Origin of the sequence: Pseudomonas sp. REP124, assembly GCF_020164475.1 — a bacterium.
Classification (GTDB): domain Bacteria; phylum Pseudomonadota; class Gammaproteobacteria; order Pseudomonadales; family Pseudomonadaceae; genus Aquipseudomonas.
Window position 1 is genome coordinate 1 of record NZ_JAIQWX010000037.1, and the last position, 46643, is coordinate 46643.

Annotated in this window: 34 protein-coding genes and 2 pseudogenes; 7 read left to right on the forward strand and 29 right to left on the reverse strand. The window is 60.5% G+C overall.

Translation table 11 applies throughout. The features are described from left to right. Positions 1 to 418 precede the first annotated feature (418 nt). A complete protein-coding gene (locus K9857_RS11860; protein ID WP_224535914.1) occupies positions 419 to 1918 on the forward strand; it encodes a Fic family protein in 1500 nt (499 codons plus the stop codon). A gap of 332 nt (positions 1919 to 2250) precedes the next feature. Next, positions 2251 to 3656 (forward strand): annotated as a pseudogene (locus K9857_RS11865) (ATP-binding protein). A 57-nt stretch (positions 3657 to 3713) separates the two neighbouring features. Here K9857_RS11865 and K9857_RS11870 read toward each other — a convergent pair. After that, positions 3714 to 4613: a LysR family transcriptional regulator gene (locus K9857_RS11870; RefSeq protein ID WP_224535916.1), complete on the reverse strand. Its 900-nt coding sequence runs from the start codon at positions 4611 to 4613 to the stop codon at positions 3714 to 3716. 131 nt (positions 4614 to 4744) lie between these two features. Here K9857_RS11870 and K9857_RS11875 point away from each other — a divergent pair, with 131 nt between their 5' ends. Both K9857_RS11875 and K9857_RS11885 read left to right on the forward strand, forming a co-directional pair. Next, positions 4745 to 6391 (forward strand): GMC family oxidoreductase, encoded by a 1647-nt coding sequence (locus tag K9857_RS11875; protein WP_224535918.1) that lies wholly within the window; start codon positions 4745 to 4747, stop codon positions 6389 to 6391. A 229-nt stretch (positions 6392 to 6620) separates the two neighbouring features. Then, positions 6621 to 8243, forward strand: coding sequence for an MFS transporter (locus tag K9857_RS11885; protein WP_224535920.1), 1623 nt, complete (start codon positions 6621 to 6623; stop codon positions 8241 to 8243). 70 nt (positions 8244 to 8313) lie between these two features. Here the strand turns inward: K9857_RS11885 and K9857_RS11890 are convergent, their stop codons facing one another. From K9857_RS11890 to K9857_RS11995, 22 genes and pseudogenes are all read right to left on the reverse strand, one after another. After that, positions 8314 to 9324, reverse strand: a complete 1011-nt coding sequence (locus tag K9857_RS11890) for a serine/threonine-protein kinase (RefSeq protein WP_224535923.1) — start codon at positions 9322 to 9324, stop codon at positions 8314 to 8316. After that, entirely contained in the window at positions 9321 to 10049 is a 729-nt protein-coding gene (locus tag K9857_RS11895; protein ID WP_224535925.1) for a PP2C family protein-serine/threonine phosphatase, read from the reverse strand. The genes K9857_RS11890 and K9857_RS11895 overlap by 4 nt, the downstream gene beginning before the upstream one ends. Continuing rightward, positions 10049 to 13567 (reverse strand): type VI secretion system membrane subunit TssM, encoded by a 3519-nt coding sequence (gene tssM / locus K9857_RS11900; protein WP_224535927.1) that lies wholly within the window; start codon positions 13565 to 13567, stop codon positions 10049 to 10051. The genes K9857_RS11895 and tssM overlap by 1 nt, the downstream gene beginning before the upstream one ends. A 19-nt stretch (positions 13568 to 13586) precedes the next feature. Further along, positions 13587 to 14456 carry a type IVB secretion system protein IcmH/DotU gene (gene icmH / locus K9857_RS11905; protein WP_224535929.1) on the reverse strand — a complete coding sequence of 290 codons (870 nt, stop codon included), beginning with the start codon at positions 14454 to 14456 and terminating at the stop codon, positions 13587 to 13589. A 5-nt stretch (positions 14457 to 14461) separates the two neighbouring features. Next, entirely contained in the window at positions 14462 to 15793 is a 1332-nt protein-coding gene (gene tssK / locus K9857_RS11910) for a type VI secretion system baseplate subunit TssK (RefSeq protein WP_224535931.1), read from the reverse strand. Beyond that, positions 15790 to 16287, reverse strand: a complete 498-nt coding sequence (tssJ, locus tag K9857_RS11915) for a type VI secretion system lipoprotein TssJ (RefSeq protein WP_224535933.1) — start codon at positions 16285 to 16287, stop codon at positions 15790 to 15792. The genes tssK and tssJ overlap by 4 nt, the downstream gene beginning before the upstream one ends. A 5-nt stretch (positions 16288 to 16292) precedes the next feature. Further along, a complete protein-coding gene (tagH, locus tag K9857_RS11920) occupies positions 16293 to 17489 on the reverse strand; it encodes a type VI secretion system-associated FHA domain protein TagH (protein WP_224535935.1) in 1197 nt (398 codons plus the stop codon). Between the two features lie 17 nt (positions 17490 to 17506). Further along, entirely contained in the window at positions 17507 to 17647 is a 141-nt protein-coding gene (locus tag K9857_RS11925; RefSeq protein WP_224535937.1) for a type VI secretion protein, read from the reverse strand. A gap of 89 nt (positions 17648 to 17736) precedes the next feature. Then, the gene (locus tag K9857_RS11930) at positions 17737 to 19254 is read right to left on the reverse strand and encodes a sigma-54 interaction domain-containing protein (RefSeq protein ID WP_224535939.1); all 1518 of its coding nucleotides are present in this window, start codon (positions 19252 to 19254) and stop codon (positions 17737 to 17739) included. 10 nt (positions 19255 to 19264) lie between these two features. Then, positions 19265 to 21850, reverse strand: coding sequence for a type VI secretion system ATPase TssH (tssH, locus tag K9857_RS11935; RefSeq protein WP_224535941.1), 2586 nt, complete (start codon positions 21848 to 21850; stop codon positions 19265 to 19267). 13 nt (positions 21851 to 21863) lie between these two features. Next, the gene (gene tssG / locus K9857_RS11940; RefSeq protein WP_224535943.1) at positions 21864 to 22871 is read right to left on the reverse strand and encodes a type VI secretion system baseplate subunit TssG; all 1008 of its coding nucleotides are present in this window, start codon (positions 22869 to 22871) and stop codon (positions 21864 to 21866) included. Further along, positions 22835 to 24622, reverse strand: coding sequence for a type VI secretion system baseplate subunit TssF (gene tssF / locus K9857_RS11945; protein ID WP_224535945.1), 1788 nt, complete (start codon positions 24620 to 24622; stop codon positions 22835 to 22837). The genes tssG and tssF overlap by 37 nt, the downstream gene beginning before the upstream one ends. Before the next feature lie 48 nt (positions 24623 to 24670). Then, positions 24671 to 24973 (reverse strand): annotated as a pseudogene (locus K9857_RS11950) (PAAR domain-containing protein); the annotation flags it as partial. After that, positions 24963 to 25391, reverse strand: coding sequence for a type VI secretion system baseplate subunit TssE (gene tssE, locus K9857_RS11955; protein WP_224535947.1), 429 nt, complete (start codon positions 25389 to 25391; stop codon positions 24963 to 24965). The pseudogene K9857_RS11950 and the gene tssE, both read right to left, overlap by 11 nt. Positions 25392 to 25403: 12 nt before the next feature. Next, complete coding sequence (gene tssC / locus K9857_RS11960) at positions 25404 to 26879, reverse strand: type VI secretion system contractile sheath large subunit (protein ID WP_224535950.1); 1476 nt, start codon at positions 26877 to 26879, stop codon at positions 25404 to 25406. Positions 26880 to 26906: 27 nt separating this feature from the next. After that, positions 26907 to 27410: a type VI secretion system contractile sheath small subunit gene (gene tssB, locus K9857_RS11965; RefSeq protein WP_224535952.1), complete on the reverse strand. Its 504-nt coding sequence runs from the start codon at positions 27408 to 27410 to the stop codon at positions 26907 to 26909. A 32-nt stretch (positions 27411 to 27442) separates the two neighbouring features. Beyond that, positions 27443 to 29002, reverse strand: coding sequence for a type VI secretion system protein TssA (gene tssA, locus K9857_RS11970; RefSeq protein WP_224535955.1), 1560 nt, complete (start codon positions 29000 to 29002; stop codon positions 27443 to 27445). Between the two features lie 701 nt (positions 29003 to 29703). Further along, positions 29704 to 32802 (reverse strand): error-prone DNA polymerase, encoded by a 3099-nt coding sequence (locus K9857_RS11975; protein ID WP_224535958.1) that lies wholly within the window; start codon positions 32800 to 32802, stop codon positions 29704 to 29706. Continuing rightward, on the reverse strand, positions 32778 to 34193 hold the full coding sequence (locus tag K9857_RS11980) for a Y-family DNA polymerase (RefSeq protein WP_224535960.1): 1416 nt from the start codon (positions 34191 to 34193) through the stop codon (positions 32778 to 32780). Before K9857_RS11980 ends, K9857_RS11975 begins: the two co-directional genes overlap by 25 nt. 7 nt (positions 34194 to 34200) lie before the next feature. Next, positions 34201 to 34818: a translesion DNA synthesis-associated protein ImuA gene (gene imuA / locus K9857_RS11985; RefSeq protein ID WP_224535961.1), complete on the reverse strand. Its 618-nt coding sequence runs from the start codon at positions 34816 to 34818 to the stop codon at positions 34201 to 34203. Then, positions 34818 to 35435, reverse strand: a complete 618-nt coding sequence (lexA, locus tag K9857_RS11990; RefSeq protein WP_224535963.1) for a transcriptional repressor LexA — start codon at positions 35433 to 35435, stop codon at positions 34818 to 34820. The genes imuA and lexA overlap by 1 nt, the downstream gene beginning before the upstream one ends. A 73-nt stretch (positions 35436 to 35508) precedes the next feature. Continuing rightward, entirely contained in the window at positions 35509 to 36450 is a 942-nt protein-coding gene (locus K9857_RS11995) for a LysR family transcriptional regulator (protein ID WP_224535965.1), read from the reverse strand. Between the two features lie 103 nt (positions 36451 to 36553). Here K9857_RS11995 and K9857_RS12000 point away from each other — a divergent pair, with 103 nt between their 5' ends. Together K9857_RS12000 and K9857_RS12005 are read left to right on the forward strand one after the other, a co-directional pair. Continuing rightward, on the forward strand, positions 36554 to 38296 hold the full coding sequence (locus K9857_RS12000; RefSeq protein ID WP_224535967.1) for an amidohydrolase: 1743 nt from the start codon (positions 36554 to 36556) through the stop codon (positions 38294 to 38296). Positions 38297 to 38403: 107 nt separating this feature from the next. Further along, positions 38404 to 39141, forward strand: coding sequence for a TorF family putative porin (locus K9857_RS12005; protein WP_224535969.1), 738 nt, complete (start codon positions 38404 to 38406; stop codon positions 39139 to 39141). Between the two features lie 244 nt (positions 39142 to 39385). On the opposite strand, the gene K9857_RS12010 is transcribed toward K9857_RS12005, so the two are convergent. The 4 genes from K9857_RS12010 to K9857_RS12025 are packed head-to-tail and all read right to left on the reverse strand — an operon-like array spanning position 39386 to position 42956. After that, positions 39386 to 40366 (reverse strand): NAD(P)H-dependent flavin oxidoreductase, encoded by a 981-nt coding sequence (locus K9857_RS12010; RefSeq protein ID WP_224535971.1) that lies wholly within the window; start codon positions 40364 to 40366, stop codon positions 39386 to 39388. 2 nt (positions 40367 to 40368) lie between these two features. Continuing rightward, complete coding sequence (locus K9857_RS12015) at positions 40369 to 40923, reverse strand: cytochrome b (protein ID WP_224535973.1); 555 nt, start codon at positions 40921 to 40923, stop codon at positions 40369 to 40371. 48 nt (positions 40924 to 40971) lie between these two features. Then, on the reverse strand, positions 40972 to 42645 hold the full coding sequence (locus K9857_RS12020; protein WP_224535975.1) for a cation acetate symporter: 1674 nt from the start codon (positions 42643 to 42645) through the stop codon (positions 40972 to 40974). Next, positions 42642 to 42956, reverse strand: a complete 315-nt coding sequence (locus K9857_RS12025) for a DUF485 domain-containing protein (RefSeq protein ID WP_224535977.1) — start codon at positions 42954 to 42956, stop codon at positions 42642 to 42644. Before K9857_RS12025 ends, K9857_RS12020 begins: the two co-directional genes overlap by 4 nt. A 247-nt stretch (positions 42957 to 43203) precedes the next feature. Between K9857_RS12025 and K9857_RS12030 the strand changes: the two genes are divergently transcribed. Next, positions 43204 to 44088: a LysR family transcriptional regulator gene (locus tag K9857_RS12030; RefSeq protein ID WP_224535978.1), complete on the forward strand. Its 885-nt coding sequence runs from the start codon at positions 43204 to 43206 to the stop codon at positions 44086 to 44088. Here K9857_RS12030 and K9857_RS12035 read toward each other — a convergent pair. After that, positions 44072 to 45319, reverse strand: a complete 1248-nt coding sequence (locus K9857_RS12035; protein WP_224535981.1) for an MFS transporter — start codon at positions 45317 to 45319, stop codon at positions 44072 to 44074. The genes K9857_RS12030 and K9857_RS12035 overlap by 17 nt on opposite strands. Continuing rightward, positions 45316 to 46530 (reverse strand): YbfB/YjiJ family MFS transporter, encoded by a 1215-nt coding sequence (locus K9857_RS12040; protein WP_411961559.1) that lies wholly within the window; start codon positions 46528 to 46530, stop codon positions 45316 to 45318. The genes K9857_RS12035 and K9857_RS12040 overlap by 4 nt, the downstream gene beginning before the upstream one ends. Positions 46531 to 46643 lie beyond the last annotated feature (113 nt).

Below are 46643 nucleotides of genomic sequence, written 5' to 3' on the forward strand. Positions count from 1 at the left end.
TGCTAAATACGTGTAGGTGACGTGAATCAACATTCGCGGCTATATGCTGGCGGAGCGTAACCGTCCGGCCAAGTCACCTACCGAACTCCAGCATTAAGGGCGATGGTGTCCGCGTACTTGTAAGCGGACGCGATCGCCCTTATCGCCAGGATTTCCAAGCGCCTACGAAGCTCTTACCCCAAACGTTCAAAGCCCAGGTCGTGCAGGAATGCCTGCATTCTGGCGCCTCAGTTTCTAGTGTCGCCATCAACCTTGTTGAAGGCGGCAGAACTGGCCCAGATTCCCGGCGCGTCGAGAAGCGGATAGCCCAAAAAAGTGGTTGCGCGGCCATTTTAAGTTAATATTTTCTGAGTGTTCTGCGCGTATTTTAAGAAAACCTTGGCTCGGTTAAAAAAATCTAGCCACGACAGGGGAAAAAATGGGAAATCTAGTAGGTTACGCCCATTTGATCAAGGCGATGGGGCTGAAGGCTATCGGGGTAAAGAGGCCCGCACTCGTTCAACCCGTCACCCGCATTGAGCGGATCAACGGCGCGCTTGCAGTGCCTCAAGCGGTTGCACCGGAGGCTGGGGATTTTCTCGCCCACATCATCTTTGCGCTCAAACATGAGGGCGTCAATCTCTCTATTTTGACGCAGGCTCTGCCTCGCATTGAAGGTCAACTCCTTGTCGAGGCCATAACCCAATCTCCCAGCAGTGGCTATCTGCGCAAAGTTTGCTTCCTCTGGGAAGTCTACTCCGGCGCTTTACTGGACTACACGGACAAGCCTCGGGGCCCCGGCGTCCTCCTTTTTGATCCAGAGCGGTACATCACTGGCCCATCGGTACGAAACAATCGCTGGCGCGTGGACTTCAATGGGCTGGGGACACTCCAATACTGCGCAACGGTAGAGCGCACGCCTGAGGTCCAAGCCCTGCTTGAATACGATATTCTAGGGCGCTCGAAAAAGTTCATTGCTTCCTTGCCTAAGGAAATGATGGATCGCACCATCAACTGGGCGTACCTGAGCGAGACAGATTCCTCATTTGCGATTGAAAAGGAAGCACCAAGCCAGCAGAAATCAGAGCGTTTCGTTCAGTTGCTGCGCCAGGCACATGACCGCCAGCCGCTTACCGAAGACTACTTGGTCGCTCTGCAAAACAATGCAATTTCCCAACCGCTTGAATGGGCGGTGGCCTTCCGGCATGAACAAAACCACCTGACCAACTCCTTTCGAGGAGCGGCTGGGGTTACCTATGTCCCCCCACCTCCAGACCTTTGCCGGGATCTGATGTTCGAACTCATGGCCTTCGCAAACCATGCACCGTTGGAGCTTGACCCGCTGGTGGCCGCCGGCATTGCCTCATTCGGGTTTGTGTTCTTGCATCCCTTCATGGATGGGAATGGCCGACTGTCGCGCTTCTTGATACACCAGGCATTGTGCTGCAGCGGTGCGCTGGAGAACGGTTTGTTACTCCCTGTCTCCGTTGCCATGAAGCGAGAGGAGCAACGCTACCTTGAAGCTCTGCAGAGCTTCTCGAAACCTACCCGGCAATTCTGGGACGTCCGTGGGATCGATGCCGACAACCTGTCGCTTAACTTCACCGGCGATCCAAGCCTCTATCGCTACTGGGATGCGACTGAATGTGTGGCCTTCACGCTGGAAATGGCCAAGCGGGCATTGGAAATCGAACTGAGGGAGGAAACGGAGTATCTGCAACGATACGACACGTTGCTCAAGGTGGTTAATGACAACTACGACGTGCGCGGCAGCCTCTTGAGCAAATTGATAATGCAGTGCTTAGACCAGAATGGGGTCGTATCAAGGGGCCGGCGGAAGCAATACAACGGGTATATCCAAGAGGAGGTTTTCGACTTCCTCGAAGCTCACGCCCAAGCCCTTCTGGCGGAAGCCTACGCAGAGCCCGACGACCAATAGTCCAGCGACCGTGGCGATTGAATGGCCGGTGGTAGATCCCCCGCGTAAAGCCATGCCCAACTCAATCGCGCCATCCCGACTAACTCTTAGGCGGCCCTATTTTCAACACTGAACATCTTTGAAAAGGCCCAGGCGTGCGATCGCTCACTCACATAGCCAACACTGGAATACCGCTGAAAGTCGCCACACCAGCCAGAGCAGCGAATGCCAGCTTGCCGTCGCCGGTATCACCCAAGGCGACTAGAGCGTAGACAATATGCGTATACCATTGCCCTTAATGCTGGAGTTCGGAAGGTGAGTTCGCCGGACGCTTATCTGGTGGAGGAGCGCCGGTGACTTCGATCAGGCGTCGCACCCTGACCCTGATCATTGGCCTGATGCTCGCCGGTATCGCCGTGATCAGCGTGTTCAACCTGCACGACAGCAACCATGAAATCGCCGAAGTCTATGACGCGCAACTCGCCCGCAACGCACGTCTGTTGCAGGGCGTGCTGCGCATGCCGTTGGCCGGCAAGGACCAGAGCGAGTTGTATCAGGCCTTCAACAAGGCCCTGGGTGAGGCCGAGCCCAGAGTCGAGGGTCATCCTTATGAAAGCAAGATCGCCTTCCAGGTCTGGGATCGCAAGGGCGAGGTACTGGTGCACACCGCCAGCGCACCCTCTTTCACCGTCCCGCCGACAAAAACCGGCTTCAGCGATGTGATGGATCTGAACAACCGCCATTGGCGCGCCTTCCTGCTGGAAGACAAACAGAATGATCTGCGGATCTGCGGATCTGGGTCGGCGAGCGGGACGATGTGCGTGCCGATCTGGTGGACCGCATCGTGCGTCATACGCTGTGGCCCAACGTTCTGGGCAGTCTGATTCTGGCGGTCATGGTCTGGCTGGCCATCGGCTGGGGTCTAAAACCCCTGGCCGACATGGCCGCGACCCTGCGGGCACGGCACGGCGGCTCGCTGGAACCGCTGCAGCTGTCGCCATTGCCCAATGAGCTGGAGCCGATGCAGGCGGCGCTCAACCGCATGCTCGCGCAGATCCAGGAGGTGCTTGGCCGGGAACGGCGCTTCATCGCCGACGCGGCGCACGAGATGCGCACTCCGCTGGCGGTGCTGCGGGTGCACGCGCAGAACCTGCTGGAAGCCGGGACCGAACAGGAGCGCCGTGAATCCCTGGAATTTCTGATCGCAGGTGTCGACCGCACCAGCCGTCTGGTCAATCAATTGCTGACCATGGCCCGCCTGGAACCCAAGGCCACGCCCGCGCCGTTGCCCACCATCGACCTGACCCAGACCATTCGCGATTGTCTAGTTCAACTCACGCCCTGGTTGTTGAGCAAGCGCCTGGAGCTGGCATTCGACGGTATCGAGCAGCCTTGCAAAGTGGCCACGGATGCAGCCGCCATCGACATCGCCCTCAACAACCTGATCACCAACGCGGCGAATTTCTCCCCTGAACACGGGGTCATCAGCGTGCAGTTGAGGCTGTCCGAGGGGTTTTATCACCTGAGCGTCGAAGATCAGGGGCCGGGTATCGACGAAGCCGACCGCGCCCGCCTGTTCGAGCGCTTCTACAGCCGCGGCAACCACCAGGGCGCCGGTCTGGGGCTGACCATCGTCAACACCATCGCCACCCGTCTGCACGGGCGCATTACCCTGCTCAACCGCCCCGAAGGCGGATTGCGCGCCGTCCTGTCCATCCCCGGTAGGAGCGAGCTTGCTCGCGATGGTGGTCAACGATAACGCTGCGTACCTGATGCTCCGCGGTTTCCTTGCGTGCATCGCGAGCAAGCTCGGCTCCTACAGTGGATCGGGGTGGCCGAGCAGTAGTGATTGTTCGCGCTCGCAAAGCTCCACCACGTAATCCCACATCACCCGCAGTCGCACCGATTTGTGCAGGTCCCGACGGGTGCTGATCCAGTAGCTGCGCAAAATGCTTTCCTCGGCGAACAACGGCACCAGCCCGGGATCGGCGCTGGCCATGTAGCACGGTAATACCGCGATACCCAGCCCCGCGCGGGCCGCCTGTTGCTGGGCGATGACACTGGTGCTGTGAAAGACCACCTGCGGGTTGCGGCAAAAGCTGTTGAGGAACATCAGTTCCTGGCTGAACAGCAGATCGTCGACGTAGCCGATCCAGGCGTGCCGCCCCAAGTCCTCGCGACTGCGCAGCGGCGGTGCCTTGTCCAGATACGCCTGGCTGGCGTAGAGCGCCAGCCGGTAGTCGGTGAGCTTGCGCGTGACCAGCATGTCGGCGTCGGGGCGTTCCAGGTGAATGCTGATTTCCGCCTCGCGGTTGAGGATGCTGACAAAACGCGGCACCGCCACCAGCTCCACCTCCAGCCCCGGATAACGCTCGAACAGGCCGTTCATGCGACTGGACAGGAACATGATGCCCAGCCCTTCGGTGACCCCGACACGAATCTTGCCCAGAGGCGCCGTCGACTGGGTGATTTCCTCCTGAGCCAGCAGCGCCACGTTCTCCATGGCCTCGGCATGCTTGAGCAACGCTTCTCCCGCCGGCGTCATTTCATAACCCTGGGCGTGTTGCACGAACAGCGCCGTGCCGAGGCTCTTTTCGATGGCCTCGATGTGCCGCGCAACCGTCGCATGGGTGGTGTTCAGACGGCGGGCAGCGGTTAGCAAACGCCCGCTACGCTGGAGCTCGAGAAAAAACCGCAGGTCATTCCAGTCGAACATGAATCATCCTTGGGCTTGCGAGTTGAACACGCTGTTTAAAAACGCACAGTGGCTGCGTAAAAACTAACATTTTTTAAACGAAAGCTAACAACTAGGATGGTCACAACAAGAAAAACAATGCGAGGTCAGGGATGCAAGCTACCCAGGATACCTACGACTACATCGTGGTCGGGGCCGGACCGGCCGGTTGCCTGCTGGCCAATCGACTGTCGGCCAATCCGCAACACCGGGTGCTGCTGCTCGAAGCCGGTGGCCGCGATAACTATGCGTGGATTCACATCCCCGTCGGTTACCTGTTCTGCATCGGCAACCCGCGCACCGACTGGTGCTTCAAGACCGAAGCGCAACCCGGACTGCAAGGCCGCACCCTGAGCTACCCGCGCGGCAAGGTGCTCGGTGGCTGCTCCTCCATCAACGGCATGATCTACATGCGTGGCCAGGCCGGCGACTACGATCGCTGGGCCGCCGAGGGCAACCCCGGCTGGCGCTGGCAGGACGTGCTGCCGCTGTTCAAGAAAAGCGAAAACCACTTTGCCGGCGACTCCGAATTCCACGGCGCCAGCGGCGACTGGCGGGTGGAGCGCCAGCGCCTGTCGTGGCCGATCCTCGATGCCTTTCGCAGCGCCGCCGAGCAAAGCGGCATCGCCAGCATCGATGACTTCAACCAGGGCGACAACGAAGGTTGTGGCTACTTTCAGGTCAACCAGAAGGCCGGCATCCGCTGGAATGCGGCCAAGGCCTTTCTCAAACCGATTCGCGACCGTGCGAACCTGACCGTATTGACCGGGGTCGAGGTTGATCGCGTGCTGCTGGAAAACGCCCGCGCCTCGGCAGTGAGCGTGCGCTGGCAAGGTCAGGTCCAGACCTTTAAGGCGCGCAAGGAAATCATCTTGTGTGCCGGTTCCATCGGCTCGCCGAGCATTCTGCAACGCTCGGGCATCGGCCCTCGCCCGCTGCTGCATCGCCTTGGTATCGGTGTCGTGCATGAATTGCCCGGCGTCGGTGGCAACCTGCAGGATCACCTGCAACTACGGTTGATCTACAAACTGGAGAACGCCCGCACCCTCAACCAGATCGCCGGCAGTGTGTGGGGCAAGATGGGCATGGGCCTGCGTTATCTGTATGACCGCAGCGGCCCGCTGTCCATGGCGCCGAGCCAGCTAGGGGCCTTTGCCCGTTCGGGGCCGGAGCAGACCTCGGCCAACCTCGAATACCACGTGCAACCGCTGTCCCTGGAACGATTTGGCGAGCCGCTGCACAACTTCCCGGCGTTTACCGCCTCGGTCTGCGACCTGCGTCCGAAAAGCCGTGGCAAGGTGGAAATCCGCTCCGTCGATCCGCAACAGGCGCCGTTGATTCAACCCAATTACCTGAGCCATCCGGAAGACTTGCGAGTCGCCGCCGACGCCATCCGCCTGACCCGACGCATCGTCGCCGCCCCGGCCCTGAAGGCCTTCAAGCCCGTGGAATACCTGCCCGGCGACAGCCTGCAAAGCGAAGAACAACTGCACGAAGCCGCCGCGCGTATCGGCACGACGATTTTCCATCCCGTGGGCACCTGCCGGATGGGCAACGATGCCGATGCGGTGGTCGATGCCCAGCTGCGCGTCCACGGCATCCCCGGCCTGCGCATCGCCGACGCCTCGATCATGCCCAACATCACTTCGGGCAACACCTGCTCGCCGACGTTGATGATTGCCGAAAAGGCTGCACAACTGATCCTCAACCCCGACACAAGGAGCATTGCCCCGGAATTGGAACTGGCTGCACATCCATGAAAACGAACGCCCCACCACCACTGTAGGAGCGAGCTTGCTCGCGATGGACGCCAACGATAACGCTGGGCACCTGATGCCCCGCGGTGTTCTCAGGTTCATCGCGAGCAAGCTCGCTCCTACAGTGGGGATGTAGAACGGTTACACCCGATGCAAGGACAGTAGCGGCCCCGCCCACAAGGCAGGTGCCGACAGTGGAACAACAAAAACAATCACTGTGAGGGATACCGATATGTCAGAACACGTTCAGCCCCTGGAAGCCGTGCGCAGCGCAGGCACCAGCAAGGAAACCCAGAAAGTCATCTTCGCCTCGTCGCTCGGCACGGTGTTCGAGTGGTATGACTTCTTCCTCTACGGCGCCCTCGCGGCGGTGATCAGCAAGCAGTTCTTCGCCGGAGTCAACGACACCACCGCCTTCATCTTCGCCCTGATGGCCTTCGCGGCCGGCTTCGTGGTCAGGCCGTTCGGCGCACTGGTCTTCGGTCGGCTGGGAGACATGATCGGACGTAAATACACTTTCCTCGCCACCATCGTCCTCATGGGCGTGGCGACCTTCTGCGTCGGCCTTCTGCCGACCTACGCCAGCATCGGCATCGCCGCGCCGATCATTCTTGTGGTGCTGCGCATGCTTCAGGGCCTGGCCTTGGGCGGCGAGTACGGCGGCGCCGCCACCTATGTCGCGGAACACGCGCCCATCGGCAAACGCGGTTTCCACACCAGCTGGATTCAGTCCACCGCCACCCTCGGCTTGCTGCTGTCGCTCCTGGTGGTGCTCGGTTGCCGCTACTTCACCGGCGATCAGTTCGAAGTCTGGGGCTGGCGCATTCCGTTCCTGTTCTCGATCGTCCTGCTGGGCATCTCGACCTGGATTCGCCTGAGCCTGCACGAGTCGCCGGCCTTCGTGAAAATGAAAGAGGAAGGCAAGCTCTGCAAGTCGCCGATCCGTGACTCCTTCGGCAAATGGGAAAACCTCAAGGTCGTGCTGATCGCCCTGTTCAGCATCAACGCCGGGCAGGCCGTGACCTTTTACGCGGCGCAGTTCTATGTGCTGTTCTTCCTCACCCAGTTCCTGAAAATGGACCCCGCCGTCGCCAACGGCCTGCTGATCATCAGCGTCACCATCGGCGCGCCATTCTTCATTTTCTTCGGCTGGCTGTCGGACAAGGTCGGACGCAAACCAGTGCTGATGATCGGCCTGCTGCTGGCCACCGCGCTGTACTTCCCGATCTTCAAATCCCTGGCCCACTACGCCAACCCGGCAATCGACCTGGCCAGCCGCCAGGCCCCGATCACCGTGACGGCCGATCCGGCCACCTGCACCTTCCAGTTCGACCCGGTGGGCAAGGCCAAATTCGACAGCCCTTGCGACAAGGTCAAAACCTTCCTGGTCAAGCAGGGTCTGCCATACGAAAGCATCGCCGCCCCGGCCGGCAGCACCGTGCAGGTGAGTGTGGGCGACGTGAAAATCGACGGTTTCGACGAAGCCGCCCTGCGCGGCGCCGTGACCCTGGCCGGTTATCCGCAACAGGCTGACGCGCAACAGATCAACAAAACCATGATCGTGGCGCTGATCGTCGCGCTGATCATCATCTCCGCCATGTGCTACGGCCCGCTGGCGGCGCTGATGGTCGAACTGTTCCCGACCCGCATCCGTTACACCTCCATGTCCCTGCCCTACCACATCGGCAACGGCTGGTTCGGCGGTTTCCTGCCAACCGTGTCGTTCGCGCTGGTGGTGTACACCGGGGATATTTTCTACGGGCTGTGGTACCCGGTGCTGATTACCGGGGTGAGCCTGGTGGTGGGGATGCTGTGCCTGCGTGAGACGCGGAATGTGGATTTGGACAAGAACTGAGGGTAGCCACGAACAGGCAACCTGAATGAAAAAGCCTGCATGCTCACGGCATGCAGGCTTTTTCAGATAATCAGGCTTGAACGCGCGTAAAGATGCGCCGTCGCAGCGATGATGAGGTTTCGCCAAAAGCGTCGCGCAGTTGCTGGACGTTGATATTTCTTCGGTTCTCATCAAATGCCAGTGCGGTACGCAATGCCGGCCAGCAATGTTTAGGCAAGTGTCCGGGTCGGCTCAGTTCGAGGTCCAGACGCGCATCACGTGCCTGCGTTGCAGGCAAGCGGCGGAACGGATGTTTGCCTCCCGCCAGCTCGTAGAGCACGCAGGCCACTGCGTATAGGTCAGTGCCCGCCGTCAACGCCTGACCTTCCAGCAATTCCGGAGCAGCATAGCCGGGAGTCCACGCAACGAACCGCTCGCGACTAAGCTTCGGCAAGCCGGGCAGTACGCCCTCCTGCACCTGGCCCAGACCGAAGTCGAACAAACGCACACCCTCCTCGCTGATCATCACGTTGCTCGGTTTGATGTCGCCGTGCAGGATGCCCCGTGCATGCGCGTGAGCCAGTGCGTCAAGTAACTGCAACGCGATGCTGCGCAAATCAGCCCAGGGGATACCCAGCGGTTGCTCGCATAACAACTTGTCCAGAGTCAGGCCTCGCATCAGCTCCATGGTGATGAAGGCCCGCTGGCAATCGGTGTCCACCTCGAACGTGTGAAAACGCAGCACGTTGTCATGACGCAAATGCCGGGTCATGGCGAATTCGCTGTACAGCAAGGTGCTCGCGTCGGGCCATTGGGCAAATTCTTCGCTGAGCACCTTCAGTGCGATGCAAGGGGCGGGTTCGCCGAACTGTTCGATCAGCAAGTCACGTGCACGGAAAACCAGGCTCATGCCACCGGCACCCAAAAGGCGCTCGATGCGATAACGACCTGCAAGCACTTCGGGCATTTGCCCGACGCTGAGCCGGGATGATGACGGTGCAGGTTGCGCCAGATGCGCGTTGGCGAAAGCGAAGTAAGTCGGATTGTGGTCCTGCTCTTCACTCGGTGACAGGATGTCGGGAGATGGAGTGAGTTCGGTCATTGGCGAACCATCACGGCAGTCAGGTTGTCCCGCGCCGAGCCACACAGGGCGCTGTCGAACAGACATTGCAGCGCAAGATGCGGTGCCGTCAGGCTCAATGCATTGCCAAGAGCAGCGCTGTTCACATTCTGGTACAGGCCGTCGCTGCACAGCAGAAACGCATCGCCGGGATGAACCTCGAACTCCAGCACGTCGAGAGTCAGTTGCGCCGCGGCGCCAATCGCGCGGGTCAGTGCATGAGCGTCCGGGTGCGCTTTGGCCTCGGCAGCGCTCATTCGTTGTTCGTCAATCAGTTGCTGTTGCAGCGAATGGTCCCTGGACAGCTGATACAAGCGTTGCCCTCGCCACAAGTAGCAACGGCTGTCGCCCGCCCAGATGCATGCTCCGCGATCGCCTTCCACCAGCAACAGCACCACGGTGCTGCCCATGATGCCGTCATGGCGTCCGGCAATGACCGTCAGCTCCTGACCCAGACGGCGGTTGAGCCAATGCAGGCATTGACGAACGCCCTTCAGTCGCTCGTCGAAGTCATCCATCTGCGGCAAATCCGCCAGGGTGGCGACGATCAACTGGCTGGCGACGTCGCCCCCCTGATGACCACCCATGCCGTCCGCGACCACCCACATTCCTAGTTGGGGGCAGTCGAGAAAAGCGTCCTCGTTACGCGACCGGATCTTGCCGATATCGGTGCGCGCCGCACTGCGCCAGGGGACTGCTACTCGCATCAGAGCTGCACCGGCATACGGAAGGTGCGAAGCATGTCCATATCGAAGGGGTTTGGTGTGCGTTGGCTGGTCAGCAGGTAGTTGGCACGCAGGCCGCCCAGATCCGCCTTGAGCACCAGCACGTCACGACCGGTCAGATACTCGGTCTGCATCAGATCGAACAGACGAAACAGCGACCAGGGCCCGGTGTTTTTTTCGATACCAATCGGGCGGCCGACCATTTTGTCGAGGACCAGGCTGGTGCGACCATCTTCAGCGTCGGTTGGCCACTTGAATGACACTGGAACGATCGGGCCGTGCCGATATTCCATGGTCGTACCGCCAAACTTGAACTCCGAACGGCTCACTGAAGGATCAAGGGTGTAGGGTTCCAGCTTGAACTGCACCTGTGGCTCCGCCGGGTTGTTGCTGAAGAAACTCTGGCGGATCACCTGCACCGCGGCCATCTGGTCCAGGTAGGTTCTGGAGATCGGGAGGCTGTGACCATCGACCGTGCGCATGCGATAGCTACCCGGGTCACCGCTGACAAATGGGCGTAGATAACCGTCGAAAAACCGATCGGCGATGCCCTGGGCCTTGAAGAATTCGCGGAAATCATCGAGCGACACATCGCTGGGGCTGTGTGCATCGAACGGATACCGCTTGCTGATTGCCTTGAGGTAGAAGCCGAACAACTCGGCTTGATAGCGCTGGTTAAGGTGAGCGTAGGCATCGCCCAGCACCAGGCGCCAGGTGTCATCCCCCAATACGCTGAACCAAGCACTGACCGGTCGCGGCAAACGTCCGGACGCATTGCGCAAGTTGCTCAGGGCATCGCGCTGGCCGCCCATGCGAGTCCTGGCCATATCGAAAGCGGCCTGCTCCGGAACGCTTGCGCGAGCCAGACTGGCCATTTGCAGTTGCAGATCGTTGAGTGCATTCATGGCCGGAGTCAAATCAGCCGACGGGCCGTTGTCGTCACCCAGCAACCGATGCAGCGGTTCAAAACGACGCTGCAGAGATTTTCTGGCGGTGTCCGGAAGATTTTTTGCCAGTGCGCCCGAAACCTTGCCTGACGCCGAGGCAGCAAGCTTGCCCGGTTTTGCGCCCTTCTCTGCCAGCTTACCGACAGTGTCCGCAGCATCATCGGCGATAACGGGAAAGCGGGTGTTCTCCCGGACTTCCACCAGCAACCGCAGAAGCGGGGAGCTGGCCGAAGTCAGGCTCGCCAGCTGCTCGGCGACTTCACCAAAGTCATTTGCGGGGGACAGTGCGACATGGCCGAGCGCTTCGCTCCAATAGTTGGAGTAGTCGCGGAAGTAGCGTTGCTCCAGATCTACAAGAAGTCGGCGCAAGTCCATACTGCTGATACCCGTGCCTTCACCCAATACCCAGTTGTCATTCAGGATATCGGTGACCAGCATGGAGCCTTGCACCGAGAAGTATTGCCGATAACCTTGCTGGGTGTAGAACCCCGGAATCACGTGGTCAGTGCCGACATACTGCGCCCCTTGCGGCCCAAGATGCTGGCTCAAACGGTAATCAGGCAGGCTGCGAGCCTGCTCGCGCAGCATCCGGTAAACCACGTTGACCAAAGACTCGCTGCGCAAAACCTGACGCGCCTGAGTGACCAACTGATCATTCACTGGATAGTTGAATGGCTGTTCCAGCAGGCGCTCGAAGTGGCTGTTCAAACCGTTCTGTACCTCGGTATTACCGGGGTAGCGTTGTGACCACGCGGTTGAGACCCATTCCTTGAGCCATGGCGAGTCGCGGCGGTCTTTCATGTTCAGCATCAAATAAGCACGCAGGCTGTTAAGCAGGCGCTCGCGGTCCTTCATGCTCGCGCGGATCTGCCCTTCGAGCAGCATCGCCACCTGCGGCAAAAGCCTTTCTTCAAGCTCGCGATCGTAAGCAGACTTGACTGTCGGATGGACGTACTCACCTTGATACAGGCCAACGCGTTCGTGATAACTCACTTCGCTTGTACTCGGGAATACCTGAGTGGCCTTGTGGCGATTGTCCAGGCTCTTGAGCACCGCTATGGGGTCATCGCCTGCGGGTAAGGCAGAGGTTTCTTGTGTCCAGTTTTGCGCCAGATTGCGCAAGGTTTCCAGACGCCCGTAATTGGCCGAAAATCCGCCGGCCCACAGGATGCCGAACAACACCAGGGCAGTGACTGCACCGAGATACAACGCACGTTGCCCCCAATGAATTCGGCTGCGCTCACGCTTGTCCAGTCCCGCAAGATCAGCTTCAGGAAAGATCACCCGGCTGAACAGATGGTGTATGAACCGCGAGCGGCCACTGCGCAGCGTGGGCAGCACTCCGGCATTCACTTCCAGGCTTGAATCGGTGCCCTCGGTGTTTTCATTCAACTGTTCAACCAGATGCAGTGCACTGGTGAAATAGAATCCACGCAACCGGGTTGCACGTTGATAGCGGTTGCCAGTGAATGCCATGTCGACAAACAAGCAAAGTCGCTCACCGAGTTTTCCCAATTGATGAGGGAAATCGAGAATCCGACCACGGTGCCGGGCATTGCGCTCCTGATGCATCCGTGTGATCACCTGGCTGTTCAAGCGATGCAGCAGCGCTTCGAATTCGGCGCGCACTACGGCAGCATCGCTGCCGCACTGGTCCTTGCGGAAGCTGGTACCCAGGACCTGATCGCATTCTTCGCGACTCAGCTGATCGAAAAACTCGTCGAAACCAGGCAGGTGGTCGGCCTTGCTCAACACAAGGTAAACCGGTACGTCGACGTGCAGTTTCTGGTGTACCTCCTGCAAACGCGCACGCACCTGGTTGGATAGAGCGTCCAACTCCTGTTCGTTGGCGCTCAGCAGGTTTTCTACCGAGATAGTCACCAGCACGCCATTCAACGGTCGATTGCGGCTACGCTGGCGCAACAGATCGAGCAATGTGCTCCATGCACTGGCATCGACTTGAGGATCAGGTTGGTTCAGGTAGCGACCGGCAGTGTCTATCAGCACGCCGTCATCAGCGAAATACCAATCGCAATAACGTGTCCCGCGGGTGTCGCGCGTCAGTTTGCGGTCGATCCTGTTGATCGGAAATTCAATACCGGAACAATCCAGCAGGCTGGTCTTGCCGCTTGCATGGGGACCAATCAGCAGGTACCACGGCAAGTCATCGCGCCAGCGCTCGCTACGGCCCCGATACAGACTCGAGGACTTGAGGGTTTTCAAGGCATCCTTGAAACCTGTCCTGAGCGCCTTCTGTTCTTCGTCGATGTGCTTCTCGCGAAGAACACGATCCTTTCCACCCTCGCTTTCCTCGTTGGCTTTTTTATGCACACCAGCACGCCAGCTGACGTACACCATGCACAAGCCCCAGATCAGAAACATCACACTGATGGTGAAAAGGCGCGAGGAAGAGCTTTCCCAGAACTTCTTGTCACTCACGGCCAGCAACGGCCCGACAATCCAGACCAGCAACGCAGCGAACAGTACAAGCAACAGGGCCCAGACCCATGTTTTTCGCAGGAAGGTGCCAACTTTCTTGAAAACCTTTTTCATAATTCGTCCTTGTCTACGGTTACGACTGCGGTTTGGCGGGTGCCGGATCAATGGCTTGATAAGGCTGAAGAACGGCGTCGCGCTGTTCACCCAGCACCCAGGCGAACCCCGAATACATCACCACCAGGCACACACAGGTAAACAACGCGACCATCCACGCCGGCACGATGCGTACCAGGCTACGGCGCTGATGATTGAGCCCCTCCCACTGGGGCGACAGTTCTCGCGGTGTGTCTGCGCGCAACTGGCGAATCTGGCGGTACAAGTCATCGCGGATGCCTTCCAGTTCGAGCATTCCCCGGGTTTGCACGCGGTACTTCCCTTCAAATCCGAGCGACAGGCACACGTACATCAACTCAAGCATCGGCAGGTGCTTGACCGGGTTCCTGGACAAGCGAGTCAGTAATTGAAAGAACTTTTCACCGCCAAAGGTTTCATTGTGGAATTTGCTGAGCAGGCTCATTTGCGACCATTTGCTTTCGTTACCCCAGGTCGTCGTCACTACTGCCTCATCCACTACCGAACACAGCACGTAACGGGCAGCCATGACCTGGCCAGTTTCGACGCCGTTTTGCAAAGCGCGCGCCTCGAACGATTTCAAGTCGTTGGCCAGTTGCGTGTTGAGACCGTTGAGGTCCGCGCAAGCAGTGCTGTGTTTGAGTCGCACCACTTCCGATAACAGATCGCAAGCCGCTGAAACCAGCGAGTTGAGGCCTGTGTTGAACGCCTCAGTAGAGCTTGAGCGCGCGGAGTAGATCATGCGTTCTGACAAATGTTCGACACGCGGGGCAGCCACCGAATCCGTCAGCGGGGACGGCGCCAGACCCTTGCCCTGGCGGTCAAGCAAGATGGTTTTATCGTCCTGATGTTGTTCCGTTTCCTTGGTCATGTCGGTCAGTCTCTGATGGCCCAGAAGTTCAGTTCAAGCTCGGTGAATTCGCCGGACACATGGAAGGCGAAGCCCCCGGAGCGCTCAAGTTGTGCCCGGTCTTCTGAACTGAGTTCGAGAATGAAATAGGTTTTGTTGGAGTGGAACGCGATCTGCCGTGGTGCCACCGGTAACGGTTTGACCTTGATGCCAGGCAGATGCAGGTTGACCAACTGGCGGATGTTTTCGACCGGGCCGACCTTGAGGTGCGACGGCAATCGCTGGCGCAACTCTTCGCTGTCGCAGTTGGCGCTGGCTGCCAGCACGAAAGACGCCGACCCCAGCAGTTTGTGGTCCTGTAACGGCGAAACGATGATGCCGTACTGTCGGGTTTGCAGGGCCAGTTCGATAGCGTGCTGTTCCAGCACCATAGACAGAATTTGCCGGATCGCCTGCATCAGCTTGCGAAAGCTCACACCCTGATCGCTGTGTTGATAACGGCTGTCCAGACACGGCCTTTTGCTGTCGCTCGAGAATGTCGAAAGATCACCGAGCAGGCTTAGCAGCGTGCGGTACAACTCCTCCGGGTGCAATTGCTCAAGGCCCAGATAGTGACGCAACAACAATTCGGTGCGATTGATCAGTTGCAGCATCATGAAGTCGCCGATTTCGGCGCCCCCCACCTTGCCATTGGAACGAATTCGCTCGGCGATGGTGTCGCCCCGGTGACCGAGCATGCTGATGACTTCCTTCAGGCACGACAGGAGATACTTGGAGGCATGCGCCCTGATGTACGTCGGCACAAAGTCCGGATCAAGGCTGATCACACCGTCCGGTGTGGTGTTGAGCACCTCGCAGACCTTCATTTTCACGTAGGCCTGATCGGTCTGTTGCTCTCCCAGCAGTAGTTTGAAATCCGGACGAGCACACATGATCTGACTTGCAGAATCATCCCCCGCATTGGAGTCGGCCACTTGCGCTTCATACACGGTGTAACGCGCCAGGACGTCCAACTGCTCCGGGCGGCGGGACTCGATGTGGTTGCCCGTCACCAGCGGCAACGCCAGATACACCGACGTTTTTCCCGTATTGGGTGGCACGTCCAGCGTCAGTGGCTCGGCGTTATCCCCCAACTCGAACAGGCTGCCATCGGGCAGCACTCCGCAAGCCTGGCTCACCACCACCTTGCTCATGTTGAGAAACTGCAAATCGAGTTCCAGGTTCAGAAACCCCCATGTGTAGCTGCCCAGCAACTGGGTGCGGGTCTTCAACTGGTGATCGTAGTAACGATCGTTGTGCTGCAAGTGCTGTGGGCGCAGTAACATGCCTTCCTGCCATACAACCTTGTGGGAATTCATGGTCTGCCTCCTGCCTTCACCAGCACCGAGCGGGTATTGCGAATGCCAGTCTGATCCAGGGTCAGGTCACTGTCCGTTGACTGCTGCGGGGTAACTTGCAGCGTGTAGCGCCATTGGGTATCCATCAGGTCGCGATAAGCGGCGAGGACGCCGACATAGCGACTGCCCTGCTCCACGCTTAGCTTGAGCTCGACGGTTTCGCCAGGACGCAGTTCCAGCTCTTCGCTGGCAACCATATCCGGTGCCAGGGACTCCCTGGCGCGTTCGTACAGACTGAAGAAGTCCGCATTCTCGAAGGCCACAGGGTGTTTCAACTCATACAGCCGCACGACGACCGGTGACGGTCGGCCATGGAGGTCCGGGTTGAGTTGATCGCTAGCCGTAAGCTTGAGGTTCAGCTTGGTCACTTTGGAATACGGCGAGAAGGTCGAGCAGCCGGCGATCAATACCAGGACTGCCAGCAGGCTGAAGAAGGGAATTGAACGGAGTGACATGCGCATCATCCTCGGTGATCGGTATGCAGGGTCGAGATCAGGCGGATCTGTTCTTCGTAGGCCTGGGCGAAATCCCGGGACAGAAGACGTTCGCTCCACTCATCGTCCTGGCGTAGCGCCTGGTGATAGCGTTCGAACGCTCTCCAACGACTTGCTGAGGTTGCAAGCAACGGCTTGTTATCTCGTTCGAAACGCAGCGTCAGTTGCTGCGGCGAAAAGTGCTCCAGGGTGGCGCGAACCGCGGCGCGGCTGGCGCTGAGCAAGGCCACCTGATGTGCTTGCAGATCAAGAAATGCACGGCAGACGGCCTGTTCGGCAGACAATAGGCCCGGCTTGTCTGGTTGCAACAGAATGCCCAGTGCCTCCGGAGCATCGACGGCGAACTTCAACGGGTTCTTTTGCAACCCTTGCACCGTGGTCTGAGCCAAACGCAGTTCGTTTTTCAGCTCACAACGTGTGCGCAGGCTTTGCTGCACGCCCACGATGCTCTGCTGGAGCAGGTGCGCTGCGTTGACCGCCAGCGCCTCCCTGGCGTCATGATCGAGCTCATTGAGGTTCACACCCAGGGCGGCGCCGAACTTTTCCCAGAAATCATCGGACTGGCGTTCGACCGCCTGCGGCGGTGACACGGGTTCAGGCTCCGGTGCAGCTGCTACCAACTGCGGTACGGTCAGGCTCTCCATGTCGATACGCGCATAGTCTGCGCGTTGACGGGTTTCTTCGATGGTCGCGGGGGGCGAGATGACATCTTCGATTTCCGAGCGCACGCGTTCCTGTAGGTCCAGGGCTTTCAGCGGGTCGAGATCGAGAAATGCATCGTCAGGAATGACGCTGCCGGCGATCTGTGGGAGCCCCACCTCGACATTTAACAGGTCCTGATCGCGAACCAGGCGCGCATGAATTTCAACGTCGCCCAGCACATATGTACTGCCGTGTTCGACGCGTACCGGAACGTCTTTGTCCAGACGCGCCCCACTGACCCTATCCTTGATCCCGTTGGTGCTGGTATCGGTCAGAAAAAACGAACCATCACGATAACTGACTGAAGCATGATGATTGGACACGTGCCGGTTGATGTCTGGAATGACCCAGTCACAATCCTCAGCTCGCCCAATCACACCGCCGGACTGCTTGAAGATCTTCTGACACGGTCCGGCAGAGATGAATTGCTTGTTATTGATTATTTCGAAAACCAGTTCCATGGTAATTCTCCTTGTGGTCACTTGCCGCGATTTACCACCTGCGGATCGCCCAAGGGTCGATAGGCAGAGTCGTTGAATTTGTAGTTACCGCTGCATCCGCCCAGGCCGCATGAAACGACGAGGATCAGCAGGACGGCTTGCCAGTGACGAACGAGCATTCAGGGAATCTCCGCAGGGACAGCACCAAGCAACCACCCTTGCGGGTAGCGCCGGTAAAAATGGATGAAGGGGATCGGACATCGGCGGCCTACCCATCGATATTCGCCAGATTGATGTTCAGGCGCCTGAGCCGGTAGAGGAACGTGCGGCGCGGCAGGCCCAGTTCATGGGCAGCAGTCGTCTGATTACCGTCATGTTTGCGCAGGCAGTCGAGGAGCAAACTGCGCTCGAACTTTTCGAGCCGTTCGCGCAGATTCAGGCTGCTGTTTTCGGGCAAGGCGTTCACACGCATCGAGAAATGTTCGACCAGCAACTCGCTGCCGTCACACAGCAACACTGCGCGCTCGACCAGGCCTTTGAGCTCGCGAACGTTACCGGGGAATGCGTAACAGGCCAGATGATTCAACGCGTCGCTGGACCAACTCACCCTCTCGCGCTGCAAGAACACGCAGGCCTTGTGAGCGAAGTGCCGGGCAAGGTCGAGAATGTCACCCTCGCGCTCGCGTAGCGCAGGCAGTTCGATGGGAAACTGTGCGAGGCGGTAGTAAAGGTCTTCACGGAACTTCCCCAGCTTGACCAGCTTTACCAAGTCCCTATGGGTGGCGGCGACAATGCGCACGTCTATCCTGTGGGTGTCGTTTGAGCCCAGCGGGCGAATCTCGCCCTCCTGCAACACCCGTAGAAGCTTGGCTTGGAGAGGAAGTGGCATATCACCCACTTCATCGAGCAACAAGGTCCCGCCGTTTGCCGCATCGAACAATCCGGCGCGGTCGCGGTCGGCACCGGTGAACGCGCCCTTGCGGTAACCGAACAATTCACTTTCGAGCAGATTCTCGGGAAGGGCCGCACAGTTCTGCACGACGAACGCCCCGGCGCGACGGGGGCCGAACTCGTGGATAGCCCGGGCGACCAGTTCCTTGCCGGTACCTGTCTCGCCGCGCAGCAGGACGGTGTAGGGGCTGTGCAGGACTTTGCTGATCAGCGAATAAACTTCGCGCATGGCCGCGCTGTGGCCAATCAAGCCATACCCTCTGGCATTCGGGACTGTCACCGGTACTGTGGAGGCATGCTCTTTTGGCTGCCGTAGCTGTTGAAGCAGCAAAAACTGCCCGTACACAAAGGAGGCGAGTTTGCCGATGGATTCGGCAAAGCAGTGCAGATCGATGTGCCGATGGGTCGCGCACAGGATCAACCCCTTGACTTGCCCGTTACCGTTCAGCAGCGGTACACACAGCAAAGACTCCCAGCGTTTGGCCTGGCTCGGAAGAAATCCGGTTTCGTGTTGGCTGGTCCCCAATGCACCGAGGCTCACCACGCGGTTCTGGCAGAGCACGAATTGCAGCAGTTGTTCACCGCTGTAGTCCGTCGGAACACTGGTCACTTCCCTTGGCTGCAGGTTGCCATTGAGAGACTCGGCGGCCAGACCAAGACAGGTATGGGTGGCGTCCAGTAAATACAGCTGCGCCAGTTCACAGCTATTGAGCTGCGACAGCCCCTGCAGGAAATTCCCAAGCAGTGAAGTTCCGTCTTCAGCTCGCGACAGACTGGCGAACTGCTCGAGCAGCGCTTCGGCGTACTCCAGCGGCTGTGTAATTGAAGTGAACATCGCACCCATCTCAGGCGAACTCGCAAGTGACGCTGGCGTTGCCATGGATCGTTGCGTGGACTTGTTTGAGGTGCTCGCCTGTGGCCATCGCACCAAGTAAACGGTCTGCAATGAGGGGCAATATGTGAAGGTCAAGCAAGTGGTCGATAAGGCGTGCACCGCTATCGCTCTGGGTGCAGCGTTCAGCCAAGTGATCGACAAGGCTCTGGCAGTAGGTGAAATCCAGTTGTCGATGGCTCAGGCGCTCGCCCAATCGAGCCAGCTTGATTTCGATCAACTCGCGCAGTACCGGAGCGCGCACAGGGTAGTAAGGCACTACGCACATACGCGCCAGCAGCGCAGGCTTGAAGTGATTGACGAGTATCGGCCTGATGGCGTCTTCGAGTGCCTCGGCGGTCGGCTTGGCATCGTTCTCGCACAGTTCAATGATGCGCTCGCTGCCCAGGTTGGAAGTCATCAGGATCAGCGTGTTGCGAAAATCGATCTCGCGTCCTTCACCGTCGTTCGCAACACCCTTGTCGAATATTTGGTAGAACAGATTGAGCACGTCCGGATCGGCTTTCTCTATCTCATCGAGCAGCAGCACGGAATACGGTTTCTGGCGCACGGCCTCGGTGAGCATGCCGCCCTCGCCGTAACCGACGTAACCCGGCGGAGCACCGATCAGGCGAGACACCGTGTGCTTCTCCTGGAACTCGGACATGTTGATGGTGGTGATGAAACGCTCCCCGCCGTACAACAATTCGGCAAGGGCCAAAGCTGTTTCGGTCTTGCCGACTCCACTCGGACCGACCAGCAGGAACACGCCAACCGGAGCTTCAGGCTTGTTCAGACCGACAGCAGCAGCGCGCATCGAACGGTCCAGTGCGTGGACGGCCTGTTCCTGACCACGAATGCGCAACCTCAGATCTGCGGCGAAGTTTGCGACCCTGGCGTTGTGCTCACGGGCTAACTGAGCCAAGGGTACGCCGGTCCAGGCAGTGATCACCTCGGCCACCAGGCGCGGGCAGACTTCAAAGCTCACCAGTCGGTCATTGGCTTGCAGGTCGGTCAGGCTGCGGTAGGTTTCATTGAGCGCGGTTTCAAGGGTTTCGACACTTTGTGCACCAGACTTGGCGGCCTTTTCACGAGCCCTGGCCCATTGTTTACGCAGTTCCAGCAAACGCTCGGCCAATTCTTTCTGTTCAGACCACAGCACTTGTAGCGCGATGCTTTCTTTTTCAGCTTCATCCAGACGGGCTTCGAGCGCGTCCAGAACTTCGTGATCGATTGGCAAGCCAGCGTCCGCATCACGACGCAGGGCCTGGCGTTGGCGGGCACCTTCGATCAGTTCACCGCGCAAGCACTCCAGGCTGTGCGGCGCGGCAGCAAGGCTGATACGAACCCGGGCGCAAGCCGTGTCCAGTACATCCACTGCCTTGTCTGGCAACTGACGCCCGGACAGGTAACGCGCCGACAACTCAGCTGCAGCAACCACCGCGTCATCCCGCAGGTAGACTCCGTGGCTCTTCTCATAAACCTTTGCCAAACCACGCAGGATGGTCACGGCTTCGTTAACGGTAGGCTCGTGCAACTGCACCGGCTGGAAGCGGCGTGCCAGTGCCGGGTCTTTTTCAAAGTATTTTTTGTATTCCGTCCAAGTGGTGGCGGCGATGGTGCGCAATTCGCCACGAGCAAGGGCGGGCTTGAGCAGATTGGCGGCGTCTGAAGCACCGGCGTTGCCGCCCGCACCGATCAGGGTATGGGCTTCATCGATGAACAGAATGATCGCCTTGGGCGAGACTTTGACTTCGTCGATCAAGCCTTTGAGGCGGCGCTCGAACTCACCCTTGATGCTGGCCCCCGCCTGCAACAGGCCCATGTCCAGCGATAGCAGTTCGACGCCTTTGAGCACTGGCGGTACTTCACCAGCGGCAATACGCGACGCCAGGCCTTCGACGACGGCGGTTTTACCGACGCCTGCCTCCCCCACCACAATCGGATTGTTCTTGCGACGCCGGGCGAGAATGTCGACCATCTGCCGGATCACGCCGTCGCGGCACAACACCGGATCCAGTTTGCCGTCACGGGCTTGTTGGGTGAGGTTGTGAGTGAAGCGCTGCAAAAGGGATTCACCCGGTACGACTGGATGGCTGGCAGGTTTTTCCTGTTGAGACAGGGCGAACTCCTTGAGTCGCTCCAGGTTGAGTTTCGCCAGCAACGGAAGGTAGCGGCTGCCCGCATACCGAAACGGGTTTTGCAGCAGTGCGAGGATCAACGCGGCCTGTCCGATATCGGTCCGGCCCAATTCGAGGCTTGCTGCCAGCAAGGAATCCTGTAGCCATTGCACCAGTTCCGGCGAGAACACCGGATTGCGTGAAGCGCTGTGCTCGACCTGCGATTGCAACGTGGCGCTCAACTCGCCAGCGTCCACTTGCGCATCCTGCAAAGCCTTGCCGAGCAAGCCTTGCGGGCGCTCCAGCAGGCATAGCAGCATGTCCTCGACAAGAACCTTGTTACCGCCACGAGCCACGCAGCGTTCAGCGGAGCGTTCGAGGTCGCGGCGGGTTTCGGCGTCCAGCGCCTTGATCAGCTGTTGCAGATCTGCGTTGCTCATGACTTTCACATCCTTAGTGAGTTCTGCTGCCCAGGGTGACGACACCGTCTGCGCTCTCGCGCCCCAGCCAACTGGTCCATCCCAGGTGACAAACGTTCTGCTCGCCTATGCACAGCTCGCGTATTTCTTCCTGGCGCAACACCAGGCGAATGTCGTAGTCCAGCGGGTCACGCAGGGTGAACCGCACCAGCGCGCACAACGACTGGTAGCCAAAGCCGATCGGGAGGAATTCGTGAAAGTGTCGCCAGTCCAGTTCGCGGATATGAATTCGGAACTTGCCACTGCGATCGCGCACGCTTTCGCCCAGCACCACATCTGCGCCGAGAGCGGTGTTGACACGCCCCAGCCGGTTGCGTTGCGCGTGGATAATTGCCACGCGGCGTTCGATGCACTGCTCGATGGTCAGCGCGGCATGCTTGAAGTAGTAACGCAGCACCGCTTCGGTCAGTGCCGCCGAATGCGCGCGCAGGCTGAGCAAGCCGAGGTAAGGCAGCAGGCGCTTCCAGTTCAGCTCCCGAGCACGGCGGATCTCTTCGCCGCCCAGGCCGATCAGCGCGAAAAGCTGTTTGGAGAACGGATCAATCGCACCACTCTGGAAGCTGGCGCGGTAACGGTATTTCTTCCAGATCGGCAACATCAGCCGCTGCAAGCGATGGTGGAACAGGTCCAGAAATTGTCGGGTCGGGTTGCCGGCTTCGCTGTCGCCCAAGGCCTGCTCGCCATAGAACGCCGGTAGCGGCGAGCTGGAACCCACCAGACCCATAAGGTTGAAACGCATGCGTGCGCGCATCTGCCCGTGTTCGTGGAAAAACTCGACACGGTCCACATCACTGCCCGGAAACCCCAGGCTGGGGTTGGCCTGAAACTCCAGATGGTCGTACAAATCATCGTGGCTCAGGTGTGGGTGAGCCTCGCGCAGACGGTCAACCACCAGCAGCACGGCCTGATAGACCGAGTATTCGCGTATGCCTCGGGTCAGTCCGCTTAAAGCAGCGGCTGAAGGCCCATACGTGGTGTCCATTGGTACACCTCTCCCTGTGTGCTGTTGACCCTCAGTTCGTGAAACGAATTGAGGCTGGCATAAAGCGCAAAAAACTCGTTGAGTACGGATGCGAAAACGAACAGATCGCCTTCGCCGATATAACCTTGCGGGTCGATGGTTAATTCCGAGCGCAGGCCCCGCACCGGCAACCCCCGGTGCAGTCGATCAACATGCTGATGTTTGATGGATTTGAGCCCGCCCAACAAACGCTTGCTGACGCGCTCCGCCTGTTGGTCGTAGTAACGCGGCAAGTCGTAGGTTTCGAGAATCACCTTCAGCGCATTCACATCGGCCAGGGACAGATAGTTGAGCGACATGTTGCTGATCAGCTTCCACAGGAAGTCCTGGGTCAGCGGCGGCGCATAACTTGGGGTAGCCGGGGTGATGTTGCGGAAACTCAGGAATTCGGGGGTGCCTTCACAAGCCATGCAGATCTGGCCCAGCTTGAGTTTTCGCGGCAGATTCTGGTTAGTGCACGTGAGTTCGATCGACAGGGTTTCATGAGCTTCTTTGTGACGAATGCCAAAGCTCAAGTAGGTGTCCAGGCCTTCGTGCAGCGAGGAAGAGCGCTGGCGGATGCTGTAGTGGGGGCTGCCGTCTGGCACGTCGAAACTGGGGTCGTGCTCGAAGGATTCGAACGGCACGTATTCCTGGTAACCCAGGCCACCGGGTATCCAGCCGACGACTTTTTCGATGGCAAACACGCCGCAGTGTTCCAGGTCGAATTCAGCGGGTAACAGCAGGTATTCGTCCTGCTTGCCGTCAAGGCGAATTGGCAAGGCATCGTGCTGGAACAGATTGACGATCGGCGTGCAATGCAGCTTCACGTTTTCCAGCGTCGGGCGCATACGCAGGATGCCGCTCTCCCGGATATCGAAACGCAACTCCAGGCCTTTCATTTCTTCGAGGGCATCTTGCGGCAGGTTTTTGAGCACGCTCAGGCCATTGACGTCGACGAACAGGAATTTGTCCTGGAAAGCAAAATATTCCTGCAGGTAGCGATAGCCGCGGAAGGTATTCAGTGGGTAGGGAATCAGCGCTTCTTCTTCGGCGAATCCCACGGGCCGTACCCGGTCGCTTGGCAACTTGAATGTCAGGGGCCGGCCGCCCACATCGTTGACGGGATCGCCGGCAGCATCCAGGGGAATCAGTTCGATGCCATCCAGGTTACGCAGCAGACACAGATAGAGCATCTGGCTGATGTAACGCTCACCGGAGAAATGCAGTCGAAGGCGACTCAGATCCAACTCACCGAATTGCCCTTCGGCACTCATCGCAAGGTGCAAGCTCAACAGCGAACCGTTGCCCTTCACCGAGTACGTCAGCGCCGCCAGCTGCAGGGCTTGAACCTCGGTGGGGTAGCAGGTGCGAAAACGACAACGCACGTCATCGACCGGCATGCTCTCAACCGGTGTATTGCGCCCTACCCTCATTGGCGGGCCTGCGTGCTCGAGCGGGTCGAACTGCAGGATACTGAACGCGGGCAACGGCCGCATGTAGTTGGGCCACAGGAGTTGCATCAGCGAATGGCTGAGCTCGGGCAACTCGTCATCCAGTTTCTGACGCAAGCGCCCGGTGAGGAACGCAAAGCCTTCGAGCAACCGCTCTACGTCCGGATCCCGTCCAGCCTGTCCCAGGAATGGGGCCAACGCTGGACTACGTTCGGCGAATCGGCGACCTAGCTGGCGAAGTGCAGTGAGTTCGCTTTGGTAATAGTGGTTGAAGGACATGGCGTACCTGCCTGGTGATAGGGCTCGAAAAACAATGGGTTCCTACTTGGGCGGCACAAAAGGCGCAGGTGTGTGCGAGTTGCCAATCATGATGGTTCCGGAGCCTGCGGTGACTTCATTGCCATGGCTACCGACCGATCCCACAATGGCCGCTGGCTTGCCGTTGATTAAAACCGTCGTCGCAAGCCCTCCCGCCAACGTCCCTCCGCACTCCGACGCATCGCCTTGACGGGCAGCCGGGAGCCCATCGAAAAACACGTCAGGGGAACCAGTGGCGATCGGGTTGTTTCCGTGGCCGGAAATCGCGCAAGCGGTGGGGTCGGTGACGCGGGCTGCAGGTCTACCGGACATACATGTCTCCTTGATTGACCTTGACTTGACCGCTGCCATCCAGGCGCGCGGCGAAACTGACCTGACGCTTGAAGCCATCAACCTCCAGCAAACCTTCGATGCTGAAGGACAGTCGGAGCTGATCGTGTTCTCGCGGCAAGGAAATGACCCGCACATTGCTCAGGCGCGGCTCGTAGGCTTCGATGAAATTTTCAATGGCCAGACGGGCCTGACTCAGAGCGTCGTGCAGACTCAGACGCATGTCATTGAGATCGGGAAGCCCGTAGTCGGACAGCGTTTGCACACTGCCCGCACGGGTGCTGAGCATTTTGGCCAGATGGGCAGCCACGGACGCCGTGGCGGAGACTTCACGGCTCCAGCCGACACGTTGATCCGCGTCACCACCCAGGCGTTCGAAAAAGCTGCCGTATCCGTTCATGAGATGCTCCGCTTACTCTTTGTCCAGCTTGCCGATCAGCGACAGGGTGAAATCAGCCCCCATGTATTTGAAGTGCGGCCGCACGTTCAGGCTTACGCGGTACCAACCCGGTTCGCCTTCCACATCGCTCACGATGATTTGGGCAGCACGCAGCGGACGACGACCACGAACTTCGGCACTCGGGTTTTCCTGGTCAGCAACGTATTGACGGATCCACTTGTTGAGTTGCAACTCGAGGTCGGTGCGCTCTTTCCACGAGCCGAGTTGCTCGCGCTGCAGCACTTTCAGGTAATGCGCCAGGCGGTTGACGATCATCATGTACGGCAGTTGTGTGCCGAGCTTGTAGTTCAGTTCAGCCACCTTGCCTTCTGCACTGTTGCCGAAGAGCTTTGGTTTCTGCACCGAACTCGCGGAGAAGAATGCTGCGTTGTCAGAGCCTTTGCGCATGGTCAGGGAGATGAAACCTTCATCTGCCATTTCGTACTCACGACGGTCGGACACCAGCACTTCAGTTGGAATCTTGGTCTCGATTTCGCCCATGCTTTCGAAGTGGTGCAACGGCAGGTCCTCCACTGCGCCTCCGCTCTGAGGACCGATGATGTTCGGGCACCAGCGGAATTTGGCAAAGCTGTCCGTGAGCTTGGTGCCGAACGCATAGGCGGTGTTGCCCCAGAGATAGTGCTCGTGGCTGTTGGCGACGGTTTCCTTGTAGGCGAACGACTTGACCGGATTCTCTTCCGGGTCGTACGGGTTGCGCAGCAAGAAACGTGGCACGGTCAGCCCCATGTAGCGGGAGTCTTCCGACTGGCGGAAGCTCTGCCATTTGGCGAATTGCGGACCTTCGAAGTGATCCTTCAGGTCCTTGAGATCTGGCAGGCCGGTGAAGCTTTCCAGGCCGAAGAATTTGGGGCCGGCAGCCGTGATGAACGGCGCATGGGACATGCAGGCCACGCTGGAGACGTATTGCATCAGTTTCACGTCCGGCGAACTCGGGGACATGAAGTAGTTGGCAATGATTGCGCCTACAGGCTGGCCGCCGAACTGGCCGTATTCAGCGGTGTAAATGTGCTTGTACAGGCCAGACTGCATCACTTCCGGCGAGTCTTCGAAATCGTCCAGTAGGTCGTCCTTGGAGACGTTGAGAATTTCAATCTTGATGTTTTCACGGAAGTTGGTGCGGTCAACCAGCAACTTCAGGCCACGCCAGGACGATTCCAGCGCCTGGAAATCCGGGTGATGAAGGATTTCGTCCATCTGCCGACTGAGCTTGGCATCGATCTCGGCGATCATGCGGTCAACCATGGCCTTCTTGACCGGTTCACCGTTGTTTTGCGGTTTGAGTAGTTCCTCGATGAAGGCCGAGACGCCACGCTTGGCGATGTCATAGGCGTCATCGTCAGGGGTCAGGCGGGTTTCGGCGATGATGCTGTCGAGGATGCTGTATTCGCCGTTCTCGGTACTTTTTTGCGGTGCTGCACTGTTACTCATGGTGTTGGCTTCCTTGGCTGATGGAACTCAGGCGTCGGGGGCTGCGGCATTCAAGCCCAGCTCACCCAGCACGCGATCGCGGGATTCGTCGTCGGCGAGGACGCCTTCGATGGCTTTGCGGAACGCCGGTGCATTGCCCAGCGGACCTTTGAGGGCCACCAGGGCATCGCGCAGTTCCATAAGTTTTTTCAGCTCGGGCACCTGATCGACCAGGTTGGCCGGGTTGAAGTCCTTCATCGAGTTGACGCGCAGTTTCACGGCCAGCTCTTCGGTGTCGCTTTCTTCCTGGAGGCGGTTCGGCACGCTGAGTGTCAGTTGCAGTTCCTGCTTGGCCAGCACTTCGTCGAAGGTCATGTTGTCGATACTGATCGGCTTGCGATCCTCGACCTTGCGCTCGTCCTTGCGGTGGGTGTAGTCACCGATCGCCAACAGTTTCAGCGGCAGTTCAATCTCTTCCTGGGCCCCGCCAGTGGCGGGTTTGAAGGTAACGTTGATGCGTTCCTTGGGGGCGACCGAGCCTTCTTTGGCCATGGGTTTTCTCCTTGCGGTTGTGGCCTTGGGGCCTATTCGAGTACCACTTCAAGATCGAGGTGGCACAGCCTGCGGTGAATCTCTTCCTTGCATTCACGCACTGCATGGTTCTGGGGCAACAGTTCGCAGCAGCCATGCAGCAAATGCAGCACTTGCAGCGCAAGATCCGGCTCCCAGGCATTGACGCCCGACTCCTGCAGTGACCGGTCCAGCGTTTCGAGTTGGATCCTGGCCAACTCATACTTCTTGGCCATGAAGCACAACCGTGCGAGGGCGAACTGCCAGAAGAACCGGGCGCGCCCGCCTTGAGCTTTTTTTTGCATGCCTTGTTTGAGGATCTGTACGGCGGCCTTGAGTCCGTCCTTGCGCAGGATCGGCAAAACTTCATCCAGGGCCAGTTCCCAGGCGGGCTGGGTTTCGGCAACCTCGGCCTTGCGTGGTGCAATGGCGCGTTGCAGGTGAGGCAGGACGCTGGCGCTGATCCAGGCTCGGGTGGCGGCATCGGCGAACGGTACGCCGTCGTGGAAGCGCAACTCGATGATGCCCGGCAGGCGCTGAATGAAAAGCGCGAACTGAATTTCCACCTCTCGCATGGCCAGTTCCGCATTCAATCCTTGCAGACACTCCCAGACCATCCGCTGGCCATCGAACCAGAAAGGCGATTTCCCAAGGCTCGCCTCCAGCTCCACCAGCAGGTCGGCATGAGCGCCCTGGTCATAGCGTTCCTGATAGGACTTGAGTTTGTCCGCCGGCAACCCGCGCAGAGGAGTGATGTGTTCGGCATTGCGTTCGGGGACGGCATCGATGGGTAACCACAGCAGCGTACGATTGAGGCGCAAGGCGCGCAGGTCGGTGGCTTGCTGCTTGAGCCACCAGGCACACAAAGGTCGTGCGTTTTCCTGCTGCGCGCGCAACGCTTTGTGGGCTTCCTTTTCGTTGTCGATCGGCGCGCCAGGGGTGAACAGTTGAGTGGCTGCCTGCTTGACCTGTGCCACTGCAGCACTGACCACCCCGGGTTCGGGCTGATTGTCGGCGGCGCGCTGAACCATTTTTTTCAGACGACGGGAGACAGGTAACAGTAGTGGTGCCTCATCACCCAGTTGCGCGGTACAAACGGCGTCGAGACCCTCAAGGTGTTCAACAAGACGGCGGAACATTGGCAATTGTTCTTTTATCGCAACGTTCTCGTTCAGCGCCTGCTCAAGACGTGGCACCAGCCAGCGGATGGCTGCGCCTCGGGTACGGGCTTTGCCCGGATGGACTTCGAACCAGTGATGCTCGCAAAGATGGAGCAACAGCCCGAGTCCGGCCAGCATCCCCTGGAAGGATTCACGCTGGTACAGAGCCCATGTCAGCCAGGCTCCCACGCGCAAATCCTTGGATTGAGTGCGAAGCAGACTTTCGCAGTTTTCGCGGATTTTCAGCCAGTCGATCTGGCCGCTTTCATGCATGGATTGAGCCTTGCCCAACTCGCGTTCCAATGCCTCATATTCACTCGAAAAACGAACATCCTCGCCCGCGAAACTCTCTTTGGAAATAGAGGTTTTCGCGAGCTCGATATAATGGGCGGAAAGTTTGTTTGAGTAGGACATCCGTGACCTCTAAGCAGGGGATACTTCCACAGTTTTCAATCAGCCGAAATGGCAGATATCAACTTATCCTTGAGACAACTCCTGACACTCAGGTAGCAGAACCTTATGCGAAATAATGACGCAACCTGGAAGACAAACGATCAACAACTTCAAGCCAATACATAACACGCTTGGGAACGATGGGCACCGACTTGTTTCATGACAATCAAGGACATCTTGCCCTTTTGAATAGAGCCAGTCGTCCGCCAACAGTATTTCCTGTCCGGTACCTGCCCCTTATCCACTCCGCCTCCAAGATCATCCAAGAACTTAATTTTACGCAGGAACATCGTCAGCAAAGGCTACGCCAATCCCAGACAGCAAAACAATTAAGAACATTCCCAAAAGGAACTAGGAAATTTCCTACAAAAGCCAAAACAAAATCTACACGACTCACAAAACATCAAAAACAACCCACATAAACCATGCACAAAAGTTGTACAACAGCTCAAGGAAACTTCGAATAACCAGACAAAGGTAAACACTTTCACGGCAAAACCTTACTCCCTAAAAATCCATATAGAAAAACATAAGATATTGCAAAATGCGTAAGTGCTCTGGATTGCCCCTTGCACGCGCGATTTGCTAATCAAGCTCACCGATGACGCCTTGTATCGCAGAGGAAATTCGCATCACTGCCTGACCGAAAACCGAGTTGTGAATCAGTGAAAATCCCGACTACGCACGGTAATGCCGTCCAGCAGTGAACTCAGGTCACTCAGGCGCCCGGCGATCAGGTGGCGGACTTCGCCTTCCTTTTCCCAGCGCCCGTCGACCTTGAGCAGTTGCGAGCCCACCAGCACCCGGCGCTGGCGGTCGGCGAGGTCGCGCCAGACCACCACGTTGACGTTGCCGAACTCGTCTTCGAGGGTGACGAAGGTTACGCCGCTAGCGGTGCCCGGTCGTTGTCGGCCGGTCACCAGCCCGGCGATGCTCACCGGCCGACCGTGTTCGACCTCCAGCAATTCCCTGGAGCTGCGACAGCGCCGGGCCTTCAATTCACCGCGCAACAAGGCCAGCGGATGCGGGCCGAGGGTGGTGCCGACGCTCGCGTAATCGGCGCGCAGGTCTTCGCCGACCGTGGGTTTTGGCAGCACGATGGCTTCCTCTTCCTGCCGGGGCAAACCGGCGAACAGACCGAGTTGTTTCTCCACCCCCGCCACTTCCCAGCGCGCCCGATGGCGATCACCGGCCATGCCGCGCAACGCTCCGGCATCGGCCAGCAGCTCCCGGGCACGGGCATCCAGTTGCGCCCGTTCGCCAAGGTCGGAGATATCGGCAAACGCGCCCTTGCCTCGCGCGGTCTCGATACGCCGCGCATCCTCTTCGCGAAAGCCCTTGATCATGCGCAGGCCCATGCGGATCGCCGGTTGCGCACCGGCCACCGGTTCCAGGCTGCAATCCCAGTCGCTGGCGCGCACGTCCACCGGGCGGATCTGCAAATGATGGCGGCGCGCGTCCTGCAGGATCTGGTCCGGGCTGTAGAAGCCCATCGGCCAGCTGTTGATCAGCGCACAGGCGAACGCCGCCGGCTCATGGCACTTGAGCCAGCAGCTGGCGTAGGTCAGCAAGGCGAAGCTGGCGGCGTGGGACTCGGGAAAACCGTAGCTGCCGAAGCCCTTGATCTGCTCGAAGATCTGCGCGGCGAATTCGGCGCTGTAGCCGTTTTTCTTCATGCCGGCAGCCAGGCGTTCCTTGTGCGGTTCGAGCCCGCCGTGGCGTTTCCAGGCCGCCATGGAGCGACGCAACTGATCGGCCTCGCCGGGGCTGTAGTCGGCGGCGACGATGGCGATCTGCATCACCTGCTCCTGGAAAAGCGGCACGCCAAGGGTCCTTTCCAGCACCACCTTGAGCTCCGGCGACGGATAGGTTTCGGGCTCCTCCTTGTTCCGCCGTCGCAGGTACGGATGCACCATCCCGCCCTGAATCGGCCCCGGCCGGACGATGGCCACTTCGATCACCAGGTCGTAGAAGGTCCTGGGCCTGAGGCGCGGCAGCATCGACATCTGTGCCCGGGACTCGATCTGGAATACGCCGATGGTGTCGGCGCGACTGATCATGTCGTAGGTCGGCCGGTCTTCGGACGGAATCGTCGCCAGGCTCAAGTCCAGATTGCGGTGCCGACGCAGCAGGTCGAAACAGCGGCGGATTGCGCTGAGCATGCCCAACGCAAGGATATCGACCTTGAGCAGGCCGACCGCATCGAGGTCGTCCTTGTCCCACTGAATGATCGTACGGTCGGCCATGGCGGCGTTTTCCACCGGCACCAGGGTGTCCAGCGGCTGTTCGGAAATCACGAAGCCGCCGGGGTGCTGCGACAGATGCCGGGGGAAGCCGATCAGTTGCCCGGTCAGGCTCAGGACCCGGCGCAACACCGGGCTTTCCGGGTCGAAACCGCCCTCGAGCAGGCGCTCCACGGGCGGGGTTTCATCACTCCAGTGACCGCAGCAGTCGGCCATCGCGTTGATCTGGTCCGGCGGCAGACCCAGGGCCTTGGCCACATCGCGCACGGCACCGGCGGCGTGGTAGGTGCTGACCACCGCGGTCAAGGCCGCGCGACCCCGGCCATAACGGCGGAAAACGTATTGCAGGACTTCTTCGCGGCGTTCGTGCTCGAAATCCACATCGATATCCGGCGGCTCGTTGCGCTCCCTGGACATGAAGCGCTCGAACAGCAGCGTGGTTTGATCCGGGTTGATCTCGGTAATGCCCAGGGCATAGCAAACCGCCGAGTTGGCCGCCGAACCACGGCCCTGACAGAGAATTCGCTGTTCACGGGCGAAGCGCACCACGTCATGCACGGTGAGGAAGTAGCTCTCATAGCCAAGCTCGGCGATCAGTTCCAGTTCCTTGTCGATCTGCTCCAGTACCTTGGCCGGCGCGCCGTTTTCCCAGCGCCAGGCGATACCTTCCTCGGTCAGTTTGCGCAGCCAGGCACTGGCGTTATATCCGTCGGGCACCAGCTCTTTGGGGTATTGATAACGCAACTGCTTCAGATCGAACGTACAGCGCCGGGCCACGTTCACGGACTCCTCCAGCAGTGCCGGCGGATACAGCTCGCGCAAGACCTCGAGGCTGCGCAAATGGCGCTCGCCGTTGGGGTGCAGGCGCAGCCCGGCGTCGGCCACCGGCAGGTGATGACGGATCGCGGTCATGGTGTCCTGCAAGGCGCGCCGGCCACGGGCGTGCATGTGTACATCGCCGCTGGCCACGGCCGGAATGTCCAGCGCCCGGGCCAGCGCCAGCAAATCGTGCAGGCGCCGGGTGTCGTCCTGGCCGCAATGCAGTTGCACCGCCAGCCACAAACGCTCGGCGAACACCTCTTTCAGCCAGCGCCCCTGCGCGACGTCATCGACCGCGTCCGGCACCCACAGCGCCAGCAACCCGGGCAACGACTCGCTGAAATCTTCCTTGAGGATCTGGTACTGGCCTTTCTGCGTCCGTCGACGAGCCTGGGTGATCAGACGGCACAGGTTCTGGTAGCCCTCGAGGTTTTCCACCAGCAGCACCAGTTTCGGGCCGTTTTCGATGCGGATTTCGCTGCCGATGATCAGCGGCAACTCCACGGATTTTGCCGCCTGCCAGGCGCGGACGATGCCGGCCAAAGTGCATTCGTCGGTGATCGCCAGGGCCTGATAACCCTGCTTCTTGGCCCGTTGAAACAGTTCAAGGGCGCTGGAGGCACCGCGCTGGAAACTGAAGTTCGACAAGCAGTGCAGTTCGGCATAGCCGGCGCTCATGCGAACCAGCCCTGCAGCCACAACGGACCGTCCTCGCCGACCGCGCGCCACGCCCAGCCCTGCTGGCCGGTGCGGGTTTCGATCAGGTAGTAATCGCGGCGCACGTCATCGCCGTCCCACCAGCCGGTCTCGATGCGCTCCGGGCCCATCAGGATGCGCGTCGAGTGTTCGTGCAGCGCTTGCGGTTCGGTCAGCAGCCAGCCCGGGCGTTTTACCCCCGGCAGCGGCACACATGGCTGACTGTCGGCACGGGCCTGCCAGGCACATTCGGGGCGGTGATCGGCCTGAAAGCGCAGGCCGTGCACAGCGTCATCCCCCAGCCGTGCGCGCAGGCGTTCGCGCAGTTGCTCCCAGGGCAAGGACTGTTGCGGACGGTCATCGAACAGTTCCTGGCGTTGGGGCACGAAGGCAGGCAGGTCTTCGGCGCGCAGGCGAAAGCCGCGCACCGGAGCCTCGACCTGGACTTGCTCCAGCCGCCCGCGGGCCAGTTCGAAGAGCATCGCCGCATCGCGTTCGGCGCTGAGCAGGCCGACCTTGATCACGCTGTCGGGCAATCCGGCGTGCTCCAGGTGCAGGTCGAAACGCTGCACCCCGCTGTCGCGACCGCAGAGAAACGCCGACAGATCGCCGGTCAGTCGACGTAATGGAAACAGCAGGGCTTGATGGGATTGCACATCGAAGTTGAGCTCGATGCGCACATCGAAACGGTCCGGCGGCAGGTAGAACGCCAGCGCCAGGCGCCGCGTGCCGAGCAAGGCGTCCAGATGCTTGAGTACCTGGGCCTCGAAACGCCGGGCCAGGCTCTGCCGAGGCAACGCCTGCACCTGGCTCAGCGTACGCAGCCCCATGCGCGACAGCGCCGTGGCGACATTGGCCTCCAGGCCGATGCGGTCGACGGGTAATTGCCCCAGGTGATACTGCAGGGCTTGATCATCGGGCACCACCAGGCCGTCATAGGCGTTGGCGAGGATCCGCGCGGCCACGGGGTTGGGCGCGGCGACGATGCGGTGGCGAAAGCCCAGCTCGCCGAGTTCAGTGCGCAGCCGGGTTTCGAATTGCGCCCAGTCGCCGAACAGGCCCAGGCTGGATTCGATCTCGAACACCACCGCACGGGGGTAATGCACGCTGACCTGGGAGCTGAAGCGATAGGCCCAGGCCGCCAGGAACTGTTGCCAGTGTTCGATCTCGGCGGCGTCGTATTCCGCGGTGGCGAAACCTTTGCTCAGTGCCTGGGCGGCGGTCATCGACTGGCCGGGACGCAACCCCAGCGCCCGTGCCGAGACGTTGACCGCCTGCAAGACCCGACGCTGCGCCGGGCCGGTCAGCAGCGCCAGCGGCTCGTCAGGGTCGCTGCGCTGACGCAGGACCGCGTCCAGCGCCAATTGCGGGAACAGAATGCACACCCAGCGCATGGCAACCTCAATGCCCCACGGGGAAGGCAATCGGCGCCGAGCGGGCCAGTCCGCCCCGGCACTTGAGCACGCGCAACTGCGCAGGCCTGGCATCGATGGCGATACGCAGGGCTGCGGGCGACGGGTTGATCGCTTCATGGATCGAGCGGTAGGCGAAGGCCAGGGTCGAGCCGGTTTCCGCCGCCACCTGCAAGCGCCGCAGCGCCCGGTCATCGGCCTTGTGCGGCCAGCACAGCACCGCGCCGCAACTGCCTGAACGCAGGCATTGTTCCGCCGCCCACAGGGCATCGCGCTCGCTGGCTTCTATGATCGACAACTGGCGCAGATCGACCCCGGCGTTCTGCCAGGCCTGGGGGTACGGCACGAACGGCGGCGCCACCAATACGATGCGCTCGCCCGCCGCCGACAGCCGCGCCAGCGTCGGCCACACCAGTTGCAACTCGCCCACGCCCTGCCCGGCCAGGAGGATTTCGCTCAAGGCCGCTTCCGGCCAGCCTCCGGTCGGCAGTGTCGCATCCAGCGCGGCATGCCCGGTGGTCTGCGGGCTGGCGCTCGGCGGCGCAGGCCGGCCCTTCCAGATCTGGCCGCCATTGAACAGCGTATCCAGCGCAACGACGGCACCCATCAGCCTTGCCTCACCAGACCGCAGAACACCCCTTCGATCGCGAGGTCCTGACCGGGCACGACGACGATCGGCTCATAGGCCGGGTTGCGTGGCAACAGACGAACCGTGTCACCTGTTCGTTCGAAACGCTTGATGGTCACTTCACCGTCCAGGCGCGCGACGACGATCTGGCCGTTGACCGCCTCGGGGCTGCGGTGTACGCCCACCAGATCGCCATCGAGAATGCCGTCCTCGATCATCGAGTCGCCGCGAACCCGCAGCATGTAGTCCGGCGTGCGGGAGAAAATCGCCGGGTCGAGCAACAGACGACTATGGATTTCCGCATCTGCACCAATCGGCGCACCCGCCGCCACACGACCGAGTACCGGGATGTCCAGCAATTCGGGCCGCGCAGGTTGGCCGAGCAGGCGAATGCCCCGGGCCTGATGCGGATTGACCTCGATGAAACCGGCCTCGGTCAGCGCCAGCACGTGCTTGCGCGCCACGCTGCGGGAGGCAAAACCAAAGGCCTCGCTGATTTCAGCGAGGCTCGGAGACTGACCGTGTTCGGCGATTCGCTCGCGGATGAAGGTCAGGATGGCGGTACGGCGGGGAGTTAGAGTCGTCATGGAGTACATTTGTACTCTTTTGCGGTTTCTCTTACAAGATTTTGTGGACGACCTGTAGGCGCGAGCTCCCAAAGGTTTTGCGTCAGCGTTGACGTCCGGCGCAATCGTCGGTCAAGCCGCGGGAGGCGAGGAACTGCGCGATATAGTCGATGAACGCCAGTACCTTGGCCGTCGCCCGGCGGTGACTGGGGTACACCGCGAGGATGTGCGCGCCGAAGCTGTCGGGGTCGATGTCGTAGTCGGCCATCACTCGCACCAGTCGCCCGTCGGCGATGTAGGGTGCGGCGCTCCACAGGGGCGTGTGCAGCAGGCCGCGGCCGGCCAGGGCGTTAGCCAGCAGCAGGTCGTAGTTGTCGCTGCGCAGGCGCGGCGATGAGGGTTGCGGCAGGCTCAGGCGCTGGCCGTCGCGCTCGACCCACCAGAATTCGCGGCTGAGCAGCGGGTGGCGGTACAACAGCCATTGGTGCTCGTCGAGGGTTTGCGGGGTGACCGGCAGCGCCTTGCGCGCCAGGTATTCAGGACTGGCGCACAGGGCCAGGCGATTGCTGCCGACGATGCGGGCGATCAGTCCCGGCAGATCGTCATGACCTTCGCGCAGGGCCAGGTCATAACCGCTTTCCACCAGATTGACGAACTCGTCGCACAGGTCAACCTGCAGATCGATTTGCGGGTACTGCTCCAGAAAACCGCCGCAGACCTGATCGAGAAACGCCTGCCCGTAAGCCAGCGGCGCGGTGATTTTCAAGGTTCCGCGCAAGCCATGCTGCAACTGCTCGATTTCCTCGCCGGCCTCGTCCAGCCGTAGCAACACCTGGCGCGCGGTTTCCAGATAAAGCCGTCCCGACTCCGTCAGTGAAATCCGTCGGGTGCTGCGCTCGAACAGCCGGGCACCAAGCTCGGTTTCCAGGTGATTGACCGCCTTGGTCAAGGCGGACGGGGTCTTGCCCATCTGCTCGGCGGCGCGGCTGAAACTGCCCAGTTGCGCCGTCACCACGAACATTCTCAATGCACCCAACTTGTCCATACTTTTTCCATTCCGGCAAAAACGTTTTTCGTGAGCGAAGCGTTCTGCTGCACCCGGACAGCCACTAATCTGGCCATCAGACGCAATAACAAGGAAACATTCAATGAAAAGATTCATCCCGAATCTACTGATGGCCGCTGTTAGTTTTGCCTCGTTGGAAGCCATGGCCGCCACGGATCTGGTCCTGCTCAATGGCAAGATTTTCACCGCCGACCGCGCCAACCCCAAGGTTCAGGCATTGGCGGTGCAGGACGGCAAGGTGCAGCAAGTCGGCAGCGACGCGCAGATCAAGGCCTTGATCACGCCCAATACCAAAGTGGTGAACCTGGGCGGCAAGGCCCTGATGCCCGGCCTGATCGACACCCATTCCCACGCGATTTTCGGCGGCCTGGAAATGGTCTCGGCGAACATGGAAGACGAAGTCGTCGATGTCGATGAACTGGAAAAACGCCTGCGCGGCTGGCGTGACGACGGCAAAGCCAAACATGGCGATGTGCTGAGCGTGGCCGGCATGAGTTCGGCCTACTGGTCCCAGGCCGAAGCCCTGGGCAAGAAGTTCAACAACGGCGAATGGGCCAAGGTGCCGGTGGTTTTCACCGGCAGCGACCACCACACCGCCTGGGCCAACAACGTCATGCTCGAACGCGCCGGCATCGATGCCGCGTTGCTGAAGAACCTGCCGGACGCCGAGAAAGGCACCATCGGCCAGCTTGCCGACGGCAGCCCCAACGGTTTCGTGGTGGATGCCGGCTGGGATCGCGTGGCGACGAAAATGCCGGTGCCGACCGCCGCCGACATGCTCACCGCGGCGCAATCTGCCCTTCGTTACAACAACAGCCTGGGCATCACCGCCTGGATGGACCCCGCCGCCAACGCCGCCCCCGGCGAGCCGGTGTACGCACTCAAGCCCACGGAGAAAACCGTCGGCGTGCTGCCGGCCTACAAGGCACTGGCCGAAAGCGGCGGCATGAGCGCCCACGTCGCCGCGCTGCTGGTGGCCAATCCGAAAAGCGTGCCGGCCGATCTCGATGTGCTGGAAAAGGTCCGCCAGCAATTTCAGGGGGTTCCCAACCTGACCCTGCCCGGCATCAAGATCTTCGCCGACGGTGTGATCGAATACCCGGCGCAGAGCGCGGCGATGATCGATCCGTACAGCAACTCGCACAAACAGGGCGAACTGCTGATCGATCCGCAGCACTTCGGTGAATTGGTCAGTGCGATAGATCAGCGCGGCTGGCTGGTGCACATCCACGCCATCGGCGACCGTGCGGTGCGCGAGGCCCTGAACGGCATCGCCCAGGCGCGCAAGGATCGCCAGAGCGGCGTGACGCATTCGGTCACTCACCTGCAAATGGTCAATCCGAAGGAGTTCGCCCGTTTCAAACCGCTGAACGTGATCGCCTCGATGCAGCTGCTGTGGGCCTCGGCGGACGACTACACCACGGACATGATTAAGCCTTACGTCAGTGCCGCAGCCTTTCGTTATCAATACCCGGCGCACTCGCTGCTCAAACAGGGCGCGACCATCGCCGGCGCCAGCGACTGGCCGGTGTCTTCGCCCAACCCGTTCAACGCCATGGCCCAGGCCATGACACGCACCGGCCCGATGGGCGTGCTCAACGCCGACGAGCGCCTGGATCGCGAAACCATGTTCTACGCCTACACCCTCAACGCCGCGCGCACCATTGGCCTTGAGAAACAGATCGGTTCGCTGAGCCCCGGCAAGCAAGCGGACTTCATCGTGCTGGACCGCGACGTGTTCAGCGTCGACGACAAGGCCCTGCACGACACCCAGGTGCTGCAAACCTGGTTCGCCGGGCGCGAAATCTACACCGCCACTCGCTGAGAAAACCCTCCACGCATCACCTGCCCGCCCCCACGCGCGTCGTCGGGGCCGGCGCAGCCTTGCCCCGAAAAACTGCCCATAACAATCACAATAGCGGGACGCTACCCATGAAAGCCTTGACCCTGTTCGCCCTCGGATCCCTGAGCGTGCTGCCGCTGTGCAGCCAGGCGATACCCTTGAATGACGATTTCGCCGTACTGGTGGACCTGACCCTGGCCAGCGATTACCGCACCCGCGGCATCTCGCAGACCCAGAACGACCCGGCGATCCAGGCCGGTGCCACCCTGACCCACAGCAGCGGCCTGTACCTGGGGGCCTGGAGTTCCAATGTCGATTTCGGCGGTGGTCTGAAGACCCGCCAGGAAATCGATTACTACGGCGGCTGGCTGTGGGAGGCGACTGAAGAGGTCAGCCTGGATGTGGGTTATCTGAAGTATTCCTACCCGAAGGAAAGCCAGTTCAATCAGAGCGAGGTCTACGGGATTCTCAGTGTCTACGGGGTGAAACTCGCGGCCTACTACTCCGACGATGCACCGGGCGTCGACAGCAAGCAGAACTCGCTTTACAGCTACGTCGGCTACGAAACCCAACTGCCCTACGACACCGGTTTGAAGCTGCGTTACGGCAACATGGACTTCAAGGACCCGCACTTGTATTCGACCTCCGGCCACGCCGATGATTCGTACCGCGAATGGGAGGTCAAGCTGAGTCATGAACTGGCGGGTGTGATGCTGGGGTTGAGCTACATCGACACCGATTTGTCGAAGAACCAGTGCGCCAGCAATTGGGGGTTCGATGATGTGTGCAGTGCCACGGTGGTTGCGAGCGTCAGCAAAATCTTCTAATACACGCGCCCCCTCTGTAGGAGCGAGCTTGCTCGCGATGAACCCGAGAACGACGCGGGGTGTCAGGCAGCCAGCGGTATCGTCAACCTCCATCGCGAGTGAACTCGCTCCTACAGTGTTTTGTGTCGAACACGCGATCCACTGACGGCGTAAATCCTGTGGGAGCGAGGCTTGCCCGCGAAAGCGTTGGGTCAGTCACTATTGATGTCGATTGACCTGACGCCTTCGCGGGCAAGCCTCGCTCCTACAAGGGCATTGCCCATTTCTGTTTTGCGGCTTCCACTGGCATCCGCTCCACCAACCCTCCAGCCAATTCCGCCACCCGCTGCGCCGCCGGCACCACGCTGTGAATCTTGCCCACCCCCTGCCCCGCATACAGCGACAACTTTTCGGCCATTCGCGGTTTGTCGATGGCCCGGGCGCCGCCGCCGATCAGACGCAGCAAATTCCACTTGTCCCGATTCGGGATCACCCGGTGCGGCGTGCCGTAGGTCCAGCCGAACGAGTAACCGGTGCGGTACTCGGTGTCATCGGTGGTCGCTTCGACGATCTTCCGCTTGTACAGCGGATGCGCGTTCGACTCTTCGGTAGCGATGAACGCCGTGCCCACCACCACCCCCGACGCGCCGAGGGACATCAGTGCCCGCACATCGTCGCCGTTGGTCACGCCGCCGGCCGCCAGCACCGGCCGGCCCTCGGAGATAGCGAGGATCGAAGTCAGCAGCGGCATGATGCCGATGGTGCCGCGATTGAGGTGTCCGCCGCTTTCACTGCCCTGGGCGATGATGATGTCCGCGCCTTGGGCAAGGGCGATGTGCGCCAGCTCCACGGAGCCTGCCTGGACCATCACCAGCAGCCCGGCGTCCTTGGCCCGGGGGATCATATCGGCGGAATACTTCTCGGCGTAAAACAGCGACAGCAGTTTGGGCTTTTCCTTGAGGATCACCTGGAACTGCGCCTCGAACACATCCGGGCCGCCGAACTGCGGCACCAGGTTCACTCCGAATGGCCGGTCGGTCAGCTCGCGGGTCTCCTGGATCCAGCGGCGCAAGGCCAGCGGCGGCAGGCGCAGACCGCCGATCACCCCCATGCCCCCGGCATTGGCCACGGCACCCACCAGTTGAGGGCCGGAAATGGCCGCCATGCCACCGAGGAAAATCGGGTACTTCACACCGCACAATCGGGTGATGGCGTTCCCGGCAAAATCGAATCTGTCCTGGTTCATGCTCACAGCTCCACGTGTTTGCCCAGCATGCGCTTGAGCGTGTTGTTCTTCAGGAGAAAGTGATTCTTGACTGCGCCGAAGATGTGCAGCGCCAGCCCCGCGAGAAACGCCGAGGCGCCGATGTTGAACAGCACATCGACCACGTGTTTGAGCGTCGCATTGACCGGCAGCAGGCTCGGGATCTGCAAACCGCCGGGTAGTTCCACCACTCCGCCGCCCGCGCAGCGCGAAGCCCAGACCGCAACGGGCAACAGCACCATGGCCAGCGCCAGCGACACCGCCACCGAGCGGCTGATGATCACTTCGATGGGATTGGGCGTGCCCACGGGCAGCGGATGATAGGCCGTGACCCGCGCCCAGAAGCGGTAGATCGAGACGAGGAACAGCACCAGACCGACCAGGTTCTGCACCCGTACCAGTTCACTTCGCAGTGCCTCGGCGGACGCCTGGCCGATCATCAGTTGCAGGCCGAAGATCGCCAGCAGGGAAAACGCCACGACCCAATGCAGGGCGATGGTGATGGGGGAAAATCTCAAGCCATTGTCTTTGAGTTGCATGGCTGACTCCTTTTGCAGCGAATGCCAATCAGGAAAAGGAACACGCGATCAGTGATTGACCGCCTGCGCGGCGCCGAGCCCGGTCTGGGCGCGAATCAGCTGGTCGTCGAAACGCTCGCGTTCCAGCTCCGCGGAGCGACTTCTGTCAGTGACCGAGCCCAGCCAGGTGAAGAGGAACGCCACGTTCATCGAGATGATCGCCGGGTAGTCGTAGGGGAAGATCGCCTCGGCATTGCCCAGCACCTTGACCCAGACCGCCGGCGACAGAATCACCAGACCCACCGCGCTGATCAGGCCGGCGACGCCGCCGATCAAGGCGCCGCGCGTGGTCAGCCCCTTCCAGTACATCGAGAGCACCAGGATCGGGAAATTCACCGACGCGGCCACGCCAAAGGTCAGCGCCACCAGGAACGCGATGTTCTGGTCCTTGAACAGAATCCCCAGCAGCACGGCAACGACGCCGATGCCCACCGAAGCGATACGGGACACGCGGCGCTCGTCCTTCGCCTCGGCCTTGCCCTTGCGCACCACCATCACATACAGGTCATGGGAAATCGCCGAAGTGCCGGCCATGGTCAGCCCCGACACCACCGCCAGAATCGTCGCGAACGCCACGGCGGAAATGAAGCCGAGCAACAGGTCACCGCCCACGGCTTTCGCCAGGTGCATCACCGGCATGTTGCCGCCGCCGATCAACTTGCCGGCCAGATTGCCGGAATCATAGAAGGCCGGGTCCTGCCCGACGATTACGATGGCGGCCAGCCCCAGCACGGCGACGATCAGGTAGAAAAAGCCGATGAAGCCGGTGGCGACGAACACCGATTTGCGCGCTTGCTTGGCGTCCGGCACGGTGAAAAAACGCATGAGAATGTGTGGCAAGCCGGCGGTGCCGAACACCAGGCCCAGCGACAACGAGATTAGCGACAGCGGATCGGCCACCAGTTTGCTCGGCAGCAGAATCCGCTCGCCATCGTGGTGCGCGGCCACCGCTTGTTCGAACATCAGATCGAAGGAGAAACCGAACTTGCTCAGCGCCAGAAACGCCAGCAAGGTTCCGCCCAATAGCAGCAGCCCGGCCTTGATGATCTGCACCCAGGTGGTGGCGACCATGCCGCCAAAGGTCACGTAGACCGCCATCAGCAAGCCCACGGCAATCACCGCGTAGTTGTACGGCAGGCCGAACAGCAACTGGATCAACTGCCCGGCGCCGACCATCTGCACCACCAGGTAAAAGCACACCACCGTCAGCGAGCCGAAGGCGGTCATGGTGCGGATGCGGTTCTGGTCGAGGCGGAACGAGGCGATGTCCGAGATGGTGATGCGCCCCAGGTTACGGATGCGCTCGGCAAACAGGAACAGCAGCAGCGGCCAGGCGACGAAGAAGCTGATGGAGTACAGCACGCCGTCGAAACCGTTGAAGAAGATCATGCTGGTGACACCCAGCAGCGCCGCCGCCGACATGTAGTCGCCGGCCAGTGCCAGGCCGTTCTGAAAGCCGGTGATGCCGCCGCCGGCGTTATAGAAGTCGTCCATGGATCTGGTCTTGGAGGCCGCCCAGTAGGTGATGCCCAGGGTGGTCACGACGAAGACCAGGAACATGCTGATCGCGGTGTAGTTGATCGGCTGCTTTTCTACGTTTTGCAGCACGTCGCCGGCCATGGCGCGCGCTGCGAAGGCGCTCAGCAGAACAGGAAGAATGAGGTTTTGCAGGAGGCGTTTCATACGATCACCCCCGCGCGAATTTGTGCGGTCAGGGTGTCGAACTCACCGTTGGCCCGCAGGATGTAGAGCCCGGTGAACAACCAGGCGCCGACGATGAACACCAGGCCCAGGGGCCAGCCGATGTTGATGACGCTGGTGGCGGAAAGCTTCGTCGCTAGCAGCTGGGGCGCGAAAGCGGCGACGAGGATGAACGTGAAGTACGGGACAAGGGTTGCGGTGGTAAGCCCGGCGACGAATCTTCGTTGCCGAGAGACCAACTCCTTGTAACGGGGGTGATTGCGAATTCTGGCCGATTCGGTTGCATGGTTCACGTTGACTCCGTGTAGCAGTGGTTGCGTTATTGTTGTTCCACAGCCTCAGATTCAGACTCGATCCGCCACTGGCTGCGGTATCTGTGCCCCTTCAACCTATGCCCGCCACATCATCAAGTAAAATGATCATTTGTGATTCAGTTGATCTGTTTTGGTGAACCTTAAATTTGCCGAATGGCCCTATCGCTCATCTGCCGGAAGCTTTAGATTTGCCAGCAGTTATGACTTTTACAGATAGGTGAAGGCGATGGATGTTGCGGATCTGAGGGTGGTGGATGCGGTGGCGCGCCACGGCAGCATGAACAAGGCCGCCAATGAGCTGAACACCGTGCAATCCAACGTGTCGACGAGGATTCGCGCGCTGGAGAGCGAACTGGGGGTGGCGCTGTTTCAACGCAGCGCCAAGGGGGTTCAGGTGACGCCTGCGGGCCGGCGCATCCTGCCTTTCGCGGCCCGGCTGTCGAAGCTCTTGCTCGATGCTTCCAGCGCCGCGCGCGATGACGGCCAGCCACGGGGCGTGCTGGAAATCGGGACGCTGGAAACCACCCTGGCCATGCGTTTGCCGCGCCTGATCGCGCAGTTTGCCAAGGCTTATCCGGATGTTCGCCCGGTGGTGCGCACCGGCACCACCTGCAGCCTGATCCAGGGCGTCATCGACTGTAAGCTGGAAGGCGCGTTCGTCGCCGGGCCCGTCCACCATCCGGAACTACACAGCGAGGAAGCCTTTCGCGAGGAACTGGTGCTGGTGACGTCCCCTGCCCTGCGCAGCCTGCAAGCGATCGCCGAGGTGGAGAATTTGAAGACCGTGGTGTTTCGCATCGGCTGCTCCTATCGCCAGCGCCTGGACACGCTGCTGACCAGCCTCGGCATCGTCGCCCCGGAACCGCTGGAATTCGGCTCGATCGAAGCCATCATCGCCTGCGTTTCGGCGGGCGTCGGCATCAGCCTGTTGCCCCGGGGGGTGGCGGCCAATGCGGCGCGCGATGGTCTGGTTGCGGTGCACGATCTGCCGGCGGACATGGCGCAGGTCGAGACCGTGTTCGTGCGCCGCATCGACGGCTACTTCTCCAGTGCCCTGGCGACTTTTCTGCAAAGCGTGCGGGAGGACGAAGTCCCTAGCGTGGCGCGGTAGACCGATCGAGAGCTGCGGACGCGCCATCGAAACGGTTCTTTATCCAGCCATTGATAGCGGCACACAGCACCAGCAGCGCGCCGGTCACCAGAAACACGTGATGCAGTCCGAAATGCGCGCCGATCTGGCCGCCGATCAAAGGCCCGATCACCTGACCGGAGAACTGCGCCGACTGCAAGTAACCCAGGATCTTGCCGGTGTTATGCGCTTGCACCGCACCGCGAATCAGCTTGGCGATCGCCGGCAGCAATCCCGCCAGGGTCATGCCCATCAGGCCGCGCAGCACCGCCAGTTGCCACCAATGCGTGACGTACGCCTGGGGCAGCATGAGGATGCCGGTCAGCACCAGGCAACCGATGATCACGTTCCAGCCGCCGATGCGATCGGCCAGTGCGCCCAGTCGCGCGGCGGTCAGGATGCTGCCCAGTGCCGAAGCGGCCATCACCACGCCGGCCACTCGCGCCTGATCGTCGAAGGCCACGCCCAGATGACCGATGTAGACGGTAATGATCGGCTCGATCGACATGTTGGCCAGCAGGACCATCATGGCGGTCACCAACAGCGCGGCGATGACTGGCCAGCGGGTGTTGTCCTGTTTGTCCGCGCTGTTTTTTGTGCGTTGCGAGCCGTCCACACCACGCTGGAAATCCTCGCGGACCAACAGGATGGTGGCCAGCGCCGCCACGGCGATCACCGCGCCGCCAACGAAAAAGGTCCCGCGAATGCCGACCCACTGTGGCAGGAAACCGCCTACCAGCGGCCCGATCAGATTGCCGGACAACGCCCCGGTCGACAGCACGCCCAGCGCCCATCCGGCTTTTTCCCGTGGCACTTGCGAGCCGATCATCACGATCGATGCCGAGGCATAGCCACCGATCAAGCCGGCGATCAGGCGCAGCACCACCAGGTCGGTGACATCGCGGGCCAGTCCGATCAACGACATCACAATGGCCATGCCGATGGCGGCGCGGATCAGCATCGGTTTGCGCCCGAATCGATCCGCCAGCCGACCCCAGAGCGGCGCGGTGATCGCCGTGCCGAAAAACGTCGCGCCAAAGGCCACGGCGGACCACTGCACCACATCGGCCTGGGCCGTGACGCCCAGTTGTTGCACATACAGCGGCAGGAATGGCAGCAGCATGGTCAGGCTCACCAGCGTGGTGAACGAGCCGAACACACAAACCGCCAGGTTGCGGCGCCAGTAAGGAAGATTGCGCTCGGCGTAGTTCACGTTGCAGAGTGCTCCGTAGATTCAGCGCTGCGGATTGCCGCCAGTACGTCGATGACGAAGGCAATCAACATCGCCACCGTGCCGATGCCGAACAGCAAGCGATAGTTACCGCCGCTGTAGGAAAACAGGAACGACAGACCATAGGCGGCGACGGCCTGGAACAGCGCGAAGCCCACGGTTGCGGTTTGCCACGCGGCGGCTTGTTGCGCGGGGTGTCGGGCGAGCACTTCCTGCAGGCGACCGAGCATCAGCGGCACGGTGCCGGTGACGAAGGCGCCGACGATGACGCTGGAAGCCATCAGCCAGACCGTGCCAAGTCCCAGGGCCGGTGCGGCGACGCTGATCGCCTCGATGATGAACGCGGCCCGCAGCGCCCGACCGAAGCCAATCCGATCAGCCAGCGCCCCTGCCAGCAACGGGCCGACGGTGGCGCCGATGCCGAACAGCACCCAGTATTGCGCGCCGGTTTGCAGCCCCTGACCGAGGCCACGGGCGACGAAGTCCACCAGGAAAATCATGTGCGGCACCCAGCCTGCGGCGTTGAGTGCGTATTCGACATACAGCGCCTTGAGGGTGCCGTTGGAGGGTGGACGACGATGGTGGACGGTGTTGGATGCGCTGTTGTTTTCGCTCGGCCAGCCATGCCACGCGATAGCGGTGAGCAGCAGCGCGATCAGGCCCAAGCCGAGCCAGGTCTGCGCCAGGCCCTGTTGCAGCAACAGCGGCACCAGCGTGCCGGACGCCGCGATCCCGACCCCGACGCCCATGAAAATCACCCCGCCGGCCAGGCCTCGACGGGAGGCTGGCACGTGGGCCAGAACCGTCGGCGCGGCCAGCACCATCAGCGCCCCGCCGGCGACACCAGAGAGCAGGCGCCAGGCGAAAAACCAGGCGAAGGACACGGGATAGGCACAGGCGAAAAACGCGATGCTCGCCAGCAGCATCATCGCCCTGAGGGTGAAACGGGTTGAAGTTTTCGCCGCCAGCGAACGCCCGAACAGCGCCCCGGCCAGATACCCCGCCAGATTCGCCGCCCCCAGGTAAGCCGCCCTGGACGCATCGAACCAGTGGGCGCCGACAATCGCCGGCAGCAACGGCGTATAGGCAAACCGCGCCAGCCCGATCCCCACAAGACTCGCCGAAAACCCCGCCACCGTGCCTCGCCATGGGCTAGCCGGTTGCTGGGCCGTTGTTGCTTTCACGCTGTTCATCATCTGCCCTTCCCTACTTCAGTCGGGCCGACTCTACGCGCGAAGGCGATATCTCAAATAACGAATTAATCAGGCAGCAGTTATCTTCAATCTAGATACCACACCAATTCCCC

Bases quoted from the DNA above. Each gene is read 5' to 3' on its own strand.
- K9857_RS11860 (WP_224535914.1), top strand. From the start codon at position 419: ATGGGAAATCTAGTAGGTTACGCCCATTTGATCAAGGCGATGGGGCTG.
- K9857_RS11870 (WP_224535916.1), bottom strand. From the start codon at position 4,613: ATGTTCGACTGGAATGACCTGCGGTTTTTTCTCGAGCTCCAGCGTAGC.
- K9857_RS11875 (WP_224535918.1), top strand. From the start codon at position 4,745: ATGCAAGCTACCCAGGATACCTACGACTACATCGTGGTCGGGGCCGGA.
- K9857_RS11885 (WP_224535920.1), top strand. From the start codon at position 6,621: ATGTCAGAACACGTTCAGCCCCTGGAAGCCGTGCGCAGCGCAGGCACC.
- K9857_RS11890 (WP_224535923.1), bottom strand. From the start codon at position 9,324: ATGACCGAACTCACTCCATCTCCCGACATCCTGTCACCGAGTGAAGAG.
- K9857_RS11895 (WP_224535925.1), bottom strand. From the start codon at position 10,049: ATGCGAGTAGCAGTCCCCTGGCGCAGTGCGGCGCGCACCGATATCGGC.
- tssM (WP_224535927.1), bottom strand. From the start codon at position 13,567: ATGAAAAAGGTTTTCAAGAAAGTTGGCACCTTCCTGCGAAAAACATGG.
- icmH (WP_224535929.1), bottom strand. From the start codon at position 14,456: ATGACCAAGGAAACGGAACAACATCAGGACGATAAAACCATCTTGCTT.
- tssK (WP_224535931.1), bottom strand. From the start codon at position 15,793: ATGAATTCCCACAAGGTTGTATGGCAGGAAGGCATGTTACTGCGCCCA.
- tssJ (WP_224535933.1), bottom strand. From the start codon at position 16,287: ATGTCACTCCGTTCAATTCCCTTCTTCAGCCTGCTGGCAGTCCTGGTA.
- tagH (WP_224535935.1), bottom strand. From the start codon at position 17,489: ATGGAACTGGTTTTCGAAATAATCAATAACAAGCAATTCATCTCTGCC.
- K9857_RS11925 (WP_224535937.1), bottom strand. From the start codon at position 17,647: ATGCTCGTTCGTCACTGGCAAGCCGTCCTGCTGATCCTCGTCGTTTCA.
- K9857_RS11930 (WP_224535939.1), bottom strand. From the start codon at position 19,254: ATGTTCACTTCAATTACACAGCCGCTGGAGTACGCCGAAGCGCTGCTC.
- tssH (WP_224535941.1), bottom strand. From the start codon at position 21,850: ATGAGCAACGCAGATCTGCAACAGCTGATCAAGGCGCTGGACGCCGAA.
- tssG (WP_224535943.1), bottom strand. From the start codon at position 22,871: ATGGACACCACGTATGGGCCTTCAGCCGCTGCTTTAAGCGGACTGACC.
- tssF (WP_224535945.1), bottom strand. From the start codon at position 24,622: ATGTCCTTCAACCACTATTACCAAAGCGAACTCACTGCACTTCGCCAG.
- tssE (WP_224535947.1), bottom strand. From the start codon at position 25,391: ATGAACGGATACGGCAGCTTTTTCGAACGCCTGGGTGGTGACGCGGAT.
- tssC (WP_224535950.1), bottom strand. From the start codon at position 26,879: ATGAGTAACAGTGCAGCACCGCAAAAAAGTACCGAGAACGGCGAATAC.
- tssB (WP_224535952.1), bottom strand. From the start codon at position 27,410: ATGGCCAAAGAAGGCTCGGTCGCCCCCAAGGAACGCATCAACGTTACC.
- tssA (WP_224535955.1), bottom strand. From the start codon at position 29,002: ATGTCCTACTCAAACAAACTTTCCGCCCATTATATCGAGCTCGCGAAA.
- K9857_RS11980 (WP_224535960.1), bottom strand. From the start codon at position 34,193: ATGCGCTGGGTGTGCATTCTGTTCCCGCAATTGGCGCTGGACGCGGTC.
- imuA (WP_224535961.1), bottom strand. From the start codon at position 34,818: ATGGGTGCCGTCGTTGCGCTGGATACGCTGTTCAATGGCGGCCAGATC.
- lexA (WP_224535963.1), bottom strand. From the start codon at position 35,435: ATGTACTCCATGACGACTCTAACTCCCCGCCGTACCGCCATCCTGACC.
- K9857_RS11995 (WP_224535965.1), bottom strand. From the start codon at position 36,450: ATGGACAAGTTGGGTGCATTGAGAATGTTCGTGGTGACGGCGCAACTG.
- K9857_RS12000 (WP_224535967.1), top strand. From the start codon at position 36,554: ATGAAAAGATTCATCCCGAATCTACTGATGGCCGCTGTTAGTTTTGCC.
- K9857_RS12005 (WP_224535969.1), top strand. From the start codon at position 38,404: ATGAAAGCCTTGACCCTGTTCGCCCTCGGATCCCTGAGCGTGCTGCCG.
- K9857_RS12010 (WP_224535971.1), bottom strand. From the start codon at position 40,366: ATGAACCAGGACAGATTCGATTTTGCCGGGAACGCCATCACCCGATTG.
- K9857_RS12015 (WP_224535973.1), bottom strand. From the start codon at position 40,923: ATGCAACTCAAAGACAATGGCTTGAGATTTTCCCCCATCACCATCGCC.
- K9857_RS12020 (WP_224535975.1), bottom strand. From the start codon at position 42,645: ATGAAACGCCTCCTGCAAAACCTCATTCTTCCTGTTCTGCTGAGCGCC.
- K9857_RS12030 (WP_224535978.1), top strand. From the start codon at position 43,204: ATGGATGTTGCGGATCTGAGGGTGGTGGATGCGGTGGCGCGCCACGGC.
- K9857_RS12040 (WP_411961559.1), bottom strand. From the start codon at position 46,530: ATGAACAGCGTGAAAGCAACAACGGCCCAGCAACCGGCTAGCCCATGG.